This window comes from Paenibacillus sp. BK033 (assembly GCF_004345425.1).
GTDB lineage: Bacteria > Bacillota > Bacilli > Paenibacillales > Paenibacillaceae > Pristimantibacillus.
Genome location: NZ_SLVP01000007.1, coordinates 230,686 through 282,254, shown reverse-complemented (window position 1 = coordinate 282,254; position 51,569 = coordinate 230,686). Strand labels below are relative to the sequence as shown.

Annotated in this window: 47 protein-coding genes (1 of these 47 running past the window's edge); 40 read left to right on the top strand and 7 right to left on the bottom strand. The window is 51.9% G+C overall.

The window, feature by feature from the left end; translation table 11 throughout:
* Positions 1 to 165: 165 nt before the first annotated feature.
* A complete protein-coding gene (locus EV294_RS22265) occupies positions 166 to 1,083 on the bottom strand; it encodes a proline dehydrogenase family protein (RefSeq protein WP_132310820.1) in 918 nt (305 codons plus the stop codon).
* Positions 1,084 to 1,221: 138 nt separating this feature from the next.
* On the opposite strand from EV294_RS22265, the gene pruA reads away from it, so the two are divergent.
* The 3 genes from pruA (at position 1,222) to EV294_RS22250 (ending at position 6,176) form a co-directional block, all read left to right on the top strand.
* Complete coding sequence (gene pruA, locus EV294_RS22260) at positions 1,222 to 2,769, top strand: L-glutamate gamma-semialdehyde dehydrogenase (RefSeq protein WP_132310818.1); 1,548 nt, start codon at positions 1,222 to 1,224, stop codon at positions 2,767 to 2,769.
* Between the two features lie 113 nt (positions 2,770 to 2,882).
* On the top strand, positions 2,883 to 4,379 hold the full coding sequence (glpK, locus tag EV294_RS22255; protein WP_132310816.1) for a glycerol kinase GlpK: 1,497 nt from the start codon (positions 2,883 to 2,885) through the stop codon (positions 4,377 to 4,379).
* 108 nt (positions 4,380 to 4,487) lie between these two features.
* On the top strand, positions 4,488 to 6,176 hold the full coding sequence (locus EV294_RS22250; RefSeq protein ID WP_207918176.1) for a glycerol-3-phosphate dehydrogenase/oxidase: 1,689 nt from the start codon (positions 4,488 to 4,490) through the stop codon (positions 6,174 to 6,176).
* Between the two features lie 13 nt (positions 6,177 to 6,189).
* Here the strand turns inward: EV294_RS22250 and EV294_RS22245 are convergent, their stop codons facing one another.
* Complete coding sequence (locus EV294_RS22245; protein ID WP_132310814.1) at positions 6,190 to 7,119, bottom strand: AEC family transporter; 930 nt, start codon at positions 7,117 to 7,119, stop codon at positions 6,190 to 6,192.
* Positions 7,116 to 7,832, bottom strand: coding sequence for a metal-dependent hydrolase (locus EV294_RS22240; protein ID WP_132310812.1), 717 nt, complete (start codon positions 7,830 to 7,832; stop codon positions 7,116 to 7,118). The genes EV294_RS22245 and EV294_RS22240 overlap by 4 nt, the downstream gene beginning before the upstream one ends.
* 135 nt (positions 7,833 to 7,967) lie before the next feature.
* Here EV294_RS22240 and EV294_RS22235 point away from each other — a divergent pair, with 135 nt between their 5' ends.
* The 8 genes from EV294_RS22235 to EV294_RS22200 all read left to right on the top strand — a co-directional run bounded on the left by EV294_RS22235 (position 7,968) and on the right by EV294_RS22200 (position 18,104).
* Positions 7,968 to 8,795 carry a PaaX family transcriptional regulator C-terminal domain-containing protein gene (locus EV294_RS22235; RefSeq protein WP_165930775.1) on the top strand — a complete coding sequence of 276 codons (828 nt, stop codon included), beginning with the start codon at positions 7,968 to 7,970 and terminating at the stop codon, positions 8,793 to 8,795.
* Between the two features lie 90 nt (positions 8,796 to 8,885).
* Positions 8,886 to 10,502, top strand: coding sequence for a response regulator (locus tag EV294_RS22230; RefSeq protein ID WP_132310808.1), 1,617 nt, complete (start codon positions 8,886 to 8,888; stop codon positions 10,500 to 10,502).
* A 9-nt stretch (positions 10,503 to 10,511) separates the two neighbouring features.
* Positions 10,512 to 12,302 carry a sensor histidine kinase gene (locus EV294_RS22225; RefSeq protein ID WP_132310806.1) on the top strand — a complete coding sequence of 597 codons (1,791 nt, stop codon included), beginning with the start codon at positions 10,512 to 10,514 and terminating at the stop codon, positions 12,300 to 12,302.
* A complete protein-coding gene (locus tag EV294_RS22220; RefSeq protein WP_132310804.1) occupies positions 12,299 to 13,297 on the top strand; it encodes a substrate-binding domain-containing protein in 999 nt (332 codons plus the stop codon). The genes EV294_RS22225 and EV294_RS22220 overlap by 4 nt, the downstream gene beginning before the upstream one ends.
* 139 nt (positions 13,298 to 13,436) lie before the next feature.
* Positions 13,437 to 14,936: a sugar ABC transporter ATP-binding protein gene (locus tag EV294_RS22215; protein ID WP_132310802.1), complete on the top strand. Its 1,500-nt coding sequence runs from the start codon at positions 13,437 to 13,439 to the stop codon at positions 14,934 to 14,936.
* Between the two features lie 48 nt (positions 14,937 to 14,984).
* Positions 14,985 to 15,977, top strand: coding sequence for an ABC transporter permease (locus EV294_RS22210; RefSeq protein WP_132310961.1), 993 nt, complete (start codon positions 14,985 to 14,987; stop codon positions 15,975 to 15,977).
* Between the two features lie 131 nt (positions 15,978 to 16,108).
* Positions 16,109 to 17,104 carry an ABC transporter substrate-binding protein gene (locus EV294_RS22205; protein ID WP_207918179.1) on the top strand — a complete coding sequence of 332 codons (996 nt, stop codon included), beginning with the start codon at positions 16,109 to 16,111 and terminating at the stop codon, positions 17,102 to 17,104.
* A gap of 133 nt (positions 17,105 to 17,237) precedes the next feature.
* On the top strand, positions 17,238 to 18,104 hold the full coding sequence (locus EV294_RS22200) for a YitT family protein (RefSeq protein WP_132310788.1): 867 nt from the start codon (positions 17,238 to 17,240) through the stop codon (positions 18,102 to 18,104).
* Positions 18,105 to 18,109: 5 nt separating this feature from the next.
* Here EV294_RS22200 and EV294_RS22195 read toward each other — a convergent pair whose 3' ends face one another.
* A complete protein-coding gene (locus EV294_RS22195; RefSeq protein WP_132310786.1) occupies positions 18,110 to 18,841 on the bottom strand; it encodes a glycerophosphodiester phosphodiesterase in 732 nt (243 codons plus the stop codon).
* Between the two features lie 170 nt (positions 18,842 to 19,011).
* Between EV294_RS22195 and EV294_RS22190 the strand changes: the two genes are divergently transcribed.
* From EV294_RS22190 to EV294_RS22140, 11 genes are all read left to right on the top strand, one after another.
* Positions 19,012 to 19,350 (top strand): metal-sensitive transcriptional regulator, encoded by a 339-nt coding sequence (locus EV294_RS22190; protein ID WP_132310784.1) that lies wholly within the window; start codon positions 19,012 to 19,014, stop codon positions 19,348 to 19,350.
* Between the two features lie 20 nt (positions 19,351 to 19,370).
* Positions 19,371 to 19,571: a copper ion binding protein gene (locus EV294_RS22185; protein WP_132310782.1), complete on the top strand. Its 201-nt coding sequence runs from the start codon at positions 19,371 to 19,373 to the stop codon at positions 19,569 to 19,571.
* A gap of 359 nt (positions 19,572 to 19,930) precedes the next feature.
* The gene (locus tag EV294_RS22180; RefSeq protein WP_132310780.1) at positions 19,931 to 20,863 is read left to right on the top strand and encodes a hypothetical protein; all 933 of its coding nucleotides are present in this window, start codon (positions 19,931 to 19,933) and stop codon (positions 20,861 to 20,863) included.
* A gap of 61 nt (positions 20,864 to 20,924) precedes the next feature.
* Complete coding sequence (locus EV294_RS22175) at positions 20,925 to 21,665, top strand: GTP cyclohydrolase II (protein ID WP_132310778.1); 741 nt, start codon at positions 20,925 to 20,927, stop codon at positions 21,663 to 21,665.
* Positions 21,666 to 21,749: 84 nt separating this feature from the next.
* A complete protein-coding gene (locus EV294_RS22170; protein ID WP_132310776.1) occupies positions 21,750 to 23,126 on the top strand; it encodes an AraC family transcriptional regulator in 1,377 nt (458 codons plus the stop codon).
* A 198-nt stretch (positions 23,127 to 23,324) separates the two neighbouring features.
* On the top strand, positions 23,325 to 24,875 hold the full coding sequence (locus EV294_RS22165; RefSeq protein WP_132310774.1) for a response regulator transcription factor: 1,551 nt from the start codon (positions 23,325 to 23,327) through the stop codon (positions 24,873 to 24,875).
* Positions 24,853 to 26,649 carry a sensor histidine kinase gene (locus tag EV294_RS22160; protein WP_132310959.1) on the top strand — a complete coding sequence of 599 codons (1,797 nt, stop codon included), beginning with the start codon at positions 24,853 to 24,855 and terminating at the stop codon, positions 26,647 to 26,649. The genes EV294_RS22165 and EV294_RS22160 overlap by 23 nt, the downstream gene beginning before the upstream one ends.
* A gap of 18 nt (positions 26,650 to 26,667) precedes the next feature.
* Positions 26,668 to 28,227 carry a response regulator transcription factor gene (locus EV294_RS22155; RefSeq protein ID WP_165930774.1) on the top strand — a complete coding sequence of 520 codons (1,560 nt, stop codon included), beginning with the start codon at positions 26,668 to 26,670 and terminating at the stop codon, positions 28,225 to 28,227.
* Positions 28,228 to 28,318: 91 nt separating this feature from the next.
* The gene (locus EV294_RS22150; protein WP_132310770.1) at positions 28,319 to 30,040 is read left to right on the top strand and encodes an ABC transporter substrate-binding protein; all 1,722 of its coding nucleotides are present in this window, start codon (positions 28,319 to 28,321) and stop codon (positions 30,038 to 30,040) included.
* A gap of 83 nt (positions 30,041 to 30,123) precedes the next feature.
* The gene (locus tag EV294_RS22145) at positions 30,124 to 31,086 is read left to right on the top strand and encodes an ABC transporter permease (protein WP_127495371.1); all 963 of its coding nucleotides are present in this window, start codon (positions 30,124 to 30,126) and stop codon (positions 31,084 to 31,086) included.
* Between the two features lie 16 nt (positions 31,087 to 31,102).
* Entirely contained in the window at positions 31,103 to 32,005 is a 903-nt protein-coding gene (locus EV294_RS22140; protein ID WP_127495370.1) for a carbohydrate ABC transporter permease, read from the top strand.
* A 389-nt stretch (positions 32,006 to 32,394) separates the two neighbouring features.
* Here EV294_RS22140 and EV294_RS30405 read toward each other — a convergent pair whose 3' ends face one another.
* Positions 32,395 to 32,538: a DUF6254 family protein gene (locus EV294_RS30405; protein WP_164775478.1), complete on the bottom strand. Its 144-nt coding sequence runs from the start codon at positions 32,536 to 32,538 to the stop codon at positions 32,395 to 32,397.
* Between the two features lie 130 nt (positions 32,539 to 32,668).
* Here EV294_RS30405 and EV294_RS22135 point away from each other — a divergent pair, with 130 nt between their 5' ends.
* The 4 genes from EV294_RS22135 to EV294_RS22120 are packed head-to-tail and all read left to right on the top strand — an operon-like array spanning position 32,669 to position 36,940.
* Positions 32,669 to 34,198: a spore germination protein gene (locus tag EV294_RS22135; protein WP_132310768.1), complete on the top strand. Its 1,530-nt coding sequence runs from the start codon at positions 32,669 to 32,671 to the stop codon at positions 34,196 to 34,198.
* A gap of 26 nt (positions 34,199 to 34,224) precedes the next feature.
* Positions 34,225 to 35,400, top strand: a complete 1,176-nt coding sequence (locus tag EV294_RS22130) for a Ger(x)C family spore germination protein (RefSeq protein ID WP_132310766.1) — start codon at positions 34,225 to 34,227, stop codon at positions 35,398 to 35,400.
* A complete protein-coding gene (locus tag EV294_RS22125) occupies positions 35,401 to 35,634 on the top strand; it encodes a hypothetical protein (RefSeq protein ID WP_132310764.1) in 234 nt (77 codons plus the stop codon).
* Between the two features lies 1 nt (position 35,635).
* Positions 35,636 to 36,940 carry a GerAB/ArcD/ProY family transporter gene (locus EV294_RS22120; protein ID WP_132310762.1) on the top strand — a complete coding sequence of 435 codons (1,305 nt, stop codon included), beginning with the start codon at positions 35,636 to 35,638 and terminating at the stop codon, positions 36,938 to 36,940.
* Positions 36,941 to 37,376: 436 nt separating this feature from the next.
* Here the strand turns inward: EV294_RS22120 and EV294_RS22115 are convergent, their stop codons facing one another.
* Complete coding sequence (locus EV294_RS22115; RefSeq protein ID WP_015846857.1) at positions 37,377 to 37,715, bottom strand: winged helix-turn-helix transcriptional regulator; 339 nt, start codon at positions 37,713 to 37,715, stop codon at positions 37,377 to 37,379.
* Between the two features lie 153 nt (positions 37,716 to 37,868).
* Between EV294_RS22115 and EV294_RS22110 the strand changes: the two genes are divergently transcribed.
* Both EV294_RS22110 and EV294_RS22105 read left to right on the top strand, forming a co-directional pair.
* Complete coding sequence (locus EV294_RS22110; protein WP_132310760.1) at positions 37,869 to 38,843, top strand: aldo/keto reductase family protein; 975 nt, start codon at positions 37,869 to 37,871, stop codon at positions 38,841 to 38,843.
* Between the two features lie 77 nt (positions 38,844 to 38,920).
* Entirely contained in the window at positions 38,921 to 40,075 is a 1,155-nt protein-coding gene (locus EV294_RS22105) for an MFS transporter (RefSeq protein ID WP_132310758.1), read from the top strand.
* A 43-nt stretch (positions 40,076 to 40,118) separates the two neighbouring features.
* On the opposite strand, the gene EV294_RS22100 is transcribed toward EV294_RS22105, so the two are convergent.
* Positions 40,119 to 40,868, bottom strand: coding sequence for a hypothetical protein (locus tag EV294_RS22100; protein WP_132310756.1), 750 nt, complete (start codon positions 40,866 to 40,868; stop codon positions 40,119 to 40,121).
* 371 nt (positions 40,869 to 41,239) lie between these two features.
* On the opposite strand from EV294_RS22100, the gene coxB reads away from it, so the two are divergent.
* The 12 genes from coxB to EV294_RS22040 all read left to right on the top strand — a co-directional run.
* Positions 41,240 to 42,286 (top strand): cytochrome c oxidase subunit II, encoded by a 1,047-nt coding sequence (gene coxB, locus EV294_RS22095; RefSeq protein ID WP_015846853.1) that lies wholly within the window; start codon positions 41,240 to 41,242, stop codon positions 42,284 to 42,286.
* A 67-nt stretch (positions 42,287 to 42,353) separates the two neighbouring features.
* Complete coding sequence (gene ctaD / locus EV294_RS22090) at positions 42,354 to 44,198, top strand: cytochrome c oxidase subunit I (protein ID WP_132310957.1); 1,845 nt, start codon at positions 42,354 to 42,356, stop codon at positions 44,196 to 44,198.
* Positions 44,195 to 44,812 carry a cytochrome c oxidase subunit 3 gene (locus EV294_RS22085; RefSeq protein WP_132310754.1) on the top strand — a complete coding sequence of 206 codons (618 nt, stop codon included), beginning with the start codon at positions 44,195 to 44,197 and terminating at the stop codon, positions 44,810 to 44,812. The genes ctaD and EV294_RS22085 overlap by 4 nt, the downstream gene beginning before the upstream one ends.
* Before the next feature lie 3 nt (positions 44,813 to 44,815).
* A complete protein-coding gene (locus tag EV294_RS22080) occupies positions 44,816 to 45,133 on the top strand; it encodes a cytochrome C oxidase subunit IV family protein (RefSeq protein WP_015846850.1) in 318 nt (105 codons plus the stop codon).
* An 86-nt stretch (positions 45,134 to 45,219) separates the two neighbouring features.
* The gene (ctaG, locus tag EV294_RS22075) at positions 45,220 to 46,149 is read left to right on the top strand and encodes a cytochrome c oxidase assembly factor CtaG (protein ID WP_132310752.1); all 930 of its coding nucleotides are present in this window, start codon (positions 45,220 to 45,222) and stop codon (positions 46,147 to 46,149) included.
* Positions 46,150 to 46,221: 72 nt separating this feature from the next.
* Positions 46,222 to 46,686, top strand: a complete 465-nt coding sequence (locus tag EV294_RS22070) for a DUF420 domain-containing protein (protein WP_132310750.1) — start codon at positions 46,222 to 46,224, stop codon at positions 46,684 to 46,686.
* 153 nt (positions 46,687 to 46,839) lie between these two features.
* On the top strand, positions 46,840 to 47,565 hold the full coding sequence (locus EV294_RS22065) for a hypothetical protein (protein WP_132310748.1): 726 nt from the start codon (positions 46,840 to 46,842) through the stop codon (positions 47,563 to 47,565).
* A gap of 19 nt (positions 47,566 to 47,584) precedes the next feature.
* The gene (locus EV294_RS22060) at positions 47,585 to 47,980 is read left to right on the top strand and encodes a GntR family transcriptional regulator (RefSeq protein ID WP_132310746.1); all 396 of its coding nucleotides are present in this window, start codon (positions 47,585 to 47,587) and stop codon (positions 47,978 to 47,980) included.
* Positions 47,977 to 48,885, top strand: a complete 909-nt coding sequence (locus tag EV294_RS22055; protein WP_132310744.1) for an ABC transporter ATP-binding protein — start codon at positions 47,977 to 47,979, stop codon at positions 48,883 to 48,885. Before EV294_RS22060 ends, EV294_RS22055 begins: the two co-directional genes overlap by 4 nt.
* 117 nt (positions 48,886 to 49,002) lie before the next feature.
* Positions 49,003 to 49,908: an ABC transporter ATP-binding protein gene (locus EV294_RS22050; protein WP_132310742.1), complete on the top strand. Its 906-nt coding sequence runs from the start codon at positions 49,003 to 49,005 to the stop codon at positions 49,906 to 49,908.
* Positions 49,901 to 51,214: an ABC transporter permease gene (locus tag EV294_RS22045; RefSeq protein WP_132310740.1), complete on the top strand. Its 1,314-nt coding sequence runs from the start codon at positions 49,901 to 49,903 to the stop codon at positions 51,212 to 51,214. The genes EV294_RS22050 and EV294_RS22045 overlap by 8 nt, the downstream gene beginning before the upstream one ends.
* A gap of 131 nt (positions 51,215 to 51,345) precedes the next feature.
* Positions 51,346 to 51,569: the 5' portion of a cell wall hydrolase gene (locus EV294_RS22040; protein WP_132310738.1), read on the top strand. Its footprint extends 217 nt past the window's final position; only the first 224 of its 441 coding nucleotides appear in the window; the start codon lies at positions 51,346 to 51,348; its stop codon lies off the right edge, out of view.

Genomic DNA, 51,569 nt, shown 5'->3' with positions numbered 1-51,569 from the left:
CAGTGTGCAAACCTTCACCGGGCTTTGCGGTTACCCGACAAAGCCCAGTGTGCAAACCTTCACCGGGCTTTGCGGTTACCCGACAAAGCCCAGTGTGCAAACCTTCACCGGGCTTTGCGGTTACCCGACAAAGCCCAGTGTACAAACCTTCACCGGGCTTTGCGGTTACTTAAACATATTCCTCAAAACCAACACCAGGTTTGCCGGCTTCTCGGCCAAACGGCGGGTGTAGTAAGGGTACCACATCGTGCCGTAAGGCACGTAGCAGCGGACGCGGTAGCCTTCCTGGGCAAGCTCGGCTTGTTTGCCCATGCGAAGGCCGTAGAGCATCTGGAACTCGAAGGCTTCCTTTGGAATATGATTCGCCTCGGCGAAAGCCTTGGTGAAGTTGATGATCTTATCGTCATGCGAGGCAACGGCCGTGTATACTCCGTTCTTCAGGCGGTGCTCGATGAGCTTCTTGAAGTTGTCGAGCACTTGCCCCGCATTCTGGTACGCCACTTCCGGGGGCTCTTTATAAGCACCCTTCACCAGCCGCAGGTTAACCTTTTCCTTGCTAAGCGCCTTCACATCCTCCTCGGACCGGTGCAAATACGCCTGAATGACGGTGCCGACATTGGTCATCCAGCCGGCATGCAGCTTCCGCACGAGATCGATGGTGGCCTGCGTGTAGGGCGTATCCTCCATATCGAGCCGGACAAAAATCCGGTTGTACTTCGCCTCCGACACCACCGCCCGGATATTGGCGTGACATTGCTCCTTATCCAGCGCGAGTCCGAATTGGGTCGGTTTGAGCGAGACGTTGGCGTTTACTTTGCGCCTTGCGATCTCGCGGACGATTTTTAAATACTCATCCCTGTAGCCCTCGGCCTCCTTCAAGTCCTTGATCCCTTCTCCGAGATGGTCCAGCGTCACCATGATACCCTGACTGTTGAGCTCCTCCGTTCGATCCATCGCTTCTTCCAGAGTGTCGCCGGCGATGAATTTGGAAGCGAGCTTGCGGCCGTAGCGGATGGACAGATGCTCCACAAGCTTGTTGCCGGTGATGCCTAGCAGCGTTCGGCGGTAAAGGCCAGCACCCATTGTCTATCGCTCCTTTCGTAGGTTACCGGGAAGTCCGTCATGGATCCTTGCATGCCAGACTTCCAGTTAAGACACATAACGTTCTGCCGGATGAACTATAAATGGAATAGTGAGCATGTATCGAAGGGGGATGCGGGTATGAGGGCAGCATTCAAGAATGAACCTTTTACGAATTTTCGGCTGGAAGCAAATAATAAGGCGTACGATGCGGCGCTTGAGCTGGTCAGATCCAAGCTGGGCCGGGAGTATCCGCTTGTGATCGGAGGCCGCCGGATTACGACAACGCGGACATCGCCGTCCACGAATCCGGCCTCCAAAAATCAGGTGATTGGCGTAGTGTCCCAAGCGGACGCCAGTCTTGCGGAAGAGGCCATTCAGACAGCGGCTCGCACCTTCGACAGCTGGAGGTATACCGAGCCAGGCGAGCGGGCCAGGTATTTATATAAAGCGGCGGCATTGCTGCGGCGGCGCAAGCATGAGTTCTCCGCATGGATGACCCTTGAAGCGGGCAAAACACGCGCCGAGGCCGATGCGGATACGGCGGAAGCGATAGATTTTATGGAATTTTACGCGCGCGAGCTGCAACGTATAAGCAAGCCGCAGCCTCTGACTCCTCTTGACGATGAGGAGAATCAACTTTATTATATTCCGCTTGGCGTCGGTATTGTCATTCCGCCTTGGAATTTCCCTCTCGCCATCATGGCGGGCATGACTACGGCCGCTCTCGTATGCGGCAACACGGTTGTCCTGAAGCCGGCCAGCCCAACGTCGGTTATTGCGGCGCAGTTCTTCGAGCTGCTTGAAGAGGCAGGCGTTCCCGCTGGTGTAGTCAACTACTTGCCGGGACCGGGAAGCGAGGTTGGCGATTATCTGGTGGATCATCCGCTGACGAGATTCGTCAGCTTTACCGGCTCCCGCGAGGTTGGACTTCGAATTAACGAACGGGCGGCGAAGACGCAGCCGGGGCAAAAATGGATCAAGCGCGTCATTGCCGAAATGGGAGGGAAAGACGCGATCATCGTGGACGCGGAAGCGGATCTCGATCTGGCTGCCGATTCGATTGTCGCATCGGCCTTTGGCTTTTCCGGGCAAAAATGCTCCGCCTGCTCGAGAGCGATCGTCCACGAAGCGGTGTACGACGAGGTGCTAGCGAAGGTACTGGACCGGACCAATCGGCTTACGGTAGGCGATCCCGCGGATGCCGCCACGAATGTTGGAGCCGTTATCGACGACAAGGCATTCCGCAAAATCCAGGAATATATCGAGATCGGCAAGGGAGAAGGCAGGCTGGTCGCCGGCGGAGCATCCGACGATTCAGTGGGGTATTTTATCGAGCCTACGATCTTTGCGGATGTAGAAGCGAATGCCCGCATATCGCTGGAGGAGATTTTTGGCCCCGTGCTTGCTTTTACGAGAGCGAAATCCTTCGACGAGGCCCTTCAAATGGCGAACAATACGGAATTTGGCTTGACGGGAGCCGTTATTTCGAGAAACCGGGCGCATCTGGAGCAAGCTAGGCGCGAGTTTATGGCAGGCAATTTGTATTTGAACCGCAAATGCACGGGGGCGCTCGTTGGCGCTCATCCGTTTGGCGGATTTCATATGTCGGGTACGGATTCGAAGGCGGGAGGCCGCGATTATCTGCTCCTGTTTACGCAGGCGAAGATCGTATCGGAGAGATTTTAGGGGAATGCAAGCGTCCGGCAAAGGGAGTTTGGCTCAGCGCCTCGAATAGAATACAATAGTGGAAGCGGGTACTTGGGAGATGCAGGATTTATGGAAAAAGGGGATCGATGATCATGACGCAGCAGGAAACCTATATCATCGCGCTGGACCAAGGAACAACGAGCACACGTGCGATTTTATTCGATAAAGCGGGAAACCCGCGCGCGGTTGCCCAGACGGCGGTGGACTGCGCGTTCCCGCATCCGGGCTGGGTAGAGCAGGACGCCGGGCAGCTGTGGGAAACCTCGCTGAAGGTGATACGCGAGCTGCTTGAGAAGGAAGGCCTGAAGGCGGAGCGCATCGCCGCGATCGGCATCTCGAACCAGCGGGAGACGACGATCATCTGGGACAAAACGACGGGAAAGCCCGTCTATAACGCCGTCGTCTGGCAATCGCGCCAGACGTCTGGCATTTGCGAAACGCTGAAGGAAGCTGGCCATGAGAGGCCGATCCGGGAGAAAACCGGGCTCTTGATCGACCCGTATTTCTCCGGAACAAAGGCGAAATGGGTACTCGACGAGGTAGAGGGAGCGCGTGACAAAGCCGCGGCCGGCGAGCTGTTATTCGGCACCGTGGACAGCTGGCTGATCTGGAAGCTGACCGGCGGAGCGGTTCACGTGACGGACTATTCGAATGCGTCGCGGACGCTGCTGTACAACATCCATGAGCTGAAGTGGGATGCCGACCTGCTCGAATGGCTGGACATTCCGGCTTCCATGCTGCCGGAGGTGCGCTCGTCTTCCGAGGTGTACGGCACAACGGAGGCGGCTTTGTTCGGCGGGCCTATTGCAATCGCAGGCGCTGCGGGAGACCAGCAGGCGGCTCTGTTCGGGCATGGCTGCTTTGAGAGAGGGGAAGCGAAAAACACGTACGGCACCGGCTGCTTTATGCTGATGAACACCGGCATGGAGCCGATCCGTTCGGAGCATGGCCTGCTCACGACCATTGCCTGGGGGGTTGACGGGCAGGTGGAATACGCGCTTGAAGGCAGCGTTTTTGTAGCCGGTTCGGCGGTACAGTGGCTTCGAGACGGCATGGAATTGATCGACACCTCGGAGGAGAGCGAAAAGCTGGCCTCTTCCGTCGATTCGACGGAAGGCGTTTACGTCGTTCCGGCCTTTGTCGGACTAGGGACGCCATACTGGGACAGCGAGGTCCGCGGCGCCGTATTCGGCATGACGCGCGGAACGCGGCGCGAGCATTTTGTCCGGGCAACGCTCGAGTCCATTGCGTATCAGACGAAGGATGTGCTGGACGCGATGGAGCAGTCGGCGGGCATTCCGCTGCAAACGCTTTGCGTGGACGGCGGCGCGATCCGCAATAATCTGCTCATTCAGTTCCAGAGCGATCTGCTTGGCGTGCCGGTTGAACGGCCGGTGATCAGCGAGACAACGGCACTTGGCGCCGCTTATTTGGCGGGGCTTGCGGTTGGCTATTGGCAGGGCCGCGGGGAGATTTTGGAGCAGCGGCGGCTGGACCTTGTTTTTGAGCCGGCGATGGCGAAGGAGCAGGCGGATCGGCTTTATGCCGGATGGCAGAAGGCGGTAAAGGCGGCAATGGCTTTTCGATAGGGAGAAGACCGTGGCAGTTCTTCAGGATGCGTAATAGCATAATGGAGGAATGTTCGCGGTTTTCTTTTTTACGCATCAATAAAGAATTTGCGATAGGAGCTGTTCGTAATGGCAAGCGGGAACGGGCATGGGGGAGAACCGGCTTTATTTAACGCTCTAAAGAGAGAGGAGCAGTTCGGGAAACTGCAGGCGGAGGTCTATGATCTGCTGATTATCGGCGGAGGGATTACAGGTGCGGGGATTGCGCTGGACGCGGTTACGCGGGGCTTAAAGACGGCGCTGGTGGAGATGCAGGATTTTGCCGCGGGAACGTCAAGCCGTTCGACCAAGCTGGTGCATGGCGGTCTGCGTTACTTGAAGCAGCTTGAGATCGGAGTTGTAGCCGAGGTTGGCAAGGAACGCGCGATTGTGTACGAGAACGGGCCGCATGTGACCACGCCGGAATGGATGCTGCTCCCGATTTATAAAGGCGGTACCTTCGGAATGTTCAGTACTTCGCTGGGACTTCGATTGTATGATTTTCTGGCCGGGGTCAAACGCGCCGAGCGTCGGAAAATGCTTGGAACGGACGAGACGGTCACGCGGGAGCCGCTTCTGAAGCGGCAGGGCCTGAAGGGCGGAGGCTATTATGTCGAGTACCGGACCGACGATGCCAGATTAACGATAGAAGTGATGAAGAAGGCAGTCGAGCTAGGGGTAAACGCGATTTCTTATGTGAAGGCCGAATCGCTGCTGTACGAGAACGAGCGGGTCGCCGGAGCGGAGCTGAGGGATCAACTGACGGGCAAAACGGGACAAGTGAAGGCGAAGGTTACGATCAATGCCGCCGGCCCTTGGGTAGACACGATACGGGAGAAGGACGGATCCAAGAGAGGCAAGACGCTCCATCATACAAAAGGCGTTCATCTCGTGTTCGACCAGAAGCGGTTCCCGCTTGGTCAGGCGATTTACTTCGACTCGGAGGACGGCCGGATGCTGTTTGCGATTCCCCGCGACGGAAAAACGTACATCGGCACCACCGATACCGACTACAAGGAGAATCTTGCCCATCCGCGGATGACGGCTGCAGACCGGCAATATATTTTGAAGGCGGCTAACGATATGTTCCCTACGCTTGGGCTTGAAGCCGAGGATGTGGAGTCCAGCTGGGCGGGCGTAAGGCCGCTGATTCATCAGGAAGGGAAAAATCCTTCCGAGATTTCGCGGCGCGACGAGGTGCTGGTGTCGTCTTCGGGCCTTCTCTCCATGGCGGGCGGCAAGCTCACCGGCTACCGGAAAATGGCCGAGACCGTTATGGATCAGGCGGCAGAGCAGCTCGTTAAAGCCGGGCGGAGCGGTATAGGCGAGAGCCGGACGAAGACGCTCGCGATCTCGGGCGGCGATGTTGGCGGTTCGGAGGGGTATGAGCGATTTGTAGCGGAGAAGAAGGCGGCTGCCGCCAAGGCGGGGCTTGCCGGCCCGGATGCGGAACGGCTTGTCCGCCGGTTCGGCTCCAATATCGATACCGTGCTCGGCCTTATGCCCGAAGCGCAGGAGGAAGCGATCCGCCGGAAGCTTCCCGTTACGCTTCTGCTTGAGCTGCTCTATGCGATTCGCTACGAAATGGCCTGCAAGCCGGTTGATTTCTGGATTCGCCGCAGCGGCAGCCTCCTGTTCGACCGAAGCCGGGTTATCCGCTGGAAGGACGGCGTGCACCGTTATATGGCGGAGCTGTTCGGCTGGTCAGCCGGTATAAGCAACGCTTACGCGGAGGAGCTGGAGCGCGAGCTCCAGCTGGCGGTGACTCCCTCGGAGTAGGGAGGATTAACGGTTATGCCGGGAAAAGAACACCCGACAGTTGAATAATGACGGTAAGCGTAATACTGCTGAGCAATGTGGAGAAAAGCACCGCCTGTGCGGCAAATCCGGGCTCGCAGTTGTACTCGAGAGCAAGCGCAGCGCTGTTTCTGGAGGTAGGTATCGCGCTGGCGATAAAGAGCGCCTGCGCGGTAACGCCATGCGCATGCATGAGCTCCAGCAGCAGCCAAGCGATGGCCGGAGCGGCAATCAAGCGGATGAGACTGCTCCATAGGACGGTAATCGTATGAAGCTTAAGCATCGTAGAGGCCATTTGAGCGCCTATCGTAAACAAGGCAAAGCTGAGCATCCCGTCCGCAACAGCCGATAAGGGAGTCAGAAGCGGTGCCGGCAGGTCGATCGGGACGAGCCGCAGCAGGGTGCCGGCGATAATGGCATACAGGACGGGCATTTTAACAAATTGCAGCAGCGAGTGTTTAAGCCCGCTTGCCGCCCTGCTGGCATTCAGCAGGCCAAAGGTAAAGGTCGCGAACAATTCGAAGGTTACGACCATCATCTGGACGGACATGGCGAACGGATCATGCTTGAATGCCATGGCATTGACGGGAATGCCGATATTGCCGTTGTTCGTTAACGCGATGCTGTTGGAGAAGCTGGCGGCAAGCGGCTTTGGATGGCGAAGCATCCGGCTGACGCCTTGGCCGATCAGCACGATGGCGATAAATTGCGCGGCAAGGAATACGAATATCGTGGCCAGCAAAGAAGCGGTAAGCTCGGCTTGGTACACTTTCACGAAAGCAAGCGCGGGAATGTAGTAATACATGAGCATCTTGGAGAAACCGCCAAGCTCGAATTTGAACTTGCGGTGGAGCAGCGCGCCGATTGCGAGCGGAATAAGGATCGGGACGATGATATAGAGGAAGGTATGCAGGATATTCATCATCTCAATTCCTCTTCCCTTGGCTTTGGCCGGACGTTCAAATGCTGCCCGGGTTCAAGCGCGGTGCCGGCGATCCCTTTTTGCCGGAGCATGCGAATGAATGCGGCTGCATCCTGCTCAATGACCGGAAACGTATTGTAGTGAATGGGAACGATATAACGCGCGCCGATCCACTCCGCGGCTACCGAGGCATCGCCAGGATCCATCGTGAAGCGTCCTCCGATCGGCAGAAAGGCGATGTCGATATCGAACCGTTCTCCAAGCAGGCGCATATCGCCAAACAAACCGGTATCGCCGGCGTGGTACAAGGTAACCCCGCCCATTTGAAGGATAATGCCGACCGGTGAGCCCGTGTAGACGATTTTGCCTTCTTCGTTAAGGGAGGATGAGGCGTGAAGGGCGGGAGTGAGATAGACGCGCCCAAACGGAAAATCCCAGGCTCCGCCGGCATGCATCGGTTCGACCCCAACGCCATGCTGTCCCAGATGCACCGCCAATTCTTCGACGGCGACTATGGGCGCATCGTTTTGCTTTGCCAACGGAATGGCGCCGGTGATATGATCGGAGTGACCGTGAGTCAATAGAATGTATTGGACTTTAATTTGGTCTATACGCGGAGTGGTGACGGGATTGCCGGTCAAGAAAGGATCAATGATGACGGAATAAGCATCGTGGGTTACTTGGATGCAGGAATGCCCGTGATAATCAATGCGCATTAGCGGGACCTCGCTTTCAAAATTAAATTTTATAATAAAAAAATTAACGATCGTATATATTTATGTTATATTACTAACAGTGAATAAATGTCAATCATTTCGGCTTGTTTTTTTGCGAGGGGAGTTGTGGGTCCGTTGTTGTCGATAGAAAAACAGTTGCTGTATCTTCTTGCAAGCGGGGACGGAGCCGGTTCCGGAGCTTCCGTAAGCCGTCTTGTCGAGGTGTATGAAGCGCGGGGCATCTCCCATCAAATCGTGCGCAACGCGCTCTCCAAGCTGAAGAAGGACGGATATGCCGAATCGGCGGAACGCTCCCGCTACAAGGCAACGCCGCTTGGCGAGGAATTCATCCGGATCATTAACGCTAAGCCCGGTTTATACGGAAAGGAATGGGACGGGCAATGGTGCATGGTTATGTTCGAAATTCCGGAATCGGAACGGCGCCGCAGGGATAGCTTCCGATCGGAGCTGCTGCAGCTGGGCTTCGGCTCGCTGTACAAGAGCGTCTACGTCTCGCCATGGGATTACCGGGAAGAGGTTATCCGGCTTGCCCTTCAGTGCGAGGTTACGGAATATATAACGGTTACGAATACAAGGATTGTACATAACGGCATCACGCCGGAAAAGGCAGCTTCCTTATGGCCGCTTGAAGAGCTTCAAGAGCTATATCGGGAAAAGGAGCGCTGGTTCCGCGAAGGCTTGGAGCCAGCGCTTACGGAACTCGAAGCAGCGGGAACAGGCACGGGCGGCGGGCTGCCGCTGTTTGTTCTTTTCCTCGAGCTGGGCGAAGTCATTGCCGAGCTTGGTTTGCGCGATCCGATGCTTCCGGACCCTCTGCTGCCCGAGGCTTGGACGGGCAAGCTGCTGCTTGGACAATTCCAGGCCTGCCTGCGGCGGATCGCGCTTGCGATACCGGAGCAATCCCCATACCGCCCTTTTGTGGCGCATTTTCTCGGACGGTAGAGCATTTTCCTCATTGCCGCCCTCCGACTCTCCCTACTATAATAAAAGCGCATACAATTCCAATCCTGATAGGCAGTAGGGGGAACGTCCTTGTATACGATAGTGCTGGTTGACGATGAAGCGGTCGTAAGGGAAGGCATCAGGGAGCGCATCCCGTGGGAGGAGCTTGGTTTTCGGTGCGTGGCGGATTGCGAGAACGGCGTACAGGCGCTGGAGGAGATCGAACGGCTGCGGCCGCATATCGTGCTGACCGATATTAATATGCCGTTTATGGACGGGCTCGCCTTTTCCCGCGAAGTCATGGAACGGTATCCGGAGACAAAGGTCGTGATCCTGACCGGCTACGACGATTTCGAATACGCGCAGCAGGCGCTGAAGCTGAAGGTAAAGGATTTTATCCTCAAGCCGGTAACGGCAGCCGAGTTCTCGGCGATGCTGCATAAGCTCCGGCTGGAGCTGGACGAGGAGAAGAGGGAGCGGGAGGACCTGGCCCGGCTGCAAAGCCAGCTGCATGAGAGCATGCCGCTCCTCAAGGAACGCTTCCTCGAGCGGATGTCGACGATGGCTTTAAGCGAGAAGGAGATTGCGGCGCGTCTGCGCTATTTCCGGATTCGACTGACGGGACCTTGCTATCTGGGGCTGGCGATCGACACGGACCGGCTCGAAGAGCAGGGCGGGGCGGATACGGACCGGGAGCTGCTCAGGTTTGCCGTGTACAATATCGCGCAGGAGATTATTAGCGGGGAGCCGGAGGCCGTTGTATTCCGGAGCAGGGAGGAATGGGTTATGGCCATCCTTGGCGGGGAGCGCGAGGAGCTGCTGCAAGAGAAGGCGCAGGAGCTGGCCGAGCGCATTCGGCAATCGGCGGTTCAATTCCTGAAGCTGACCGTTTCGATCGGAATAGGGACGACCGTTCATAGCTATACGAGAATCAGAGAGACCTGCAAGGCTGCGGCCGCGGCATTGGACTATCGGCTTGTCCTTGGCGACAACAGCGTCATCAGCATTCTGGACATGGAAAAGCGCCGAAGCTCGCCGGCCGGTCATCCGGCCGAATTCGACCGCGAATTAATAGCCGGGATCAAGACCGGCACGGCGGATGAAGTAGAGCGCGCTATCGAAGCGCTGATCCGGTATAACAAAGCGGAACTGACCAGCATCGATCACTGCTATTTGCGTATTCAAAGAACGATTCTTGCCGTCATGCAGGCGCTTGGCGATATTGGCTGCAAGGAGTCCGAGGCGTTCGGAGAAGGCATTAACCCGATGACCGAGATCTACCGGTTCAGGACGATGGAAGAGATCGGGGAATGGCTGAAGACGGCCTGCCGGCAAGCCGTTTATAGCGTAACGGCCACACGCCGCGACCAATGCCGGTCGCAGATTGAAGAAGCGATCGCCTATCTGGAATCTAATTACGAGGACGAGAATCTATCGGTCAAAGGCGTCTGCAAGCAGGTTCATATGAGCGTCAGTTATTTCAGCGCGGCTTTCAAAGCCCACACCGGCAGAACCTTTGTCGAGTATGTCACTGCGGTCCGGATGGACAAAGCGAAGGAGCTGCTGAAGTTTACCGGGCTTCGAACCTACGAGATTGCCGCCAGAACCGGCTACAGCGATGCGCAGTATTTCAGCGTTCTGTTCAAGAAGCACACGGGGGAATCTCCAACGGATTACCGTCATCGGACGGCGGCGGAGCAGGCATGAGGCGCGCTTATGGAATTATTTAAATTCAAAAGCATTCAAACGAATATTGCCGCCGCCTCCGCCTGCCTCATTCTGCTTACGGCCATCCTGTTAGGCGTCATCTCGTACCAGCTGTCGGCCTCGTCCGTCCGCGAGACGGCCCAGGACTATACGGCAGAGCTGATCCGTCAAGTGAATGCCAACATTCAGACCTATATTACCAGCATGGAGAATATATCGATGCTCGCGCTCAGCAACGAGGATGTCCGCGAGCTTGTAGGCGAAGCGGGAAGTGACGGGCAAAGCTCGGAGGGGCTGGCGCGCGAGCAGCGGATCTCCGCGTATTTTCACTCCATTATGGCTTCGCGCAAAGACATTGCTTCGATTAACGTCATTGGCTACAACGGCCGGTTCGTCTCGGACCGCGAGCATGTTGAGCTCAATCCAAGCGTCAGGCTGGCGGAGCAGCCTTGGTATACCAGCGCGCAAGAGGCATCGGGCCGGATTGTCGTGTCTTCCTCCCATGTCCAGCATATGTTCAAGGACGAATACGGCTGGGTGGTCTCGCTCAGCCGGGAGCTGTGGAGCAAGGATCAGACGGAGCCGCGCGGCGTGCTGCTCGTCGACCTGAACTTCAGCGTTATTAACGACACTTTGAACAATATCGACTTAAGCAAGCGGGGGTACATTTTTATCGTGGATGAGGCCGGCAATATCGTCTATCATCCGCAGCAGCAGCTGATCTACAGCAACTTGAAATCGGAGAAAATCGACGAGGTGCTAGCAAAGGGCAGCGGCAGCTTTATGACCGACGAAGGGAAGACAAGCCGGATCTATACGATTCAGGATACCGGCTTCGGCTGGAAAATCGTTGGCGTGTCCTACGTCAACGAATTGATCGGCAACAAGCGCGAAATGCAGCTGTCGATGGCGGCGGCGGGGATCTTTTGCCTGATTGTCGGGCTACTGCTTGCCGTCTTTGTCTCGCGTAACCTGTCCCGTCCGATCAAGCAGCTGCAGGAGCATATGAAGAAGGTGGAGAAGGGGATTTTTAATATCCGGGTACCGATCGGCAATCCGAGGGAAATCGCGTCTCTCGCCCGCACGTTTAACCTGATGGTTGTCAAGATCGAGGAGCTGATGAGCCAGGTCGTCCGGGAACAGGAAATTAAGCGGAAGAGCGAGCTGACGGCGCTGCAGGCGCAGATTAATCCGCATTTTTTGTACAATACGCTCGATTCGATCATTTGGATGGCTGAGGGGAAAAAGACGGACGAGGTCGTTCTGATGACCTCCGCGCTGGCGCGGCTGTTCCGTTCCTCCATCAGCAGGGGGCAAGAGCTGGTCTCGATCCGGACGGAGATTGAGCATGTTGCCAACTACCTGACGATCCAGAAAATCCGGTATAAGGACAAGCTGGATTTCCAGATTGACATTGATCCGGATATCTACGCGTACCGCACGCTGAAGGTGCTGCTTCAGCCGCTGCTCGAGAACGCGATCTACCACGGCATCAAGAACAGAATCGGGACCGGAACGATTCAGGTTACCGGCGGCAAGCGGGACGGTTATATTTGGCTGGAAGTGAGCGATAACGGCGTTGGGATGGAAGCGGAGGCGCTCCGAACGATTCTGGAGCCGAGGAGAAGCGACCGGGAAAGCAAAGGCGTTGGCGTGGTGAATGTCCACGAGCGGATCCAGCTTTATTTCGGCAAGGATTACGGCCTGACGTACAGAAGCGTACCGGATGAAGGGACAACCGTAACGGTACGGATTGCCGCCATTGAAGGCGATGAATGGGCGGGAGGTGCTGGCGCATGAGCGAGTACAGACGCAGATCCGCATCCGTGGCCATTGCCGCGATTCTTATCGTGGCTGCTGTCGTCGGCCTCTATAAATGGGCGGCAAGCCAGCGCGGGGAGAAGCCCGTCGACATCATTGTTACGGTAAAAGCAACAAGCTCGGCGATTGATTTCTGGAAGGTGCTTATCACGGGGGTTGAGGACGCGGCCAACGAATTTGGCGCCAACGTTACGGTAATCGGGCCTCCGTCGGAGACGGAGATCGATATTCAAATGGAGCAGCTGGAGCAGGCCATCCGGCAGAAGCCGGATGCGATCGTGATGGCCGCGACCGATTATAACCGGCTGGTTCCTATCGCCCAGCGGATTGTTAAGGCGGGCATTAAGCTCATTACGGTAGATTCCCGCATTAACAGCGATGATGCGCTAAGCTTTATCGCAACGGATAATATGGCAGCCGGGGAGAAGGCCGGAGAAGAGATGGCCAAGCTGCTGCCGGGGGCCGATTCCTCGAAAATCGCCATTATGAGTTACGTTTACGGAACCTCTTCGCAGCTTGAACGGGAAAAGGGCGTGCGGCAGTGGCTGGAAGGTCATTCAAACGTTGAGGTAGCAAGTACGCTCTTTAGCGAAGGACGGCTCGAGAAGGCATATGAGCTGACCAAGCAGCTTCTCTCCGAGGATCCTGGCATTAAAGGGATTGTTGGTCTAAATGAGCCTTCCACCGTGGGGGCCGGCCGAGCGATCCGGGATCTTGGGCTCAGCGGCAAAATAAAGCTTGTTGGCTTCGACAGCTCGGTGGATGAAGTACAGCTGATTGAAGGCGGCGTGCTGCAGGCAACCGTTGTCCAGAAGCCTTACAATATGGGCTACCTCAGCGTGAAGACGGCCATTGAAGCGGTGCGGGGCAAGAAAGTGCCTAGGCTGATCGATACGGAATCGGTCGTTATCAACAAAGACAATATGTACACGGAACAAAATCAGAAGCTGCTCTTCCCCTTTGTGGGAGAGTAGCTTTTTTCATTTTTTGAAGAAAAACGGATTCTAAAAAGGAACAGATTTTTTTCAACTATTCAAATACATTATTCCATTCTGGCAATCGAGAAAGCGCTTTAGAATGAGCTTAGTTACAGCGGGATGGAGTGATGGAGGCATGAAAGACATATTCGTTCAGATGGAAGGGATCAACAAGTATTTTCCGGGCGTTCAAGCCTTGCAGGACTGCCGCTTCGAATTAAGGCGGGGCGAGGTGCACGCGCTGGTCGGTGAGAACGGGGCGGGCAAGTCGACGATGATGAAGGTGCTGACGGGCGTCTATCAGAAGGATGGCGGAAGCATCGTATACGAAGGAACGGAAGTCGAGATTCCAAGCGCGAAAGCCGCGCAAAGTCTGGGGATTTCGATTATCCATCAGGAGCTGAACCTGGCCCCCGATCTGACGGTGGCGCAGAACATCTATATCGGACGCGAGCCTCGGCGGGGACTTAGGCTGTTTCTGAACGAACGGGAGCTGAAGCGCAGGGTAGAGCGGTTGTTCGAACGGCTGAACATGGAGCTGGATCCGGATGAACCGGTCGGCAATCTTACCGTAGCGAAGCAGCAGATGGTGGAAATCGCCAAAGCCTTGTCTTACGACGCCAAGGTGCTCATTATGGACGAACCAACAGCCGCGCTGAGCGATACGGAGATCGATGATCTGTTCGTTATTATAAACCAGCTTAGAGCAAGCGGAGTCGGCATCGTCTACATCTCGCACCGGATGGATGAGCTGAAGAGGATTACGGACCGGATTACCGTCATGCGGGACGGTCGGTATATCGACACGGTGCCGACGGATTCCGTTACGAACGAGAAGATTATCGCGATGATGGTTGGGCGCGAAATTTATGACAGCACGAAGCAAAGCCGGATAGCGGAGAACAGCGAGACGGTGCTTGAGGTGAAGGGGTTAAGCCGCAAGGGAGCGCTGGACAATATCAGCTTCAAGCTGCGCAAAGGAGAGATCATCGGCTTCGCCGGGCTGATTGGAGCGGGGCGGACCGAAGTGGCAAGAGCGATTTTTGGCGCCGATCCGCTCGATGCGGGAGAAATAACGGTGCATGGGCGCAAGGTCGTAATAAAGCAGCCTTATGACGCGGTACGGGCGGGAATCGGCTACCTGTCCGAGGACCGCAAGCGGTACGGCTGCATTGTGGAGATGGACGTGAAGACCAACGTGGCCGTCGCCTCGCTCCGGCAATACGTGAATGGGGTAGGCTGGGTGAACCGGAGCAAGATTGCGAAGGCGGCCGATCAGATTGTCGAGATGCTGAAGGTAAAGACGCCTCATATCGATCAGGATGTTAAATTCCTTTCCGGAGGCAATCAGCAGAAGGTTGTAATCGGCAAATGGCTGACCCAGGGCTGCGACATTTTGATTTTTGACGAGCCGACCCGGGGCATCGATGTCGGGGCAAAAAGCGAAATCTACAAGCTGCTGAACGATCTCGCCGCCAAGGGCAAATCGATCATTATGATCTCCTCGGAGCTTCCCGAGATTTTGCGGATGAGCCACCGCATCATTGTGATGTGCGAAGGGCGCATCACGGGCGAGCTGGACCGCGAGGAAGCCACGCAGGAGCGGATTATGCGATACGCGACATTAAGAGCTTAACAACGGAGTTTAGGGGGAATCTCTATGAAAATGCAGCCAAAAGCCGAAATGGCGCAGCTAGGCGGCAAGCAGACCGCGATTATTCTGAAGCCGGGCGTTCTGCAGCAGGTGCTTGCTTTTGCCAGTCTGATCGTCCTTATTCTCGTATTCACCATTTCGTCCAGCAACTTTTTTCAATTCTCCAATATCGTGGGGATTCTGCTCTCGACCGCGGTGACCGGCGTCCTGGCACTGGGCTCTACGTTTGTCATTATAACGGGCGGCATTGATTTGTCGGTCGGAACGGTAATGACTTTAAGCGCGGTGATGACCGGGGTGTTTATCACGTATTGGGGACTGCCGGTTCCGATCGGCATTATCGGGGGCATCCTGACCGGCGCCGTTTGCGGGCTGCTGTCAGGGGTGATGGTCGCCAGGCTCAAGATCCCGCCTTTTATCGCTACCCTTGCCATGATGATGATCGCCAAAGGTCTAGCCCTTGTCATCTCCGGTACGAAGCCGATCTACTTCAACGATCATCCGGTGTTCAGCGAGGTGTCGCAGGGCTCGTTCTTCGACGAGATTATCCCGGGCTTTGCCATCCCGAATGCGGTTGTCATCTTCTTCATCGCCGCGATTATCGGAAGCATCCTGCTGTCCAAAACGATCGTCGGCCGTTACAACTTTGCCCTCGGCAGCAACGAGGAAGCGACCAGACTGTCCGGCGTTAACGTGAACTATTGGAAAATCGTAATCTACACCCTAACCGGTGTCTTCACCGGTCTGGCGGGTATCCTGATTGCTTCCCGGCTCAATTCCGCCCAGCCCGCGCTTGGCGCCGGTTACGAGCTTGAGGCTATTGCGGCGGTTGTCATTGGCGGTACCTCGCTTAGCGGAGGGAAGGGGACAATCGTGGGCACGGTTATCGGGGCTCTGATTATGAGCGTGCTGACGAACGGGCTTCGGATTCTGTCCGTTCCGCAGGAATGGCAGACCGTGGTTGTCGGCTTTGTCATCTTGCTTGCGGTATACGCTGATATCCTGCGCCGCCGCAAAGCGTAAGGCCTGTTATCGCTAGAAGCTCTGACCGGCCGATGTGCCGGAACAAGAGATTCTATACAGAAGGATTCCATCCAAAAATCAAAGGGGAGATTTCGGTGAAGAAGTTTACGGCATTGCTGCTAGTAGCGTTAATGACAGTTGTTATGATGAGCGCCTGCGGTGCGAACAATTCGAACAGCGCAGACAACTCAAAGAGCTCGAGCAATACAGGCAGCAAATCCGGTACGAACAACGGCGGAACCAAAGCGGGCGGGGACAAGATTTATATTCCGATCATTTCGAAAGGCTTCCAGCATCAATTCTGGCAGGCGGTTAAACAAGGCGCCGAGAAGGCCGCAGCCGAATTCAACGTGGAGATTACCTTCGAAGGTCCGGAAACCGAATCGCAAGTGGATAAACAGATCGAAATGCTGCAGGCCGCTCTCGACAAGAAGCCTAGCGCGATTGGTTTTGCCGCCCTCGACAGCCAGGCATCGGTGCCTCTCCTGCAGAAGGCGAAGGACGCGGGCATTCCGGTTATTGCCTTTGATTCGGGCGTAGACAGCGATATTCCGGTTACCACCGCTTCGACGGATAACAAGGCCGCTGCCGCCCTTGCCGCAGACAAAATGGCGGAGTTAATCGGCGGAGAAGGCGAGGTTGGCGTCATTGTGCATGACCAGACCTCCGTTACCGGCGTTGACCGCCGCGACGGCTTCGTAAACCGGATCAAAGAGAAATATCCGAATATTAAGATTGTCGACATTCAATACGGCGGCGGCGATCATCTGAAATCGACGGACCTTGCCAAGGCGATGATCCAGGCGCATCCGAATATTAAAGGCTTCTTCGGGGCGAACGAAGGCTCTGCGGTTGGCGTCATTAACGCCGTAACCGAGCTGAAGAAGGAAGGCCAAATTACGATAATAGGCTTCGATTCCGGAAAGGCGCAGCTGGATGCGATCAAGAGCGGCGTTATGGCCGGCGCCATTACGCAGAATCCGGTAGGTATCGGCTATGAAACGGTTAAAGCGGCCGTTGAAGCGATCCGGGGCGAAAAAGTGGAGCCATCGATCGATACGGGCTTCTATTACTACGATAAATCCAATATCGACAGCGACGAAATTAAAGCGGTATTATACGAATAATCAGCTGAAAAGAAGAGGATAAAACTAGCGGCCGGGTGTCATATTCATTGACGCCGGCTGCTTTTTTTCATCCTCCTTTTTTGAAAAGACCTGAGGATTGTGTTACCCTAAAAAGAAAAGGTTGGAGGTCACGATGGCAAAAGAGCACAAAAAAATATCTGGATTAGAGATTTTTAAAAGGGCTATTTTTATCACGATTGGTTCTGTATTGATGGGTGTTTCACTGGAATTATTCCTCGTGCCAAACGATGTAATCGACGGTGGTATCACCGGTATCTCCATTATGGTATCCGAATTAACCCACTTGCCCCTTGGTCTATTCATCTTCATCCTGAACATTCCGTTCCTGTTCATCGGCTTTAAGCAGATCGGCAAAACGTTTGCCATATCTACTCTATACGGTATCGCCGTTATGTCGATTACCACGCAGCTGCTTCACCACGTACATGCTTTTACCGAAGAGAAACTGCTGGCCGTCCTGTTCGGCGGGATCATTCTTGGAGCCGGCGTTGGTCTTGTCATCCGCTTTGGCGGTTCCCTCGACGGCACGGAGATTCTAGCGATTCTGGCATCGAAAAAATTCGGCATGCCGGTTGGTCAAATCATCATGATCGTCAACGTCTTTATCTTTATCCTCGCAGGTTTTGTGTTTGAATGGAATTCCGCGATGTATTCGATGGTCACCTATTATCTCGCAACCAAAGTCATGGACATCGTTGTTGAAGGTATTGAGGAATCCAAATCCGTCACGATTATATCCAGCGCGTACGAAGAAATCGCCGAAACGATTATGACCCGTCTGGGACGCAGCACGACTTATATCCAGGCACGCGGCGGTTACTCCAGGGAAGAGACGCAAATGGTTTATTGCGTGGTCAGCCGTCTCGAAGTGGCGAAGCTGAAAGCGATCGTGCATGACATTGATACAAAAGCGTTTATCGCGATCGAAAATGTTGCCGACGTGCAAGGCGGCGGCTTTACGAAGAAAAGCATCCACTAAACGGATTAAAGCTTGTTTAGCAGAGCAGTGAGCCGTTCCGGGTAATCGGTAATGATTCCCGCGACTCCCGCTTGGATCAGCCGAAGCATCTCGGCCGGTTCATTGACTGTAAACACGTTATAGATAACGCCATGCTGGGCGGCTTCCGCAACCCAGTCCGGCAGCACGGCAAAATGCGAGGCATGCAGGGCGGAAGCTCCAATCGACAAGGCGTATTTCCACGGACGGTATAAGCCTTCCATGTACAAGATGCCAGTCCGTATTTCCGGAGCCAGCCTCTTGCACTCGATAAGCGAATAATGATTAAAGCTGGAGAGGATGACCTGATTCTCCATGCCGTAAGCACGGACGGTTTCGATTACCTTTTGCTCCATTCCGGGGTAAGGCGCGATGCCGTTTTTTAGTTCGATGTTGAGAATCGTCCCGGTCTGCCCGGCTAAGTCCAGCAGCTGCGCGAGCGTCGGAATCCTGGCGTCCTTGAAATTCGGGGAAAACCAGCTGCCGGCATCCAATTGAAGCAGATCATGGGACTGAATATCGGCGACAAGGCTATTCAACCCGGTTGTCCGTCTCAGCATTTCATCGTGAATGAGCACCAGCTCGCCGTCCTTGGTCATTTGCACATCGGTCTCGATCCCTGCAGCGCCAAGCTCGATCGCCTTCTCGAAGGCGATCATCGTGTTCTCCGGATAATTGCCCGAGGCTCCCCGGTGCGCATAATTCACAAGCGTAGTCATAACCGTTCTTCCACTCCCATCTCCATCATAAAATTGAATTGATTTTACTTTACTTCTGATTTGTTTGCGGCATATTATCTTTATCAGGTTTATGCGCGGATTGCGGATTGCATACCCCTAGGGGGTATGATACAATAAGACTATTCCATACCCCCTGGAGGTATTTAAAGATGATTGAACAAGAGAAGACCGAGCATTGCCATTCGAGCGAACCGGAACAACAAGGTGCCGAGCGGAAGAGCCATCATTCCGATAAGATGAAATCCAACCTCGTATCGCGCCTGAACCGGATAGAAGGCCAAATCCGCGGCGTTAAGGCGATGATCGAGAAGGATACGTATTGCGATGATGTGCTGAACCAGATTGCCGCGGTGCAGTCTGCGCTGAACAGTGTCGGGAAGCTTCTGCTGGAAGGTCATCTGAAAAGCTGCGTGATCGAGCGCATTCAGGCGGGAGAAAGTGAAGTTATTGACGAGCTGCTCATTACCGTAAATAAATTAATGAAATAAAATCGGGAGGGATTTATATTATGGCAAACGTAACGTTGAAGGTTGAAGGGATGTCTTGCGGCCATTGCGTTAGCGCGGTGGAGAAGGCGGTTACCGGAGCAGGAGCAAGCGGTACCGTGGATCTGGCTGCAGGCAAAGTAACCGTTCAGTACGACGAGAAAAAGGTATCGCTTGACGCCATCAAGGAAGCGATTGAAGATCAAGGCTACGATGTCGTTTAACCGGCTATAAAGAGGCGCTGCCAGCTCCGACGGAGTCCGACAGCGTCTTTTTTTCTGCTTAATACGAGCCCACTCGTATGATGCACATTATGCAGGATAATAAAGCCTTTTCGATCGATGCAGGGTATTACGTTGCACGGAATGCTGCAAATTGGAGAAAAGCGATTCGAATTCGCCTCAATCGGGGCATTATCCTGCATTTTGTGCAGCATAAAGCCTGTAGCTTCTCCAATAATGAGCATTATCCTGCATTCCGTGCAATGCATCGAACACGTTGCTTTTGCTTCTTCCATAGGTGATTAGCGTATACCGGCTCTGGGTATATTGTTAGGGATAAATGGAAGGAGCGAATACAGCGCATGATGCATAGACGTAATCGAAAAAATCGCAATCGCACGTTGCATATCGGACTTATGGCCGTTCTTTTGTCGGCTGCCTATACATCCAGCCAAACGGGCTGGGCCGCATCCGGCTCTGCCGCAGCAGCTCCCGCGCCCGCATCCGGGGTAACCTTCGGTCAAGCCGGCACGCGGCTATCCGGCGACACCGCCGCAGGTCATGAGCATCACCATGCCCATGAAGAAGGGCATAACCAGAGCGTCACCGTGCAGTGGAGCTTCCTGCCGAAGCAGCCGGAGGCCGGCAATCGCGCAGCTATTCAGCTTAACTTCAAGGATGCGCACGGCCGTCCGGTTCAAAGCTTTGATCTGAATCATGAGAGGGAGATTCATCTCATTGCGGTCAGCAGCGATTTAAGCGAATTTCAGCATCTTCATCCGGTCGATGAAGGACAGGGGCATTTTACGGTAGACACCGTCTTTCCGAAAGGCGGAGCCTATAAGCTGTTTGCGGATTTTGTCCCGGCCGGAGGGAGTCATCAGGTTGCTCGGACGGAAGTGACGGTTGGCGGCAAAACAACGGCGGCCGTTCCGCTGGTACCGGACAAGAGGCTTGTTCAGACGGTTCAAAGTACCGTCGTATCGCTGCACACCGGCGAGCTGCAAGCAGGGAAAGAGACGGCTCTCGCCTTCTCGTTCAAGGATGCCGGGACAGGCAGACCGGTGCCGGATATGGAGCCTTACCTTGGGGCGGCGGGACATGTGGTTATCGTCAGCTCGGATCTTCGGCATTATTTGCATGTTCATCCGAAGGAAGGGCAGACGGCGGGACCGGAAGCTTTATTCGAGACGACGTTCCCTTCCCCGGGCATTTATAAAGTATGGGGCCAGTTCCAGCGCCACGGCGACCTATTGACCTCTTCCTTTACGATTAAAGTGGGGGAACAAGCATAGCTGCCGCTATCCTTGCGCAACCTAGGTCAATAATGGAAGCGAAGGGATGGTATAGAGAACCATGAATGAGAAAATTATTTCGATTCTCGAAGGCAAAATCCGGCATATCGACAGCGAGGACGGGGAGATTTATTTGGTTGGACCGATCAAGCTGCCGGTTAACCTGGATGATCAGACGGCTATTTTTCATTGGTATTGCTGGCTGTTATGCGAGGAGGAAGCAGATAAGCTAGAGGATATTATACATAAGCTGTCCGGCGCCAATCTCGCGGAGATGCAGCAATCAAGCGTGCTCGTTTATGGTGATTTCGAGCATGCGGACGAGGCGTTTATCCGGATGCACAGCATCTGCCATACGGGAGATATATTCGGCAGCAAGCGCTGCGACTGCGGCTACCAGCTGCATCAGTCGATGAAGATGATTGCGGCGCATGGGGCGGGAGCGCTTTTTTACCTGGCGAATCATGAAGGGCGCGGAATCGGGCTGTTCAGCAAAGCGATGGCCTATCTGCTTCAGGAGCAGGGTTATGATACGGTCGAGGCGAACCTTAACCTCGGATTTGTGGATGATGCGCGCAACTACGGCGATGCCATCCGGGTGCTGCGCTCCTTGCGGCCGAAGGACAAGCCGGTTACCCTCATTACGAATAACCCGCGAAAGCTGGACGCGCTGCGCAATGCCGGGCTTGACGTTTCCGACCGGATTCCGCTCTGGGGAGATGTGTCGGAATATAACGAGAAATATTTGCAGACGAAGATCAACCGGTCCGGTCATCTCGTAGGCGGTTGTCCGGAGCAGTAGCGGTATTCCATATAATGTGTGCGTCCCATCCCTGTAATTCCTGTGATATAATTCAAGAAAAAGCGCAGGAAGCGGTGAGGTCGCGTGACTTGGCAGACGAATCGGGACGGGGAAGTGCCGGAAGTCATTCATGAAATCATACTTGAAAGCTTTCGGCTTGCCTTTCAGCTGTTAGGCACGCATTGGCGCACCGTAGGAAAAGGCTGGTCTTACAAGGAGCATCAGCATCCGCTGCTGGAGCTCAATGTCGTGCTTCAGGGGAGCCAGCGAACCGTGATCTCCGGTAAAGAATATGTTCAGCGGGCAGGGGACCTGCTTCTGATCCGGCCTGATGAAGTGCATCACAGCCGTAACGCGTCGGATGAGCCGATGACTTATTTTGCGCTGCATCTCGATGTGGACGACCCCGATTTGTTCTACTTGCTGGGCCGGATCGAGCAGCATTTGTTCCGGGCGGAATCGCCTACCGTGCAGCAGTTGATGCCCCATATCGAGGAACTGATGGAAATCTGCTCCGCCGAGCCGGAAAATGATATCGTCAGGCGGCTGGATATCCGGGTCAAGGTAATGCAGATTTTGCTGATTCTGACGATGGAGGCTAGAAGTCTGACGCAGCCGCATCCGGGGAGAGGCGGGAGACCGCAAGGCGAATATTCCGTTCCCTTATTGCGTCACCGCGAGCAGAGCTCGCTGGAGAAGAAGGTTCAAACCTTGTTTTCCGAGCCGTATATGCGGGATGTCCAGAGGGATGAGGCAACCTTGCCTTCCTTCAGATGGGCGGGAGTGTTTACGTTTCAGATGGAGGACAAGCCGTTCTGGCAGTCGACGGACCGTTTCTGGATGAAGGAACAGCTAACCGAGAATATGAAGGAGCTTGGGACGGTCGTTGTAATAGACGACCCTCCTTTTATGAATGCTGCCGTTCTGACCTCGAAGCACGCCGTTCCGAATATGGAAGAGATCGTGCTGAAGAAAAAAAGAGAGCTTGAAGAGCGGCTGGGCATTCCGATCAAGCTGGGCTTTGGCGGGATTACCGCGGCGCTGTCGGAGCTCCGCTCCTTGTACCTGAACAGTCTGCGTCAGCTGGGGCATGCGGGGGAAGCAGGCGAGAAGCTGCTCCGTTACGAGTTTGTGAGCCGCATTATCCGTTCCGCGATGCAGATTATGGAGGCCGAGTACGGGGACAAAGGGCTGTCTCTCGTCGCGCTGGCGAAGCGGCTTGGCGTGACGCCCAATTATTTAAGCAATCAGTTCAGCTCGCAGACCGGCGCTACGTTTACTCATCATCTGACGAGCATTCGGATCCATCAGGCCATCCGGCTTATGCGAGAGACGAATCTGAAAATATATCAGGTGGGCGAGCTGGTCGGCTATGCCGATCATGCCTACTTCAGCCGTTTATTCAAAATGACGGTGGGGGTCAGCCCCGCGAAATACCGACTGTCCGAGCAGTCATTTTAATGGATTTGGGCAAACGCCGCAGTAACCCCGGGTAACCGGGGTAGCGGGTTTTCTTGCAAAACCAATCGTAAACGCTTACATTTTATCTTAAAATAATCCAACAAATCTTAACTTTTTACATTGCTGATGGTTTAACCCTATGTGACACTGAGGGTAGGTATTGACGACGAAGATAAACGTCTGAAAGGTGGTGCCCGCATGTACAACGTACTTGTTGTAGATGATGAACCGTTTATGCTGGAGGGCTGGAGAACCATGGTGGATTGGGAATCGCATGGGTTCCGGCTTTGCTGGGCCGTATCGGACGGCAGGGAAGCGCTTGAGGTTATGGAGCGGGAAGTGCCCGATCTTGTATTTACCGATCTGCAGATGCCGGTTATGGACGGACTTGAGTTAATCCGGCAAATGAAGCAAAGCCAAAGGCTGAAAGAGATAAAAACGGTGATCGTGAGCGGTTATTCGCGGTTTGATGCCGCGCAGTTTGCGATCCGTCATCAGATAGAGCAGTACCTGTTAAAGCCGCTTATCGAAGAAGAGATACATGAATTGCTGGACTCGCTTCGGGTAGACATGGATCAGCGGAACAGCATGGAGGCATCGGCGAGCGAATCGTTATCCATCGTATTTGCGAGAGCGCTGCAGGAGGAGGACGAGGAGGCGCGGACAGCCTTGCTTTCCCATCTGGGCTGCTTGCCGGAGGCGGCGGGGAGACTGATTGTCCTTGACGTAACGGGCGGAAAGCCCGGGCCAACGATGGAAGAAGTGGAAGCTGAATTGACGGGACTACCGGCCGGCAGCCGATGTATGGAGGAGCCATCGGGTTCAACCGGGCTGCTTGTGTGGTCTCGGCAGCAGGATGGCCTGGAAGAGGGATTAGACTCGGACGTTAGGCGGATTGCGGAGAGGCTTTCCGGCCGGTGGCCTTATTGCTCGATATATGTCAGCGGAGAAACGCAGGGCTGGCGGCATCTAAAGCAGCTGTATACGCAGCTTCAGGAACTCCGAAGCAGGGGCTTGTACAAGGGACGGGCGGGTGTCTTTTGGTATGAGCACAGGGATGAGCATACGCATTGGCGGTGGGAGGATGCGGCGAGCCGGGCAGAGGCTTTACTGGCGGCGGTAGAACGTAACAATGTTTCTGCGATAGAGAAGGCTGCCAGCGCACTCGTCGAGTTTGTTGAAGGAACCAATAAACCGGCAAGCAGCTTGGCGGCCTCTCTCTCTTATCTGCAAGGCGGACTGCTTCGGGCTTATCATAAAGCCGGCGGGGATCCGGCCAATCCGCCGGAATGGATTCTGCCCCAATACGGCCTGGTGGGGAATGTGCGGGAACAGTTGTCGGCAGCGTGCCTGCAGGCAGCCGGGGAGATCGACGAGCTGAACGGCAAGAAGCCGGAAGGCAGGCTTCAGGAGGCCGTTGCGTACGTAACCGATCATTACCGGGAGAAGCTGCAGTTGAAGGAGCTTGCGGAGCTCTTCAGTCTGAACCCGGTCTATATGGGCCAGCAGTTCAAACGGGTAACCGGTTATTGTTTTAACGACTATATGCATCTTCTGAGAATCAAGGAAGCGAAGAAGCTGTTGCTTCGAACGGATCTGAAGGTGTCTACCATTGCAAACGAGCTTGGGTATCACAGCACCGAATACTTCGGCTCCGTCTTCAAGTCCCTAACGAAAGTATCGCCCTCGGCTTACAAATCAAATCAAAAGGGGATTGTCTTGAGTGATGAACAGGCTGTTTCCGAATAAAATCAACGATATTCCCTTAAATCTAAAATTTTTAATGATTTACGTGTTATGCATCCTCATCCCCATTATCGGCATCAACGTTTTTTTCTACCAACAGAACTCGGATAATATCCGGATTCGCGAACAGGAGAACCTTCGCAAATCGATGGACCGGGCCGCAGCGGAGCTGCACAGCATGATTGACGAAAGCGTAGCGGTCAGCCATTCCATTGAAGGCGACGATTCCCTGAACGAGGTGCTCGACAAAACCTACGACAGCCCTGTCTCCTCTTACGAGAGCTATGACAGCGTTCTTCGCAATAAGCTGAAGCGTTACATGCCCGTATACCCGAACATTTTGGAAATCCGGATTTATACGTATAACCATTCCATTCAGACCGGAAACAATTACTATGTCATTAATGCCCCGGAAGAAGCAAGTCCTTGGCTTGGGCCTTTGTTAAGGCAGCCAGGCCATGCTTTCCGTGTAGTTGCCTATTCGGAGGAATCGGGGACAACAGGCCCGGCAAAGAAAATAAGCGTCATTAGCGACATGGATCAAGGATTCAGCATTGTTAAACCGCAATATCGCAAATTTCTAAGGATCGATTTGAACGTAGATAAAATCTACGATATTTTGAGCAGGGAAAGCGACAGCCTTCAGCTGGAGCTGGTAAACGAGCAGAACCAGGTTGTGGCGGAAACGGGCGGCCGAAGCAAATCGGTTTATGATGCCGATATGTCGGATTGGGCAAAGGGAGACGTTTTTGTATCGAATCTGGGCACGGTCAGTTACGTGCAAGGATGGAAATTGATCGGAAGGGCTAACAACGACCGGATTGCGACTCTTCTGGATGAAGCTCGGCGTTCCATCCTGTGGCTTGCGGTCATAAGCACGCTTATTCCTTCGCTCTTAATATTCGTTATGCTCCGTTCTTACCATTACCGGATCAAGAAGTTAGCCCGGCATATGGACCGCGTGCGCAACGAACGGTTTGATCAGGTGACTCTCCCGGAAGGGAAAGACGAGATTGGCGGACTTATTAATACCTACAATATGATGACGAGGAAGATCAATACGCTGATTAACGACGTCTACAAACTGGAGATTCATCAGAAAAGTCTGGAGGTCGAGCGGGTGCGGATGGAGATGAATATGCTTCAGAGCCAGATGAATCCGCATTTCCTGTTCAATACTTTAAATGCGCTTCTTGTTGTGGCGACGAAAAACGGTTACAAGGATGTGACCGAAATTATAAAAAGCCTGTCGCTTCTTCTCCGGAGGCTGCTCCGGCGGGCGGATGATCTGGTACCGCTGAAGGAGGAACTGCAGTTCACCCTGATGTACCTGCAGATTGAGAAATTCCGTTTCGGCGATCGGTTTGATTACGTTGTTGATATCGATCCGCTTGCGAATGACGTCCGGGTACCGATCATGAGCATTCAACCGCTGGCGGAGAATGCCTGCAAGCACGGGCTGCAGGCGATTAAAGGCGGAGGGTCCGTCAGAATCGAAGCCCGCCTGTCCGAACGGGGGTTAACGGTCTCCGTAGCCGATAACGGAATCGGCATGGAGCAGGAGGCGCTGGACCGGATTCAGCAGGCGGTCCGTTCGGAGCAGGCAATGGAAGGACATGTCGGTCTGCGCAACGTGTACCGCAGGCTGGAGCTATTTTACCATGAAAGCGTACAATTCCGGATGATGAACGGCCCGGAGGGCGGATTGACCGTGAGCTATCAAATACCGCTCCAGCAGCTTGAGCATAACCAGACAAAGCCGGGTGCGGCTTCGTAAATGGAAAGGGGGAGCAGCATGTACCGTGTCCTGCTTGTTGATGATGAGCCATTTGCAATAGAAGGCCTTCAATTATTGATAGACTGGGAGAAGAACGGATTCGAGGTGGAATCGGTCTGCGGAGACGGCGAAGAGGCAGCCCGTCTGATCCGGGAATCCAAGCCCGATTTAGTCGTTACGGATATTCGCATGCCGATCATGGATGGATTGGAGCTTATTTCCCAGATGAGGATGGAAGGGCATAAACAGACTAAATTTGTCGTCATGAGCGGCTATAGCGACTTCGAGTATGCAAGGCGGGCTCTGCAGCTCGGCGTCTCGCATTATTTGACCAAGCCGATTATGAGCGATGAAGCCAATGAAGTGCTGGAATGTTTGAACAAAGTATTGGGGGAAGAGAGCCGCAGACAGAAGGCTGCCCGCTATACGGAACGCTGCGCACAGCGCCGGGCATTAACCGCATTGATACGCGGCGAAGAATTATCCGATGCCGACAAGACTTCTATTAAACGCCTTTCCGTAGATGCTGCCGGATGGGTATATATACGCGTTGAACTGGACGAATCGGAATTGGCCTCCGCAGCGGAAGCGGTCGAGGAGCTGCTTGAGAAGGGGCAAGGCGAAGGGGGATTCGGAGGCTGCATACTGGATCAGGAGCTGACCTCTTTTGGGCTGGTCTGCATACTTAAAGAAGACAGCAAGCCGGCTATGCAGGATATGGCGGAGCTTCTGTACAAAGAGATCCGGGGTTCGGTTCATGGAGGCCTCAGCCTGGTAGTCGGCAGTCTGGTGAAGGAGGCGGAGGAGCTTGGCAGCTCATACCGGCACGCGGAGGAAGCGGGTGCTTATCTCTTTTATGACCGAAGAGAGAGGCCTCTCTACTACGACGAGATCAAGGAGCAGGGCTTTGCCTATGATTCCCATCTATGGGAGGCGGCCGAAAAAATCATAGAGGCAGTTGAAACCAATGACGAAGAACGGATAGTCGAGCGCTTGCAGCAAATCTTTGATCATTTTGCCGATAAAAGGACGATGCCATCCTTGATCTCCGCCTTTTCTACCCACATTATGGTGCAATGCTCCGGCATCTACAAAGAGCTTGGCGGGGACGCGGACCAACTGCTTGAGAAAACCGGGTATCCGCTTGTTGGGGCGAATGAGCATTCCTTGCTGAAGCTGCACGCGTTTTTGCTGAGCTTTTGCCTAATGTGCCGGGAAGAACTGTCATTGTGTCGAAGCCGGCAGCAGGGGGGGACCATTGCCAAGGTAGAAGAATATTTGCGCCAGCATTACTGCGAATCCGTTACGGTGAAGGAGATAGCGGAAATCTTCTATATGAATCCCGTCTATCTGGGGCAGGCCTTTTCCAGAAAGTACGGGGTCAGCATTCATGAATACATTCATCATCTGCGGATGAACGATGCGAAGAAACTGCTCCATAACCAGGATATTTCGGGGGCGGCGCTGGCGGAGGGGCTTGGTTATTGCAGCTATCAGCATTTCTTGAAGCAATTCGAAAAACGTTTCGGCATGAAGCTTGCCGAGTATAAAAAAACAATACCCCACCTTAAATCGTAGGGGGATAATGCTTAACTCTGATTATGATGTAAACGCATTCAAATACCTCATAATGTAGAGGTAAGCACACAATCCGTAGGAGGAGAAGCAAATGGGGGTTAAAGCAAAAAAGCCATTGTTGACAACTATGGCAGTCGCGGTTGCCTTAAGTTTAACGGTTGCAGCGTGCAGTAATGGCAATAACGGTGGCAAAAATAGTAACAGCGATGCGTCCGCTGCGCCATCTACATCTGCGAACGCAGGCAATTCGGGCACAAATGCAACGGACGAGGCTTTGAAGCCGGTTGAGATCTCGGCATTTATCGGGGCGCCTGGCCAATCGCCGACACCGGACAACAAGCTGTTCAAAAAAATTAAAGACGAGCTTGGCATTACGTTTAAGACGGAATTCCTGGTAGGCGACCTTGAGCAAAAGCTTGGCGTTATGATTGCCGGCGGCGACTATCCTGACCTGATTACCGCGGACCCTAAGCTTGTATCGGCGGGTGCTGTTATTCCACTTGAAGATCTTATTGAGCAGTATGCTCCGAAGCTGAAAGAGCATTACGCGAAATACTGGAACCGGATGAAGGATCCTTCCGACGGCCACATTTACTGGCTGCCTAACTACGGCGCGTATCAAGGCAATGTGAACGAAACGTTCTACAGCGGTCCTGCCTTCTGGATTCAAAAAGCCGTACTGAAGGAATTCGGTTATCCTAAACTCCAAACCCTTGATGATTATATGAAGCTGATCCGCGAATATCAGGCGAAATATCCTGAAATCGACGGTCAGAAAACAATCGGCTTTACGACACTCGCGTCCGACTGGCGGACATTCGGCCTGCTGAATGCGCCTGAGCATCTGACAGGACATCCAAACGACGGCGGCGTTGTTGTAGACAATGGCGTGGCAAGCGTTTTCGCGACGCAAGACATTTCGAAACGTTACTACAAAGAACTGAACGGCCTGTACAACGAAGGGCTGATGGATAAAGAAGCATTTACCCAAAACTATGACCAGTATTTGGCGAAGCTGACTCAAGGCAATGTCCTTGGCATGTTCGACCAGCACTGGAACTTCCAAACCGCGGAAGACTCTCTGAATACGCAAGGCAAGTCCGACCGCACTTATGTAGGCTTCCCGCTTGTTTATGACACAAGCATTAAGGACTACTACCGCGACCGCGCCGTTATCAACTTGAACAACGGCTTTGGTATTTCGGTAGACGCGAAGGATCCGAAACGCATTATTCAAGCGCTTGAACAGCTGATGGATGAGAAATACCAGAAGATGTTCACTTGGGGCGAAGAAGGCGTTGACTATCAAGTTGGCGCGGACGGCAAATATACCAGAACGCCTGAGCAACGCAAAAACTACGAGGATCCGGCTTGGAAGCTTGCCAACCTCGGAGACGGCATTTACGGATACCTGCCTAAGATTGAAGGTACTTTGAGCGACGGCAATGCAACATCGCCGGGCGGAGACCCTGTAGAATTCTATGACAGCTTGAAAGATGTCGACAAAGAAGTTCTGAATGCTTACGGCCACAAAACATGGACGGAATTCTTCTCGATGCCGCCGGATAATCCGGTTTACTACCCGGCTTGGCAGATCGACCTGATTGACGGCTCCGATGCTTCGATTGCCAACAAGAAAATGACGGATGCTTCGCTGAAATTCTTGCCTAGAGCGATTATGTCGAAACCTGATCAATTCGATAAAGTATGGCAGGATTACGTAGACGAGTATAAGAAAATCAACGTAAAAGCTTACGAGGACCGCATTAACGAACAAATTCAATGGCGTATTCAAAATTGGAGCACCAATTAATGTAAGGCAGCAGAAAGCGGAAGGGATGAAGCAGACTGCCTCAGCCCTTCCGCTTTATCTTTGGAGCGGAGGAAGGAAGAGAGATGGCGAAACCCGTAGATACTATAGCTGTAGAGGCTGCTATCCAGCCTAAGAAGACCCGCAAATCCAAGCGGTTCAAAAACCAGGGTCAGCTTATGTGGATGTCGCTGCCCGTACTCATTTATGTCATGCTCTTCTCGTATTACCCGATTTGGGGCTGGACAATGGCTTTCCAGAATTACAAGCCGGCAAAATCTTTTGGCGAGCAAGAGTGGGTTGGCTTAAAGCAGTTTAAATTCTTGTTTACCGATGACAGTTTCTTGCGCGTTTTGCGTAATACGATTGGCATGAGTGCCATTAACATGGTATTAGGCTTCGTAACGGCCATTGTTTTCGCGATTCTGTTAAACGAAGTGAAGAACAAGCTGTTTAAGCGTTCGATTCAGACGATTTCGTATTTGCCGCATTTTCTATCGTGGATTATCGTAACTGGAATTGTTGCAACTTCGCTGTCCGTGGATGGCGGTATCGTCAATGAAGTATTGATGAAGCTTGGAATTATTCACGAGCCTATCATGTGGCTTAGCGAGCCTAAATATTTCTGGGGCATTGTTGGCGCATCGCATGTATGGAAAGAAGTCGGTTGGAATGCAATCATCTATCTGGCGGCGATTACCTCGATTGATCCATCCCTGTATGAGGCGGCGGAGATTGACGGGGCTAACCGTTACCATAAGATGTGGTATATAACGCTGCCAGGCATCAAGTCCATCGTTATTATTTTGCTCATCATGAACCTGGGCTGGATTCTGGAAGCTGGCTTTGAAGTGCAATATTTGCTTGGCAATGGCGTTGTAGTCGATTGGTCGGAGACCATAGATATATTCGTACTGAAATACGGACTCAAGCAGGGCAACTATTCGCTTGCAACCGCAGCGGGTATATTCAAGACGGTTGTCAGCATCACGCTTATCTACGCCGCCAATACGATAGCGAAGCGATTCGGCGAAGAAAGGCTTATTTGATAAGGAGGGGATTACAATGAGAAAAAGAACACTTCAGCTTGAGCCGGCGATTTTTGGTACAGTCAATGCCATCATCATGATATTGCTGGCCGTAGTTACGCTCTACCCCTTCTTGAATACGCTAGCCGTATCCTTTAATGCGGGGCTTGATACGATTCGGGGCGGTATTTACGTCTGGCCGCGGGAATGGACGCTTCAGAATTACAAAGCGGTATTTGTAACGGGAACCGTGTTTAATGCCTTCTTTATCTCGATCGCGCGTACCGTACTGGCAACCGTGCTCAGCTTGTTCCTTACGACGATGCTTGCTTATACGGTAAGCCGGAAGGAATATGCTTTCCGCAAGCCTATAACGATTATTATCGTGATGACGATGTACTTTAACGCGGGTCTGATTCCGTATTACTTCTTGGTCAAGGACCTTCACCTGCTCAATAACTTCCTGGTTTACATCGTTCCTGGCCTGGTAAGTGCCTTTAACATGATCGTCATCCGTACCTATATCGGAACGTTGTCGGAGAGCCTGATCGAATCGGCAAAAGTAGACGGGGCGGGAGATTTCCGCATTTTCTTGCAGGTCATTCTCCCGTTATGCCAACCGGTGCTTGCTACAGTCGCATTGTTCGTAGCGGTAGGACAATGGAACTCCTGGTTCGATACGTTCCTGTTCACCTCTTCGAAGCAGGAGCTTAGCACGCTTCAATACGAGCTGATGAAGCTGCTCTCATCGGCTATGAACTCCAACAGCAATCCGGCTCTGCAAAACGGCGGCGATGCCAGCGCGGCAAAAGCTATGGTTACTCCACTGTCGATCCGTGCTGCCATTACAATCGTCGCATCCTTGCCGATTCTCGTTGTCTATCCGTTCCTGCAAAAATACTTCGTTGTCGGCATGCAGCTCGGCGGCGTAAAAGAATAGTCGCACGACAAAAAGACCATCCTAAGGGGCAATGCCCTATAAGGATGGTCTTTTTTGTCGTGGTTAAAGAGCCGATTGCGCATTCGAAATGCTAAGCTCAGTTACCAACCTGCTGAGCGGTATGTAAATTCGGCAGTCAGGGTAAGCTGACTGCCGAAACGGTCCCAAAAAGAAAAGGTGAGGGAGCGAAGCGGAAATAACGTACTGGAGAAGTGAAACATTCGCCTTTTGCCCCAGAATTTCATCCGCAATAAGCAGATTATAATCGAAGCAATTCGGGGGCAACAGCGATCGGAAGGACGTTATTTCCGCGCAGCGGCTGCCCATCTTAAATTACTCTAAGCTAAGTTAAGCTAAGCTAAGCTGCAGCCAAGCGCAGCAAGCTCACCTTAATAAATCTCTACGTCATTAGGATTAGTCCGTCCAACTTCCTTGCTCAACTCATCGAATGATTTCACTTTGCCATGCGTTGGATGCTGCGTGTGCTTACGCTGCTTCCACGCGTTCTCGCGGCGGTTTTTTGGCGATGTCATGGTTAGTCCCTCCCTTCCTAAGCAATAGGTTGGCGTTTTGGGCACCGAATCATGCAGAAGAGAACGCTCATCATAATTTAGGCGATTTAGGTAATGATAACCTGTATTAATGAACGGTGGTGACACAACAGTGCCAACGAAAACAAAGACCAGAAGCTTGCCCGAAGGAAAATTGGATCATCATGCAATTAACAAATTTGAGGATGTGCCAATACGGCCAACGATAGAAGCGAACGGCAAAATCATGGAGGAGCTCTTCAAGGACAGCTCCGATATCGTCATGCGCGACTTCGAGATCGAGAATGGTCCCAAGGCGCTCCTGTGCTATGTTGACGGGATGGTAACGACCAGCGCCGTCGATGCTGCGATGAAGGCGCTTATGATCCTTGAGGGCGACGAATTTACCGTTGATCAGATTACCGAGCAGACCCTTCCGGTAGCCCAAGCTTCCAAGATCAAGTTCTACAAGGAGCTGCTCACAAACCTGTTGTCGGGCGACAGCGTTCTGTTCGTTGAAGGGCAGGATACAGCCGTCTGTCTTGGCCTGAGAGGCGGCATCCGCCGCAGTGTAGCCGAGCCCGAGACGGAAACCGTGGTTCGCGGCCCCCGCGAAGGCTTTAACGAGCATCTTCGTACCAATACGTCGCTTGTACGAAGCAAGATCAAGTCGCCGCGGCTGAAGATGAAGTCCTTCGTCATCGGAACCGAGACGAATACGAATGTGATCCTGACCTACATGGCGGGAATCGCAAATCCCAAGCTGCTGCAGGAAGTGGAAGACCGCTTAAACCGAATTCATATCGACGGCGTTCTGGAGAGCGGATATATCGAGGAGTTCATCCAGGATCAGGGCTTCTCTCCGTTTCCCCAGGTACAGACAACGGAACGACCGGATACGGTGGCCGCATCGCTTCTGGAAGGACGGGTTGCCATCCTTGTGGACGGCACGCCTTTCGCCTTAATCGCTCCGTTTGGCTTTTGGCAGTGGCTGCAGGCAAGCGAGGATTATTATGAACGGTTTATGGTCGGTACCCTATTGCGCTGGCTAAGATTGTTCAGCCTGTTTGTCGCTTTGTTTTCCCCGGCATTGTATATCGCGGTTTCTACCTATCATCCGGAGATGATTCCGACTAACCTGCTGCTTAGCATCGCTGCCTCGCGCGAAGCGATTCCTTTCCCCGCCGTCGTAGAGGCGCTTATTATGGAGATCGCCTTCGAGGCGCTTCGGGAAGCGGGCGTTCGGCTGCCGCGTATAGTCGGCCAGGCCGTCAGTATCCTGGGAGCGCTTGTAGTAGGTCAGGCGGCGGTTCAGGCCGGCATCGTGTCGGCGGCAATGGTTATCGTCGTCTCGATGACAGGCATCGCATCCTTTACCTTGCCTCGTTACAATGCGGCAATCGCTATCCGGATGCTTCGGTTTCCGATCATGCTGCTCGCCTCGGTCTTTGGCCTGCTTGGCATTATGATCGCGGCAATGGTTGTGGTTGGTCACTTGGCGAAGCTTACGACATTTGGCATTCCGTATCTGGCCCCCGTAACGCCGGTTGAACTGAGCGATATGAAAGATGTCATGGTTCGCGCGCCATGGTGGAAGATGAGAAGGCGTCCGAAATACTTGACTCCCGATAATCTTCAACGTCAGCGTCCGCAGCCTGAATAAGCAGGAGAGGAGTATCCTATAACCGTATGAAAATAATCCGAGTATGGCGTGTGGTTTCCATAAGCCTATGTATAGGCATGCTCCTTATGCTTACGGGCTGCTGGGATCGCCGCGAAATCAATGACGTCGCTTTTGTGCTGGCGAGCGCCATCGATAAAGAAGACGATAGTTTCCGTGTGAGCGTACTTATTCCGCTTCCCGGAAATATGGGAAGCATGGGCGGCGGAGGCGGCTCCGGCGGGCAGAAGCCGTTCGCCATCAAGACCGAGACGGGCAAAACGGTTCGCGAAGCGGTCTCGAAGCTCCAATTCCGTCTTCCAAGACATCTGTTCTTCGGTCATCGGCGCGTTATTATCATTGGCGAAGACCTCGCAAAGACGGAGGGTGTAAAAACGGTTATCGATGCCTTGACCCGTACGCCGGAAAATCGGTTAACCGCCTTTATAGCAATAACGAAAGGCAAAGCGCTTGATGTGCTGAATGCCGACACGCGTCTTGAACGCTTCTCTGCGGAATCGATGAGGGAGCTGCTTCAATCCGAGGCTAGCGTGAGGATTTCCGTTAAGGACATTATCAGCAAAATCATCGCAGTCGGGGAGGATGCTTTTTTTCCTTATGTAGAGAAACTGAAGACAAAGGTTAAAGGCTCTGAGGCAGAGGATGTTCTTATTGAAGGCTTTGCGCTAACAAATAACGGGAAAATGACCGGAGTAGCAAAAGATAGGACGGCTATCGGCTTGCGGCTGCTCAATAAACAGTTCCGCAAATACGATGAGACCTTTAGCGACCAGGGCAATTACCTTACCGTCTCCATTAACGAGGCCCAGGTCAGAATCAAACCGGTGATCCAGAACAACAATCTCACCTTCCGTATTCATTCGAAAGTGAAGGTCAGCGTTAACGAGGATCGAAATTTGAATCGGAATTACGACGATTACGAGCAGCGTAAGCAGATCGAGCAACTAGTGATCAAACGTGTGATAGAAAATATAAATCTCGCACTGGATAGCATGCAACGTGCCAATTGCGATGCCGTAGGGTTTGGACTTCACGTATACCGTGCTTATCCTCAACTATGGACGAAGCAATACCGGAATGATTGGGATGCGGTTTTCCCTACCGTTAAATTCGAAGTGACCGCAGCGGCAAACCTGTACAGATTTGGGATGACCAGCGAAAATCTGGGAAGGAAGGATCAATAGATGGATTTAGGGTTTATTGTCTTTGCGATCGTTCTTGTGATTGGTACGGGGATTGTGAAGTGGAAAAACATGAAAGACGGATCAAGCAAGGCAATGTTTTTTGCGGTAGTGGGGATCATCGCCGTATTAATCGTTTTTTGCGTCAATCAAAAAATATACTCCATCATGAACATCACCTTTATGCGGGCCATGGTTATGGGCATTTATGTTCTAATGAGGGGGCAGGGGGTCTAGAATGCAGGACCGGATGAAAGTTACGACCATGCAGATGTCAATGCTTGTAGGATCATTGCTGATTGCTTCCAATATGAATACGATGCCTACGGCCCTTACGATGGCTTCCGAGCAGGATGCCTGGTATGCTTATTTATTTCCGATTCCGTACGGTATCTTTATGGGCTATTTACTGTGGAGGCTGATGCGCTTCAATCCGGAAAAAAACATGTACGAAATGATGCAGTATTCCTGCGGCAAATGGCTTGGCGGGCTGCTGAACGGTATACTAATCGCGTATCTAATGCTGGATTTGATTAGTCAGCTGCGCATATACAGCGACTTTTTCAGCTCTTCCATTTTGCTGCGGACGCCGCAAATCTACATTTTGCTCATGACGATGCTTCTGTTGTCCTACTATGCTGGAGGCTCCATGGAGCATTTATTCCGGACGAACGTGGTGTTTATTACGTTATTTCTTTCCCTGTTTGCCCTTACGCCGCTGCTGCTCCTAAACGAGATTGATATGCAGAAGCTGAAGCCCTTTCTAAGCGGCGGCGTAGCCCAGCCGTTAAAAGGGGGGCTGCTTGCCTTAGGCTCCTTCACGGATTTGATTATATTCGGGTCCTTCCTGCATCATGTAAGGAAGCCTCGCGATATTTATATCGCGATGAAAATGGGCGTCATTTACTCCGCTATGATGCTAACGATCTGGCTGTTTTGCGTCGTTAGCGTGGTCAGTCCGATTCTATCCTCAAGGGTGCTCTACATCGGCTGGATCCTGGTGCAGCAGATTCACATTACGGACTTCCTGGACAGAATCGACCTGTTCCTTATTTCGCTATACGTGCCTGTTCTGTTGATCAAATACGCTGCGCTGTACATAGCCATTCTGACAGGGATTGCGTCCTACACGAAGAAAAAGAAATTCGATTTCATCAATTTGCCGATGGGGATCGTGATTACTATCCTGGCGGCCATTTCTTTTGATAATACGGATGAGGTGTCGTTGTTTTACGCTTTCGGCATGCTGCCTTTATCGTTTGGCGTGCAGATCCTGTTCCTCGGAAGCTTATTTATTGGACTTGCCATTCGGAAGAAAAAAAGCATGCCGCCCGATCTGAGAATATCCGGCTACGGAATAGGGGTATGGCTGACGCTGGTCGGGGCGATCGCCTCCGTGGTTGGGGGTACGATGGTTGGCAATATGCGGGGAATTTATGGCGATATAGGTTCCACCTTGTTTATCTGCTTCCTTGTATTATGCGTCTTTATGAGCTTCAAGGAGTACGGCAAAGGAATTGAAGCAAGGGGAAAAAACAGCTAGAAATGGATAACGGCACCCTTAAGCGGGTGCCGTTGGCTTGTGTACCTTATATTTAACCTCGGCGGTTTGTATTTCATGCAGCATTAGGCTGACCGCGTGGTTCATATCCCTTGTTAATTGCAACAAGATTTATGTGAGATGATCATCTTGCGCATACTCTGGGTTGCTTTGTGTAACGGACAAAGCAGCTTGTAAGCATACTTTAAAACAACGAAAGCCCTGCCTCTCTTCCGTCCTTGCGGCTCCTAGACCGCGCCAGTGTGAATCAAAGTTCTTACTGTACGTAAGGATTGGAATTAACAGAAAAAGAAAAATCGAAATTCGAGGAAATCATGAATTTTTCTGTTTTTTGGAGGGATATACAGGGGTTAAATATAACACAACTTTTATAGTATACAATCAATCGCCAGAAAAAGCAAGGGAAAGTAAGAAACTGTTAGGTCCACTTGGCTGCCCACAGCTTCATTTGCTTCAAAATCGCATGCAGGTCTTCGCCTTTTGGCGTAAGCGTATATTCAACCGTAACGGGGACGGTCGGGAATACATGCCGTTCGAGCACGCCTTTTTCCTCCAGGTGGCGAAGCGTACTGGTCAGTGCCCGAGGGCTTACCGCCGGTATCAGACGCTGAAGCTCTCCGAATCTTTTCGTGCCGCAGAATAGCTCTCTGATCACGAGAAATGCCCATTTGCCGCCTATGACGTCCAGCGTTTTCTCGATATTGCATTCAATCGTTTCCGGTTCCTTCGGAATATAATTATTCGCGTTCATGATCATTAAAGCTCCTTTCTTTCTTAACGAGCCAAAGTTACTTCTAGTATAGTATATATAATAGAAATAATAAATTAAAAAAACATTCACTACTTTAAAAAGAATACGGCCTGGCTTACACTTAGCCTTGATAGAGATTGGGCGAGGAGGAGTCAAAGGATGAAATACAGAAGACTCGGCAGCAGCGGATTAAAGGTTAGCGAGATTGGACTTGGTAGCTGGCTTACATATGGCGACGCAACGGAGAAGGATACGGCAAGAGAATGTATCCGGTATGCGTATGAGAACGGGATTAACTTCTTTGATACGGCAAACGCCTATAACCGGGGAGAAGCCGAAAAGGTAATGGGGGAAGCGCTGAAGGAATTCCGGCGCAGCAGCTACGTGCTGGCAACCAAAGTGTATTTCCCGATGGATGCGGGTCCAAACGACCGCGGTCTTTCGCGCAAGCATATCCTGGAGCAATGCGATGCGAGCTTAAAGCGTCTAGGCACGGATTATATTGATCTGTACCAATGCCACCGCTACGACCCGGAGACACCGGTGGAAGAGACGCTTCGTGCATTGGACGATCTGGTTGCTTCCGGCAAGGTGCTTTATGCGGGCATCAGCGAGTGGACGGGCGCGCAAATTACCGATGCGGTTGGAATCGGGAAGCGTCTTGGTCTTCGCCCGCTGGTGTCGAATCAGCCGATCTATAATATGATTGAGCGTTATATCGAGAAGGAAGTGCTGCCGGTAAGCGAGAGGGAGGGCCTCGGGCAGGTCGTGTTCTCCCCTTTGGCGCAGGGCGTATTGACGGGGAAATACAAGCCGGGACAAGCTGCCCCTTCAGGCAGCCGGGCGGCAAACGACCGAACGAACTTCGTCATCAACAGCTACATGCGGGAGGATGTATTGGCCTGCGTTCAAAAGCTGGAGCAGCTGGCGGGCGAGATCGGCGGTACATTATCGCAGTTTGCCTTGGCCTGGGTGCTGCGCCAGCCGGGAGTTAGTTCCGCAATCATCGGCTCAAGCCGGCCGTCGCAAATCGAAGAGAACCTGGGGGCTACGGAACTTGTTCTGTCGGAAGAAGTTCTTGCCCGCGCTGACGAAATTCTCGCCGAGATAAAAGGGTTTGCTCCGCTTCGTTAATCGGATTTCGAATGTATTCCTTCATTAAAATAAGGTATGATGGGTTCAGGTTTTAATGAAGGGACGAAAGATCAGTTATGAGGATTGTATTGCTTAGGGGTTACAATTTCTTCTATTTTTCGATGTTTGCCATGTTTCTGTCGTTCCTGCCGTTATACTTTGCGGAGAAGGGGATTTCGGCATCCGAGATCGGGGTTATTCTCGGGACGGGCAGCATCATCGGAGTCGTCTCCCAGCCGTTATGGGGAATGATCAGCGATAAATACAAAACGGTGAAGGTTGTGCTCTTGATCCTGCTCATTGCTTCAATTGGACTTGGGATGGCCTTGTTCTCCATATCGCTTATGCCGGCAGCGTTTGCGCTCACGGCTGCGATGTATTTCTTCCTGATGCCGGCTGACCCGTTAACGGAGAGCATGAATTACCGCTTGGCGGAACAGGCGGGGATTGGTTTTGGTACCGTCAGGATGTATGGCGCGCTTGGGTATGCTGTCGCTTCCTATATAATAGGGTTTATCGGTGACCGGTACGGGATGAGCAGCTTTATGTACTTGTTTGCCGCCTATGGCGCTCTTGCCTTTTTGCTCTGCGCCATGCTGCCCGAAACGCCTGCAGCCGGTAAGCCGGTAGCTTGGCGGGACATGAGGCCATTCTTAAAGGACAAGCGCACGGTGCAATTTCTGCTGCTTGTGCTTCTGATCGCCATTCCGCACCGGATGAATGACAGCTACGTCGGTTTGTATGTGCAAAGTCTTGGCGGAGGGGTAGGCATGGTTGGATTGGCCTGGTTCATTATGACGCTGGCGGAGGTGGTATTCTTCGCTCTCATTAACCGGTTCATCAAACCGGGCAAGGAATTGCAGGTCATCTCCATAGCGGCGTTGTTCTATGTGCTGCGCTTTGCATTGTCGGCCTGGCTGGATAATCCGGTTGCCATTGTGTGGCTGCAGCTGCTGCAAGGCGTTTCGTTCGTCTTGTTTTATGCGGCATCCATTCAATATTTGTACACCTTGATTCCGGAACAATGGAAAGCAACCGGGCAAACCATACTCGCGATGCTGCTGTTCGGGATATCAAGCATCATATCCTCGACGGTGGGAGGATGGCTTTTTGACTGGATAGGAGGACCCGCTCTATACGCTTGCATGTCGGCTTTGTCGTTCATCGGGGCTTGCTGCGGCCTGCTTATCCAGCGGAATGTCAATCAAATGAAAAGGATCAGGGCAACCTGATCCTTTTTGCATATATAATAGAAGAGATTTTTTTGGAAATTCATTAATGGGTCGGAATGATGGATTCTCCGTTTTTTTGTTTGGCGCGCATATTATCGTAATCCTTAATCTTCTGCGGCATAATCTCACCGCCCGCAAACTGGTATTTCACCAGGGTGTTGAAGTCCTGCAGCCATGGAGTAAGGGAATGATTCATCCATGCTTCTTTCGCGTATTCATTAAGCTCATTCACAAAATCCATGTTGGCCGAGATGTGCACCTCCTGGACAGCCGGAGCAAGCTCCCTGATCTTTACGGCTACGGTCTGCTTCAGCTCCTCGGACAGCATGCTGTGATCATTAACCGTGAAAAGGGAATTATACGGCGTTACCAGATGACGGTTATCCCAGCGTTGACTGCCAGTGTCGTGATTGTACACGCCTTCGCTGGAACCGCTGCGGTCCTGCTCGTCGGTATGCCCGGCACTCTTGGTGCCAACTGCCGACCAATCGAGAGCAAGGCCTACATAAGCATTTTTGTCGGTGAGCATAACGATGGCCGAGCCAACTCCGCCAAGCTTGGATACTTCATTAGAGAGCTTGTTGCTGTATTCGAAAAAGGCATTGTCATGCTGGCGGGGATTGTTGGCGGAAGAAGTGCCGTACATTTTGCCCCCAAGCATTTTGGCGTCACCGGTTTTCCGGCTTCCGTAATCGTGATCGCTGCTTTGGATGTTCTTTTCGTAACCGCAGGCTGCAGTCATGCTTATCAATAAACAAGAAATCATCAATAATCCGGATACTCGTCTGTTCAAGGGAATCAGCCTCCATTCGGGCAGTTATAGGATTAGGGTTTGTAGGGAACGATGAAATATACACTTTGGCCGCCATACATAATTGACCATGGGTTTGGTGCACAATGTAGGGTAGGGAAACCGTGTGTGCAAAGCATGTTTACATTCACTTTGTCAAAGCCGCGAAACCGTGAAAAACCTGAGTTTTTGACAGCTTTGAGAACAATTTGTGAACTCTCTGTGGAACATTGACAAATAAGTACAGCAACTTTATATTTAATTAAGTGATTTAGTTCCAGTAGTTGTCATAACATCTGTGAAACACGCAGTTTGCCGCATTATTACTGAGATGTTAGCATCTGCGAAAACGTCAAAAGTGGGGTTGATTATTGATGAATCGGTGGCAGTTTTTTAGAAAGCTTGCACCGCTTCTGGCCTTGATGGTGCTCGTGCTGTCGGCATGCGGACGAAGTGACTTGTCCACGCTGAGGCCCCAAGGTCCTGTAGCGGAAGAGCAGTTCGGACTGATGAAGCTGGCGATTTCAATCATGCTCATCGTGATTGTGGTCGTGTTTGCGATTTCTTTCTATGTAATTATTCGTTTCCGCAGACGTCCCGGTGACAACACCATTCCGAAACAAGTGGAAGGTAACCATAAGCTGGAGATTATCTGGACGGTCATTCCGATCATCCTGCTGATCATCCTGGGCGTACCAACTATCCAATCGGTATTTAACCTCTCAAAGGATCACACAAAAGATCCGGAGGCGGTTAAGGTTGTTGTAACCGCTCACCAATATTGGTGGGAATTCGAGTATCCCGAACTCGGAATCAAGACTGCACAGGAATTAGTCATTCCTAAAGGCAAGACGATCTCTATCGAAGCGAAATCAGCAGACGTTCTTCACTCGTTCTGGATTCCGTCTCTTGCCGGTAAAATCGATGCTAACCCTGGAGCTAACGTTAATATTATGTACTTCTCAGCTCCGAAAGAAGGCGTTTACTTAGGTAAATGCGCCGAGCTTTGCGGACCTTCGCACGGCTTGATGGACTTTAAAGTAAAATCGGTGGACGAGGCTTCGTTTGACCGTTGGACTGCTGCATTGCAAGCTCCGGTTGCGCTTCCAAGCGACCCGGCTATTAAAGAAGCATTTGTCAGCAAATGTCTGACTTGCCACGCTGTAGGCGATCAAGGCGGTCCGGCATTCCCTAACCTGACTGGTATCGGCAGCCGTGAAACTGTCGGTGGTATTCTCGTTAACACTGATGATCCGAAATATTCCAACGAAGGTTCGACTTACGACAACCTGCATCGCTGGATTGAAGATCCGTCGGCTGTAAAACCTGGCACGCTGATGCCTAAGGTTGACCTTACTCAACAAGAGCTTGACGGAATTTCTAAATATTTATCGGAATTGACTCTCGACTATCAACAATAATCATCGGTGATTAAAGGAGGTACCTACCTTGGCTCATGGACATGCGGTTAAACGTTATTCCGGCCTGATGGACTGGCTGACAACGGTTGACCACAAAAAAATCGGTATTTTGTATTTAATCGCCGGCGGTTTTTTCTTCCTGGTCGGCGGGTTGGAAGCACTTCTCATTCGGGTTCAGCTGTGGAAACCGCTTAACGATTTCGTTAGTGCGGATACATATAACGAGCTGCTTACGATGCACGGTACTACAATGATCTTCCTTGCAGCGATGCCCGTCATCTTCGCATTGATGAACGCGATTGTGCCGCTGCAGATTGGCGCACGCGACGTTGCGTACCCGTTCGTAAACGCAATTGGTTTCTGGACGTTCTTCTTTGGCGCAGTCCTGCTGAATGTCAGCTGGTTTACCGGCGCAGCTCCGGACGGCGGCTGGACAGCTTATGCACCGCTTTCGGGCAGTACCTTTAACGGCGACCATGGTTTTGACTACTACGTACTCGGCTTGCAGATTGCGGGTATCGGTACACTGGTCGGCGGTATCAACTTCTTGGTAACGATTATTAATATGCGCGCTCCGGGAATGACGTTCATGCGCATGCCGATGTTTACATGGTCTGTATTCATTACTTCGGCGCTGATCCTGTTCGCTTTCCCTGCACTGACAGTTGGCCTTGCGGCCCTCATGTTCGACCGCGTATTTGACGCTAACTTCTTTGATCCTTCCGGCGGCGGCAATGCCGTTCTCTGGGAGCATATTTTCTGGATCTTCGGGCATCCTGAGGTTTATATCCTGATCCTGCCGGCATTCGGCGTTATATCCGAGGTTGTCAGCACGTTCTCGCGTAAACGGTTGTTTGGCTACAGCTCGATGGTCTTCGCTACGATTCTGATTGGTTTCTTGGGCTTCATGGTATGGGCGCATCATATGTTCACGACAGGTCTTGGACCGGTTGCGAACGGCTTGTTCTCCATCGCAACGATGCTGATCGCGGTACCGACAGGTATCAAAATCTTTAACTGGCTGTTCACGCTGTGGGGCGGTTCCATTAAATTCACGGCAGCAAACCTGTTTGCCGTAGGATTTATCCCAACGTTCGTAATGGGCGGTGTGACCGGTGTCATGCTGGCAGCGGCTCCTGCCGACTTCCAGTACCACGACTCCTACTTCGTCGTAGCGCATTTCCACTACGTTATCGTTGGCGGTCTAGTATTGGGCCTCTTTGCGGGTCTTCATTACTGGTGGCCTAAGATGTTCGGCCGCATGCTGAATGAAGGCTTGGCTAAGCTGACGTTCTGGACCTTCTTTATCGGCTTCCATCTGACGTTCTTCGTGCAGCATTTCCTTGGTCTGATGGGTATGCCGCGCCGGATCTGGACTTACCTGGACGGCCTTGGCTTTAACGAATTGAACTTGATCAGTACGATCGGCGCCATGCTGATGGGTCTGGGTACGATTTTCTTCCTTCTGAATGTTGTCATTACGGCGTTCAAGCCTAAAAATGCAGCAAACGATCCTTGGGAAGACGGCCGTACGCTGGAGTGGACGATTCCTTCGCCGGCTCCGGAATACAACTTCAAGCAAACGCCGCTTGTTCGCGGTTACGATGCATACTGGAAAGAAAAAATGGATGGTCATAAAGAAATGACGCCGGCCGAACCAATCGGCTCGATCCATATGCCATCCCCGTCCATTCTGCCATTATTTATGGCGATCGGCTTGTTTATTACGGGTCTCGGTCTCATGTACTCGCATGGCGAATGGGGTAAAATCGCAGGTATTGAAGCAGGATTTGTGGTAGGCGGTATCGGTCTAATCATTACATTTACTTGTATGATTATCCGTTCCCTGATCGATGATCACGGCTTCCATATCGAACCAGAAGAATTGCAAGATAAGGGGGTTAAAGCATGAGTGCACATTCCCATACTGAAGGCCAATTGCCTCATGAGCCTGAAAAAGCAACCCTCGAGGGTCGCAATAAGATTCTTGGTTTCTGGTTATTCCTTGGCGCGGAAACGGTATTGTTCGGAACGCTCTTCTCGGCGTTCCTTGCTCTCCGCGACCAGGTGCTCGACGGTCCGAAATCGCAAGAGCTGTTCGAGCTTCCGCTCGTTGCGCTTGCAACGGCTTTGCTCCTGACTTCCTCGCTGACGAGCGTATTCGCAACGCAAGCTCTTCACCTGCATAAGGTAAAGGCAATGGTCTGGTGGCTGGTCATTACGGTAATTCTCGGTCTTGGCTTCCTTGGCCTGGAGATTTACGAGTTCACGAATTACGTTCATGAAGGACATGGATTTACAACGAGCGCATTCAGCTCCTCCTTCTATACATTGGTTGGCTTCCACGGCGCTCACGTAGCGTTTGGTATCGTGTGGATCTCGCTTCTGATCGGACAATTGCTGAAGAAAGGCCTGACGGTTACAACTGCTCCAAAAGCATACGTGGCCGGAATCTATTGGCACTTTATCGACGTTGTCTGGGTATTTATCTTCACCGTCGTTTACCTGATGGGAAAGGTGGGCTAATCCATGGCAAGCAATCATACCACGGAGGAACAACGTCCGGTTCGTCATAAGGTTGAAGGACCTAAGAAACACATCGTTGCCTTTATTTTCTCGATCTTGTTGACACTGATCGCTTTTGCGGCAGTCGCCGGCGGTGAGATTAACACCGACTTCATCTACATCATTCTTATCGGCTGCGCAATCTTGCAAGTATTTGTACAGATGGCGTTCTGGATGCATATGAAGGATCGCGGCCATACGTTCGCGATAATCGGTATCCTGTTTGGCGTATTCGTTGTATTCACATGTGTCATCATGGCAGAATATTGGGCTTGGTGGTAACATTATTGCATAATTGAAAAGAGGAGGGTCCCCAACACAGTTACGGGCCCTCCTTTTTTGCAGATATTTGAAAGGAGCTGCCATCGATGCTTGGCTTACAATATTTCAGCTTTGAAGAGTTGTGGACCCCATGGTTTCTGTTCTTCATGATCGCCGTTGTGATACTCTACTTCTATTTGATTGGACCATGGCGGGAGAAGCATGCACCGCACGCGGATAAGGCAACAGTCTGGCAGAAAATCATGTTCGTGAGCGCAGCGGTCATGTTCTACCTTGTGCAGGGAGGCCCATTCAGCTTGCTGGGCCACATGATGTTTACGTTCCATATGATAGACATGTCCGTCTCTTATTTGATTGTGCCGCCTATGCTGCTGCTCTCGGTACCCGCTTTTATCTGGCAGAGAATGCTCGCTGCCCAAGGCTGGAAGAAGCTGCGCTTTATGACGCATCCGATTGCAGCAATTCTAACGTTTAATATGCTATTCTCACTGTATCATGTACCGCTTCTAAACGATTATGTCATGACCCATTTCTGGCTGCACCGCCTTGTTTATTTCATCCTGCTTGTTGCTGCCATGTTGATGTGGGCACAGATCGCGAATCCGGTTCCGGAATGGAATCGATTGACAGATCTGAAAAAGATGGCTTATGTATTTGCAAACGGCGTGTTGTTGACGCCGGCTTGTGCTTTTATTATTTTCGCTAAGGATCCGATGTATGCCGTTTATAGCGATCCCACTGTCTGGGTAAAAGCAATGGGGTATTGCGTCAATAATCCATCTCAATTGCTTGTCTTGTTCGATGGCCCGCAGTTCTTTAATATTTTGTCGAGCCCGGAAGAGGATCAGCAGCTTGGCGGTATCGTTATGAAGCTGCTGCAAGAGTTCATGTACGGCGTTATTCTGGCTTATATTTTCTTCCATTGGTTCAAACGCGAGCATAAGGACGATGATGTAACAAATGCGACAAATGAAACGCCGATTGATCTGTCCAATATGAACAAAGGCACGGTATAATAGAGCGGATAGTATGTGGCGTGCTCATTTTTAAATTGTAAGAAGCAAGAATCTTTTTTAGGTGGGATAGCATTGGACAAGTACACAATTTTTCCTACGATCAGCACGAGCTTTATCGTAATAAGCGCGATTCTGGTCGCGATCGGCTGGAATCTGGCTATTAAGCGGAAGCTCGATCAACATAAGAAAGTCATGATTGCCGCGGCTATTGCGGCGCTTATCTTCTTCATTATCTATTCGTCCCGTACCGTTCTTGTCGGCAATACGGAGTGGGGTGGACCGGATAGCTTGAAGCCTTATTACTTAACCTTCTTGTTGTTCCACATCGTTCTTGCAACGGTTGCAGCCGTATTTGGCATAACAACGCTGGTGCTGGGCTTCAGGGAGAAATACGCAAAGCACAGGAAGTGGGGAAAAGTTACTTCGGTTATTTGGTTCTTTACGGCGATTACAGGCGTTGCCGTGTATATCCTTCTCTATATGATGTATCCGGGCGGTCATACCAAGCCGGTTATTGATGCGATTTTTGGTTGGTAGTAGATGAGTGAGTATGTCTCAGAGAGCATGAGGCATACTCTCTTTTTTTATTTAAAAATGGTAAAATCTGTTGACTCTATAGCCTTACTGTGTATATACTGTGTATATGGATATACACAGTATAATGACTGTGCTTCGGAAGGAGAGGGGCATTTGAATTTACGGCAAGGAGCCTGGCATATTGCCAAGCATGAGCTTACGCGGGATTGGATGGGAATTCTGTTTACCTTTTTATTCAGTCTATATCTGGCTTTAATTACGATGGCGGTCTATAACGATACGGAGAGCGTTATGTCCTGGGTGCTGGATATGATCTTTATTGTTACTTTTCCAAGCCTGGCCTTTGTGATGAATAAGACAACCATGCGCTTCTGGCGGGAGGATACCTTCACCGGCAAGCTGGCAGAATGGCGAACGCTGCCGATTCCTCTCTCCCATCTTGTCATCGGAAGAATGCTGCAGCTGGTTATCGTGCTGGCATTGGTGCTGACGTTATTTTTCACTACGCAGTATATACTGGTTGGCCGCCTGCAAGACCAATTATCTGTCGGAGCTTATCTGTTGTTCGCATTGTTCTGGTATTTCTATGCTTTATCGATGGCCGTTTTGTACGTGTACTTTGAAATCGGGCATACGGGAAAAGCTTATGCGATGTTCTGTTATATCAGCGTTGTCGTCTATGTGGCGATTTGCGCGGTGCTTGGTTTTTTCAAAGCAGGTATCGTTCTTGGCCTACTGGACGGACTGGAGAAGGGACATTGGTGGTATACGGCGGCCGCATTCTTCGTGTGTGCAATTACCATGTACTTGGGCTATATGATTATCAAAAAGCGGCTTAAGAATCGTCACTATACGAAAAAGATTTCGGTAAGCTCCTGATTTGGAAGAAGGTGAGACTGTGTGGCTGCCAATTCATATTAACGAACAAAGCGCGGAACCGCTCTATTATCAGATTGAAGTACAGCTAAGAGCGCTAATCGTAAGCGGGCAGCTGGAGGAAGGAGCTTTATTGCCCTCCATCAGGGAGCTGGCGCAGCTGCTCAAATGCAGTGTCATTACGGTGCGCCGGGTCTATCAGGATTTGGAGAATGAAGGGCTTCTCCGGACAAAGCAAGGAACCGGAACCTATGTAGCCCGGATCGAGCAGAATGCGATGGACCGCTTCCGTCTGGACGCGGTTACGGAAGCGCTCGAGGCGGCGGTGGAAGCCGGAAAGCTAGTGCAATGCACCAGGGAAGAACTAACAAAGCTATTCCAGGAAGTGCTGGATCGAAAATTGGAGGGTGAAAGATGACCGACCATGCAGTAAGTTTGACGGAAGTAGAGCTGCGGCGGACGCATTTTCAACTGGGACCTATTCAGCTGGAAGTACCCAAAGGTTATGTGACGGCCATTGTAGGGCCGAACGGCTCCGGAAAAAGCTCGACCTTCAAGCTTATTCTGGATTTGATAAAGCCCCAAAAAGGGGAGATCAAGCTTCTGGGGAAAAACATTGCCGAGGCTGATGACTGGCAGACGAAGGCGAGAGTCGGTTTTTTGCCGGAGTTATTTTCCCCGCATGATGATAGGCTGAAGGCTTCTTCCAAGACGGAATTCGTGAAGAAGTGGTATCCCGAATGGGATGTGAACCGCTATCAGGAGCTGCTTCGGTTATTTGAGGTGGATGACAGCATCAAGCTAGGCAAAATGTCGAAGGGGATGAGGCGCAAGTATGAATTCGCTTTAATCCTGTCCCATCACCCGGAGCTTCTTCTGCTTGATGAGCCTTCGTCGGGACTTGATCCGTTAGCCTGGAGGACCATGATTGAGGTTCTTCACCGTTATATGGAGCCTGGCGACCGTACGATTCTGATGGCTTCCCATATCGTTGAAGAAGTGAAGCGTCTAGCCGATTATATCGTATTTATGATACATGGGCGCGTGCTTGGCGTATACGAGAAGGATGAGCTGTTCGGCAGCTGGCATGCTTTTTACGTGCATGGGGAGCAGGTTAGCCGCAAGCGGGTGCAAGTCATGCCGGGAAATTGCGGGATTGAGGAAGCAGGCGGAGGCATGCTCCGCGTTATTACACGCATGGCTCCTGATGCTGAGGAATGGTGCGGACAAGAGGGCATTACGATTACGCACCGGCAGGCGCTGCAGCTGGACGATATTTTGGCTATATTGGTCGAGCAGGAACGGACGCGGCTCCGGTCATAGTTAATTAGAGAATCCGAAGTGTGATCATTCTTTAAGCCTATGCTTTCGAAGTAAGAATCATCACGAACAACTAGACCTGGTTGTTTGTGTGATCATTCTTTTTAGGAGGAACAGAAAATGAAGCCATTGATAGTAGATCGGGTGCATAAGCAGTATGGGGAGAAGACAGCGGTTAACGGAATCAGCTTCGAGGTGGAAGAAGGGGAAATTTACGGCTTGCTGGGAGCCAACGGCGCCGGCAAAACAACCACGATGCGGATGGTGCTGGGGCTGATCTACCCGGACGAGGGCAGGATTTTGTATAACGGCCAGCCGTACACGCAGGAACAGCTAAAAATGCTGGGTTACTTGCCGGAAGAACGCGGACTATATCCGCGCGTAAAGGTAAGCGATCAGCTGATCTACTTGGCGCAGCTGCGCGGAATGAACAAGAAGGACGCGGATGCCAACCTTAAGCGTTGGCTGGACCGGTTCGAGGTCCCCGAATACTACGGCAAAAGAGTCGAGGAGCTGTCCAAAGGCAATCAGCAGAAAATCCAATTTATCGCTTCGGTTATACATCGACCGCGTATCGTTATTTTGGACGAAGCATTCAGCGGTCTTGACCCGGTTAACGTGGAATTATTGAAGTCTACGGTTAAGGAATTGAGGGACTCGGGTACCTCCATGCTGTTCTCGACGCACCGGATGGAGCATGTCGAAGAGCTATGCCGCAACATTACGATTCTTCATCGGTCGAATCCGGTGCTGGAAGGCAGCTTAAGAGACATCAAGAAACGTTATCCGCGGGAAAAGGTAGTCCTGCGCACGGAAGGCAATGTTACAGGCCTTGAAGGGCTGAGCGGGGTAACCGGTGTACAGAAGCATGAATACGGCTACGTAGTTGGGATTGCGGAGGAAAGCGCGGCGGCAAATATTTTGCGCCATGCTCTTGAGCAGACGACCATTCATAAATTCGAGATTATGGAGCCGACATTAAACGAAATCTTTATTAAAGCGGTAGGCGGTGATCTGCATGAATAGTTTCTGGACGGTAGCAGGCTTTACGATGAAGAACAAGTTTAAGGGCAAATCCTTTCTAATTACTACGCTGATCTTTGTCGTCATTTTATGTGTCGGTTCGAACCTGCCTTATATCATTTCTTTGTTCGATAAAAACAGCGATAAAGCAGCCAACATCGGTTATGCCATCGATGCGCGTGCTGTGGAAGGGACCAAAATCGCGGAGCAGCTGCGCCAAATGTACGCAAGCCAGGAGAAGCCGGCAATCAAGCTGATTGAGTACCCGGATACAGGCTCGACGGAGCAAAACGAAAAGACGTTGAAAGATGCCGTAGCGAACAAGAAAATTAAAGGCTATCTATTATTCGGTCCGGTCAACGAAACGGGCTTGCCGACGGTAACCTATAAATCCGAGAAGCTGATGGACGAGAAAACGTCGCAGGCGCTGGAGCAAGGCATTCAAATCGTAAAAACCGACATTGTCCTCAAGGACAGCGGATTAACGGAACAGCAAAGATCCATGCTGCTAAATCCAGTCGTTATTAATACGATGCAGATTGCGGCAAGCGATGGCGCAGGCGGAGCAGGCAATGGCAAGACCGAATCTCAGCAAGGCGTAGATATGGGCTTTGTTACTTTCCTGCTGCTGCTGCTTTTCTTCGGTATTATGGTCTCCGGCCAGATGATTGCCTCGGAAATTACGGCGGAGAAAAGCTCGCGCGTAATGGAGATCATCGTCACCAGCGTATCGCCTCTAAAACAAATGTTTGGCAAAATCTTCGGGATGTTTGTAGTTGGCCTAACGCAAATTGTAGCTTACTTGGTTGTTGTCATTATCAACATCAACCTGCCGCATAACAACTCGGCGTTTATGCAATACGATATCGATTTGACGAAGGTAGATCCGTTGCTTCTGGTATATGGCTTGCTGTTCTATGTGATGGGCTTCCTGTTGTACGCGACTTTGTTCGCAGCCGTTGGGTCCATTGTCAGCCGTACCGAGGATCTGGGCCAAGCGGTTATGCCCATTACCATGCTGTCGCTTGCTGGCTTCTACATTACCACGTTCAGCATTTCCAGCCCGGATACGACGCTTGTAAAAGTCACTTCGTTTATCCCATTCTTCTCGCCGTTCGTCATGCTGCTTCGCGTTGGTCTCGCCAACCCGCCAATCTGGCAGGTTATTGTCTCCATCGCGATCCTGCTCGTAAGCATTTATGGAGCAGGCTGGCTGTCAGCGAAGATCTACCGTACCGGCGTCTTGCTTTACGGTAAGCGTCCAAGCTGGAAAGAGCTGCGGAAAGCGATGCGAGCTTATAAGGTATAGCATGCTTAAAAATACACATTTGTCAGACTGTTCATTTATGCAGTCTGATTTTTTTGCGCTATTTTCGGTCCGAGTAACACTTCCGCTTTGCCTATAATATGATGTGTCTAGAAAGCTAAAGAGGTGAGTCAATGGCAGTTGTAAAAGCCAGGAGTCGGGATATCGATATGTTGGCAAGGTTGCTCCGTGCTGAAGCTGAGACCGAAGGCGAAATGGGCATGTTGCTTGTTGGAAATGTTGGCATTAACCGAATAAGAGGAAATTGCTCCGATTTTAAGAATATCCGGACAATTCCCCAAATGATTGAGCAGCCTCATGCATTCGAAGCGTTGCAGCATAGTTTGTACTATCAAGG

Coding starts and splice junctions, on each gene's coding strand:
- EV294_RS22265 (WP_132310820.1), bottom strand. CDS start 1,083: ATGGGTGCTGGCCTTTACCGCCGAACGCTGCTAGGCATCACCGGCAAC.
- pruA (WP_132310818.1), top strand. CDS start 1,222: ATGAGGGCAGCATTCAAGAATGAACCTTTTACGAATTTTCGGCTGGAA.
- glpK (WP_132310816.1), top strand. CDS start 2,883: ATGACGCAGCAGGAAACCTATATCATCGCGCTGGACCAAGGAACAACG.
- EV294_RS22250 (WP_207918176.1), top strand. CDS start 4,488: ATGGCAAGCGGGAACGGGCATGGGGGAGAACCGGCTTTATTTAACGCT.
- EV294_RS22245 (WP_132310814.1), bottom strand. CDS start 7,119: ATGATGAATATCCTGCATACCTTCCTCTATATCATCGTCCCGATCCTT.
- EV294_RS22240 (WP_132310812.1), bottom strand. CDS start 7,832: ATGCGCATTGATTATCACGGGCATTCCTGCATCCAAGTAACCCACGAT.
- EV294_RS22225 (WP_132310806.1), top strand. CDS start 10,512: ATGGAATTATTTAAATTCAAAAGCATTCAAACGAATATTGCCGCCGCC.
- EV294_RS22220 (WP_132310804.1), top strand. CDS start 12,299: ATGAGCGAGTACAGACGCAGATCCGCATCCGTGGCCATTGCCGCGATT.
- EV294_RS22215 (WP_132310802.1), top strand. CDS start 13,437: ATGAAAGACATATTCGTTCAGATGGAAGGGATCAACAAGTATTTTCCG.
- EV294_RS22210 (WP_132310961.1), top strand. CDS start 14,985: ATGGCGCAGCTAGGCGGCAAGCAGACCGCGATTATTCTGAAGCCGGGC.
- EV294_RS22205 (WP_207918179.1), top strand. CDS start 16,109: ATGACAGTTGTTATGATGAGCGCCTGCGGTGCGAACAATTCGAACAGC.
- EV294_RS22200 (WP_132310788.1), top strand. CDS start 17,238: ATGGCAAAAGAGCACAAAAAAATATCTGGATTAGAGATTTTTAAAAGG.
- EV294_RS22195 (WP_132310786.1), bottom strand. CDS start 18,841: ATGACTACGCTTGTGAATTATGCGCACCGGGGAGCCTCGGGCAATTAT.
- EV294_RS22190 (WP_132310784.1), top strand. CDS start 19,012: ATGATTGAACAAGAGAAGACCGAGCATTGCCATTCGAGCGAACCGGAA.
- EV294_RS22185 (WP_132310782.1), top strand. CDS start 19,371: ATGGCAAACGTAACGTTGAAGGTTGAAGGGATGTCTTGCGGCCATTGC.
- EV294_RS22180 (WP_132310780.1), top strand. CDS start 19,931: ATGATGCATAGACGTAATCGAAAAAATCGCAATCGCACGTTGCATATC.
- EV294_RS22175 (WP_132310778.1), top strand. CDS start 20,925: ATGAATGAGAAAATTATTTCGATTCTCGAAGGCAAAATCCGGCATATC.
- EV294_RS22165 (WP_132310774.1), top strand. CDS start 23,325: ATGTACAACGTACTTGTTGTAGATGATGAACCGTTTATGCTGGAGGGC.
- EV294_RS22160 (WP_132310959.1), top strand. CDS start 24,853: ATGAACAGGCTGTTTCCGAATAAAATCAACGATATTCCCTTAAATCTA.
- EV294_RS22155 (WP_165930774.1), top strand. CDS start 26,668: ATGTACCGTGTCCTGCTTGTTGATGATGAGCCATTTGCAATAGAAGGC.
- EV294_RS22150 (WP_132310770.1), top strand. CDS start 28,319: ATGGGGGTTAAAGCAAAAAAGCCATTGTTGACAACTATGGCAGTCGCG.
- EV294_RS22145 (WP_127495371.1), top strand. CDS start 30,124: ATGGCGAAACCCGTAGATACTATAGCTGTAGAGGCTGCTATCCAGCCT.
- EV294_RS22140 (WP_127495370.1), top strand. CDS start 31,103: ATGAGAAAAAGAACACTTCAGCTTGAGCCGGCGATTTTTGGTACAGTC.
- EV294_RS30405 (WP_164775478.1), bottom strand. CDS start 32,538: ATGACATCGCCAAAAAACCGCCGCGAGAACGCGTGGAAGCAGCGTAAG.
- EV294_RS22130 (WP_132310766.1), top strand. CDS start 34,225: ATGAAAATAATCCGAGTATGGCGTGTGGTTTCCATAAGCCTATGTATA.
- EV294_RS22125 (WP_132310764.1), top strand. CDS start 35,401: ATGGATTTAGGGTTTATTGTCTTTGCGATCGTTCTTGTGATTGGTACG.
- EV294_RS22120 (WP_132310762.1), top strand. CDS start 35,636: ATGCAGGACCGGATGAAAGTTACGACCATGCAGATGTCAATGCTTGTA.
- EV294_RS22115 (WP_015846857.1), bottom strand. CDS start 37,715: ATGATCATGAACGCGAATAATTATATTCCGAAGGAACCGGAAACGATT.
- EV294_RS22110 (WP_132310760.1), top strand. CDS start 37,869: ATGAAATACAGAAGACTCGGCAGCAGCGGATTAAAGGTTAGCGAGATT.
- EV294_RS22105 (WP_132310758.1), top strand. CDS start 38,921: ATGAGGATTGTATTGCTTAGGGGTTACAATTTCTTCTATTTTTCGATG.
- coxB (WP_015846853.1), top strand. CDS start 41,240: ATGAATCGGTGGCAGTTTTTTAGAAAGCTTGCACCGCTTCTGGCCTTG.
- ctaD (WP_132310957.1), top strand. CDS start 42,354: ATGGACTGGCTGACAACGGTTGACCACAAAAAAATCGGTATTTTGTAT.
- EV294_RS22085 (WP_132310754.1), top strand. CDS start 44,195: ATGAGTGCACATTCCCATACTGAAGGCCAATTGCCTCATGAGCCTGAA.
- EV294_RS22080 (WP_015846850.1), top strand. CDS start 44,816: ATGGCAAGCAATCATACCACGGAGGAACAACGTCCGGTTCGTCATAAG.
- ctaG (WP_132310752.1), top strand. CDS start 45,220: ATGCTTGGCTTACAATATTTCAGCTTTGAAGAGTTGTGGACCCCATGG.
- EV294_RS22055 (WP_132310744.1), top strand. CDS start 47,977: ATGACCGACCATGCAGTAAGTTTGACGGAAGTAGAGCTGCGGCGGACG.
- EV294_RS22050 (WP_132310742.1), top strand. CDS start 49,003: ATGAAGCCATTGATAGTAGATCGGGTGCATAAGCAGTATGGGGAGAAG.
- EV294_RS22045 (WP_132310740.1), top strand. CDS start 49,901: ATGAATAGTTTCTGGACGGTAGCAGGCTTTACGATGAAGAACAAGTTT.